The following is a 57,153-nucleotide window of genomic DNA, read 5'->3' as shown; positions in this document are numbered from 1 at the left end:
GAAGAATATGGCGAACGAGTTCATTCAGGACAACATCCGTGTGAATACGATCAACCCGGGGCTCGTGCTCACGCCCGACTGGATCAAGACTGCCAGGCAGTTGACGCAGGATTCAGGCGGCGATTGGGAGGGACATCTGCAGCAGGTCGCGGATGAGCATGCGCCTATCCGCAGGTTTGCGTCTCCTGAGGAGTTGGCCAACTTTATTGTGTTTCTTTGTTCGGACAAGGCTAGCTACAGCGTAGGGGCGACCTATTTTGTCGATGGCGGAATGCTGCGGACGGTTTAGGGAGAACTGCCGTGCGCTGTGCGAGTGCGAGCGGCAATCGACGCGCCCGGCGCTAGACAACCATTAAATTAGCTGGCAGGATTCATCAATCGCGGATGAGCCCGCCGATTCTTCGTTAAATTTAACCCCAACACAATGCAAGCTACCCAAGCCCTCCTTCGTTCGATGCGTATGCCCCTGGCAGGTTCTCCCCCCAGGCGCTGAGGGCTTTTTTGCTTCTGAAAAAGGGACGCCGCGGGCGTCCCTTTTCTTTTTTGGAGCGGCAATGTCGTACCGATACATCACCACACCGATTTACTACGTGAACGACCGGCCGCATCTGGGCCATGCCTACGCCAGCGTGCATGCCGACATCATGGCGCGCTACCTGCGTGCTGCCGGCCATCAGGTGCTGCTGCTAACGGGCGCTGACGAGCACGGCGAGAAGATCGCCAAGGCCGCCCTGCAGGCCAACGAAGCGCCACAAGCGTTTGTGGAACGCCACGCACAGAACTTCAAGGAAGCGTGGCAGCACCTGGCGGTCAAACCGGACATGTTCGTTCGCACAACTGATTCCGCGCACGCCAAGGTGGTGTCCGATTGCCTGACACGGCTCTTCGATGCCGGCGATATCTACCTGGCGGATTACGAGGGATTCTATTCGATCGGCCAGGAGCGCTTTGTCACTGAGAAGGAACTGATGGATGGCAAACTTCCCGAGGACAAGGAGCCACCTGTGTTGCGGCGCGAACCGAACTATTTCTTCCGCATGGAAGCGCATCGCGAATGGATGCGTCAGCTGTTGCTGGACACGCCGGATCTGATCCAGCCCGTGCAATACCGCAACGAGATATTGAGGCTATTGGAACAGCCGATAGGTGACCTGAGTATTTCGCGTCCCGTGGATCGTCTCGACTGGGGCATCCCGATTCCGTGGGACGCAGGACATGTTACGTACGTCTGGTTCGACGCGCTCCTAAGCTACGTTTCGCCGCTGGGCTATCCCGACCATCCTGCTTTCGCCAACTATTGGCCGTCGGTGCGGCATGTAATCGGCAAGGACATCCTGCGCACGCACACGCTCTTCTGGCTGAGCATGACGCATGCGCTAGGAATCCCGCCATATCAGCGTTTACACGTTTCCGGACACCTGCTCGGTTCCGATGGCCGCAAGATGAGCAAGTCGCTCGGCAATGGCGTCGATCCGCTAGAGGCCGCCGATACCTACGGTGTCGACACGCTGCGCTACACGCTAATCCGCGAGGTCAGCTTCGGTTTCGACGGAATCGTTAGCAATGCAGTGATCGAACAGCGCCTGAATCGCGATCTCGCCGACGATCTGGGTAATCTGGCGGCACGCACGCTGGCCATGGCGATGAAATATCGCAGCGGAACGGTGCCTGCGCCGAAGGCCTGCGAAGCGCGCGAGGAAGCGATCATTGCCTGGTCGAATGAACTACCGGACGCCGTTCTGGCGCTAGTCGAAGAGATGAAACTGAGCCGCGCGGTGGAACAGGTAATGGATTTCGTCAAACACCTTAACGGCTACGTTGCGAGTAGCGCGCCGTGGACACTGGCGAAGGATCCCAACGCGTCGGATCGGCTGGATACAGTGCTTTACACGTTGCTAGAAGCGCTCTGTGGAATCAGCAACCTGCTGCATCCTGTGATGCCGGGCAAGATGGAGGAGTTGCGAGGCTTGCTTGGGGTGTCCGCCGAACCGTCGTGGAACCTGCCTTGGGGTCACGGCGTGAAACCGGGGACTCAAATCAAGGCGGGCATCCTGTTTCCAAAGCGGCCGGGCGCGGAACAGGATTAACCACCCGATCTGTGCGATCCGCAATCCACCGTCTTTGTCAGAACGGTATTTGCGGATCTGTTCAGTGGTCGAAGGTACCAGCTCGACCCCGACGCCTCACTGCTCCGTGCCGACGCAGCCTGCCGCGCATCCAGAGCTGTTATTTGAGCGTTCGTGCGTACAGCGCGAACAACTCGTTCCAGCCCCGCTCAGCGGCCTCTGCGTCGAAGACGGGCATGTCCGGCTTCATCCAGCCGTGCGCCTTGCCTTCGTACAGTTCGCTCTTGTGCTTCACGTCCGCGGCACCCAGCGCGGCCTCGAAGCGCTCGGCCATCTCGGGCGGGAAGCTGTGATCGTTGTCGGCAATGCCGATGTACAACTCGGCCTTGATCTTGTCGAGAAGCAGGTGGGGACTCGTCGGCTGGTCGGTTGCGAGATTGCCGCCGTGGAAGCTGGCTGCCGCAGCAATGCGGTCCGGGTAGTAAGCCGCCGCCGTGAGGGCCATGCCGCCGCCCATGCAGAAACCGACGGTGCCGATCTTCTTGCCCGCCACATCAGAGCGCGTATCGAGGTATTCGATGAAGGCCGCAGTGTCTTCGGCGGCTCTATGGTTGTCAGAGCTGGCCATCATTGGCCCGACAACAGCGCGGAAGTCACCCTTCAGCACTTCCTTGGGGTCGAGTGGCCCGTAAGCCCCGAAGCGGTAAAACAAGTCGGGCAGAAGCACGACGTACCCTTTGCTAGCCACGTGCCTGGCCATCTGGACCATGCCTGGCCGGATGCCAAACGCGTCCATATAGAAGATCACAGCGGGCCATTTGCCCTCGCCTTCGGGCGTCAGGACCCACGCCTTACAGGCGCCTTCCTTTTCCTGAATGGTGACTTGTAATTCGCTCATGCTATACGCCTCCGTGTGTGTTCGCCGCAGGTTTCCGAACATCGGCCCAATGATCACGACGATCATTGTTATTCAGGGGAAGCTTAATTGTAACGGGGATCGTCGTAACAAGCATGGGCGAACGCAGCCCTCAACTCGGCCAGGCCTTGAGGGCTGTCGCCACGGTGCGATGGAGATCATTGCGCGTTGCACCCGACTGGGCAGCAAGAGCCAGGCCCCATCCGATGACGAGAATGAAGCGCGCCAGTTCGTCCGGATCGCTGTCAGCGGGAAGGTCGCCGGCGGCCTGAGCTTTCTTGAGGCGGTCGCGCAGTTTCGCGCGCCGCGCTTTCCGGAGGTCGGCAAATTCACGCTGCAACTCCGTCACCCCAGTGTTGCTGGGAAATGAGCAATTGACGGCGAGGCAGCCAGGCGGGCGCTTGGGGTCCGTATAAAGATCTGCGAGCCGGAGTAACGTCTGCTCCGCTACGTCCCGCGCGGTCGGCTGGTTCAACGCATCTTCGGCGTAGGCAAGACGAGTGCGCCTGTAATGTTCGAGGACTTTCCTGAAGAGTCCTTCCTTGCTGCCGAACGCGAAGTAGAAACTTGGCGGCGTGATCCCCATGGCAGTGGTCAGGTCGGACAGCGACGTGCGCTCGTAGCCGTTCCGCCAAAACATGTCGGTTGCAATTTCTATCGCCTGGTCAACCTCGAACACTCTAGTTCGTGCCATCAGTTGCATGCCTCCTTAGCAATCTGATGCGATTATATCCTTCGCTATATTTCTTTCCTGATCTGTTCCGCAAAGGTGCGAATCACTTCATCGTTTCGCGCCACAAACATCCACTGACCAACGCGCGTCGACACAAGCAGTCGGGCTTCGATCAATGTCGCGAGGTGGGCCGATACGGTCGACTGAGATAGCCCACTGCGCGCGTGGATTGCACCTGAAGGTACTCCGCAACCAAGATCGATCCGACTTCGCAAAAAGTATTCTTCTGGCGTCTTTAACCACTTCAGGATCTCGCGCCGGAACGGATTTGCGAGTGCCTTATGAATCAGATTCTCGTCACATTCGATTGGGCTTCGGGTCATGACTGCCTCGACAGTGACCGTGTGAGGCTTGTGGCGAACTCTTCGCCGAGGTCCTCCCTGACGAGAGCCAACGCGACCCGCATGCCATCGCTGACGCCGCGCGACGAGTAGAGGTTGCCATCCTTCACGCAACCTTGATGGCTCATGACGTGTACCAAGGGGCACTCGCTGGAGAGACGTTGGGCGTCGCGCCAATGCATGGTCAGCGAGCGACGGTCGGCAAGGCCGGCGCGTGCGATCAAAAACGCCCCGTTGGACACCGACGCGAGCCTTCGCACCCTACGGCCAGCGTCACTGAGCCAGTCCACCAGTTCGCGATGCTCGTTCCCCGGCCCCATAACCGGGGAACCTGGCACTACGACGATGTCGAATGGAGTTCGCACATCCGGGAGACATTCAGTGGTGCTCACCGCTACGCCACTCGAGCACACAACCGGACCCCGGGACGGTCCCACGAGGTGCTGTTCGTACACCGTTGCACCGCACAATTGGTTCGCTTCGTGGAAAACATCCATAGGGCCCGTCACTTCGAGCAGCCGAAATCCTGCGTAGAGCATCATTGCAACATGCATGCGCCGTCACTCCCTGTCCCTGGTTGTCGTCCCGTGTCAACGTAGACCGCGACGAAGAAGCGGCTATAGCCGTGTCGATGGGAAGAAGTCTAATCAGGCGGCACGGAAGAGGAAACACGTGGATGCCGCGATACCGGGCCAATCAGCGTGGGATTTGGGCCACGCACTGCTCGACTCCAGTTCGCTTGTTACACGGGCGCAAAAGTCAATTACCGGTTAGTGCGTCCCTCTTTTTGGGCCATTGCGGTAAGCTGCCATACCACTCGTCAATACAGGCTAGCCGGCTTGGCCCAGTGGTCCGGGTGAAGCCAATCGGATCGCCGGTATCGTGAACGGGTCCATTCACTCCACGAAGGTCACGGTATGAAAGTCGCCATTGTCATATTCGATGGTGTGCAGGCGCTCGACGTTGCAGGCCCCCTCGACGTGTTCGCGGAAGCCAATACGATCCTTCCCGAACATCAGAAGTACGAAGTCTCGCTGCTGGGCTCGCGGGCCGGCACCGTGACCTGTTCGAACGGGATGGGACTTTCCGTGCCGTTCGGCTATGCGGATCTGGACACGCAGTGGGACCTGCTACTGGTCGCTGGCGGCCCGCAATTGCCCGACGCTCAACTGTCCGGTGACTTCATGACGTGGCTACAAAATCAGGCACGAAACGCGGCGCGGTTCGGCTCCGTATGCAATGGGGCATTCGTGCTGGCTCATGCGGGACTGCTCGACGGCAAGGAAGTGACGACTCATTGGTCGGATGCGGGCCGCCTCGCCCGCGAATTTCCGCACGCCTCTGTGCAGCCCGACAAGATCTTCGTTCGTGACGGACGCCTGATTACTTCGGCAGGTGTGACGGCTGGCATCGATCTGTGCCTTTCGCTTGTCGCCGAGGACTGGGGGCATGAGTTGGCGGTGCGTGTCGCAAAGCGTCTTGTCGTCTACATCCAACGGGAAGGTGGTCAGTCCCAGTACAGCCCGTATGTAGGAAGCGGAAGGGATGAAGATCCGATTATTGGCAAAGTGCACCGCTACGTGACCGAGCACATTACCGAGGCGCTGTCGATCGAACAGCTCGCAGGCGCAGTGGCAGTGAGCCGTCGAACCTTCTCGAGAGTGTTTTCGAAGTATGCCAAGGTGACGCCCTCCGCCTTTGTCGAGCAGGTTCGCGTCGACACCGCGAGGAAGTTGCTCGAAGACTCGGATGCGCCGCTGAAGACCGTCGCATTTAAATGCGGATTTCGGAGTGCCACACATATGCGCACGACCTTCTCCCGGCGGCTAGAGGTCACACCGAAACAATATCGGCAACGATTCCGCGGCGAGGCCGGCGCGCAACCATGGGCAAATCAAGGTACCGGCTAGCAGATTTCTCTTCAAGGATTGGCCCATCTGTGACTGACGGCGACTCCATTCAGCCGCTTCCTGACATCCTTGAAGCGGGCTTGTCGGTAGTCTTTTGCGGGATCAATCCAGGTCTGCGTGCGGCGTCGACAGGTCATCACTTTGCCGGCCGAGGCAATCGGTTCTGGCGGGTCCTGCATCTTGCCGGCTTTACGCCTGAACAGATTCTTCCCGAAGACGACCGCTCGCTTCTCCGATATGGTTGCGGTCTCACCGCAGTAGTCCCGCGAGCCACAGCGCAGGCCGCCGAGTTGTCGCGATCGGAGATTGAACTGGCCGGAAGTGCTTTTCGGCTCAAGATCGAGCAGTACGCTCCACGGCATGTCGTTTTCCTCGGAAAGATGGCGGTCTCGGGCATCTCCGGCACGCGCGATATCGAATGGGGGCTGCAAGCAAAGCCCTTCGGCGGCGCGTGCGCGTGGGTAGTACCCAATCCGAGCGGACTGAACCGGGCGTTCGGCCTTGACGCTCTGGTGACAGCCTACCGGGAAGTTCGCGTTACCGTAGCGTCGACGTCCTGAAGGTGCGCGTTTTTGCGTAGCGTCTCGGTCACGAACTCCACGAAAGCGCGAATCTTGCCGCTGGTGCTTCGCCTTTCCACATGCAACAGGCTCACCGGGGTCGACTCTGGCTCGAATGACGTCAGCACAGGCTGGAGCTTGCCCTCGGCCACGTCAGGCGCCGCCTGATACGACAGAAACTGGGTTATCCCCACTCCATCGACGGCTGCGAGAAGAGCCGCGGGACCCAGGTCGACAATCATCCGCGGTTGGAGTCTCACAGGCAGCCTCGAACCGTTCTCATTGAACGCCCACTCGAGCGGAAGCGAGACGCCCGTGAAAGATACACAGTGGTGATCAGCGAGGTCCCTGGGATGAACGGGCTCTCCATGCGCGGCGAGATAGGAAGGCGCCGCGTACGTCCGACGCCGCACAAAACCCAATGGAACGGCGAATGTCGACGAGTCTCCAAGGTGGCCAATACGGATGGCAACGTCCACACCTTCTTCCAGAAGCCGCGTCGTTCGATCGGCGTACACCGCATTGATGTTGACGTCCGGATAGCGCAGCGCGAAGGCGTTGACCAGCGGGGCAACATATCGCTGGCCGAACAGGACCGGTGCGGAAATGGTCAATGTCCCTACCGGATTGAGTTGATCGGCGGCAAGGGTCGCCTCTGCATCCGTGATGGTGTCCAGCACCTTCCTGCAGGCTTCGAGGTATGACAGGCCGGCATCCGTCGGACGAACCGTTCGGGTCGTCCGGGCCAGCAGATGTGTGCCTAGACGCGATTCGAGCGAATTGACCGCCCGCGAGACCGCGGCGGCCGACATTCCGACCTTGTCGGCCGCACCCGTAAAACTTCCCCGGTCGACGATGGCTACGAAAATCTCCATCTCACGCAATTTGTCCATTTCGCTCCCTACCCCTCATCACGGCGTCCATAAGCCGTGATTCTATGCGCTGCGATCGATGCGCCGAAGATCGACCTGCAAAAGACTCTTTCAGCCTGTGAAGGTTATGCGGAGCGTGCTTGAACGCATGGCAAATTTCGATCACTCATTGGCCTAATACCAACCCGTTTGGACTCCAACGAATCGGGCCGATCCTGGACAATCTCTACACGTTGTACGGCTAACCAAACGAGAGAGGTCCAGATGTTCTCCGCAATGCTTGAAGTTCACCCGATACCCGAGCAGGTCGATGCCTATCTCGGCATGGCCAAGATGCTGCGTCCTGAACTCGACAAGATCGACGGGTTTATCGACAACAATCGCTACGCCAGTCTCACACGCGAGGGATGGCTTCTTTCGCTGTCGAGCTGGCGCGACGAGAAATCGCTCATCCGCTGGCGTACCGAGGCGACGCACAACAAGATCATGCAAGCTGCGCGCGACCGGGTGTTTTCCGACTATCGCTTGCGCATTGGCCAGACCGTCAGCGATACGCATGTGCCCGCGGGACACGTCCTGCTCGAGCAGCGCCTCGATGTCACCGAGACGGGAAAGGGCAAAGCGGTGACTCTGCATGACGGGAAATTCTCGCCGGAATGGGTGAAGCAGAGCGGCGCAGAAGCGGTGGCGAAATCACTTGGCGTGGACACGAGCGCGCCTGACCTCGTTTCCTGGGACGTCTTCGACGCACTGCTGGCACCGGGAGACGTCATCGCCGTTCTGACGTGGCGCGACCATGCAGCAGCTGAAGCGTTCCTGGGGAAGGCGGCGACAGCGGATGCATCGCGCCTGCGCAATATCCGCATTGTCCGGGAGTACGGAATGTTCGATCGCCGGGAAGCGCCGCAGTACTTCAAAGAGGCGCAACCGAAGATGTAAGCCGGTCGCCTTCCGCTATCGGTGTTGGAGAATCTTCGCTTTTCATTCGATCTCCAACATCGCTATTTAGAAGCCCTATCGAACCTGACTAGTAACGGGATTGCTATGACTACAGCCAACCTTTTAACGACGACAGCCGCTCCTGCGCCGGCGGCGGCCGCACAATCCGCGCTTTCGCTTCGTCTCGCGGTCGGTCTCGTTGGAATGCTGCTCGCGTCTTTATTGGCCATTCTCAATGAACAGGTCACCGCGCAGTCCTTAGCGGACATTCAGGGCGCGCTCTCGATAGGGCATGACGACGGAACGTGGCTCACCGCCCTGTTCGAAGCAGCCAATGTCGCGACGATGGTGTTTGCTCCATGGTTTGGGATCACGTTCACGCTCAAGCGATTCACGATCGGCGCCGTGATCGCGACGATGCTGTTCGGGATCCTGTGTCCGTTCGCACCGAACCTGCTCACGCTCTATGCGCTGCGCGTCCTGCAGGGGATTGCTGGCGGATGCCTGCCCCCCATGTTGATCATCGTGGCGCTGCGTTACCTTCCGCCCAAGGTGAAGCTGTATGGGCTTGCCGGCTACGCGCTCACGGCAACCTTTGGACCAGCGCTCGGCACACCGCTCGCCGCCTTGTGGACCGAGTATGTCGGCTGGCAAATGGCGTTCTGGCAAATCGTGCCGCTTGGCATCGCGTGCTGTGTGGCGATCCAGCAAGGGCTTCCGACCGATCCACTCAAACTCGACCGGCTCAAGGCTTTTAACTGGACCGGGTTTCTGACGGGATTTCCAGCCGTCGCCATGCTCGTGACCGGCCTGCTGCAAGGCGATCGTCTGGACTGGCTCAATTCCGAACTCATTCGCATGATGTTTATTGGCGGAGGGCTGCTGTTTGCGACATTCCTCGTCATCGAGTGGTTTCACCCGCTGCCTTTTTTCAAGCTGCAGTTGTTGTCGCGCAGAAACTTTACGCACGGACTGACGACCCTGCTGGGTGCGGTCATCCTGCTGGTGGGTGTGGCTGCCATACCCGGCCAGTATCTCGCCAGCATTCATGCCTACAGGCCGCTGCAGACTGCGCCCTTGTCGTTGCTGGTTGCGATCCCGCTACTGATCACGCTTCCTCTGACAGCTGCGGTCCTGAACCTGCGGCAGATCGACCACCGTTGGGTCATGGCGATTGGACTGTGCCTCATGCTCGCCACGTGCCTGATGGGGAGCTTCATCACCTCCGAGTGGATCCGCAACAATTTCTACTGGCTCCAATCGATCCAGATCATCGCGCAACCGATGGTGATCCTGGGAATCCTGATGGGCGTGACGACGGGCCTGGCTCCGACAGACGGTCCATTTGCTTCGGCGATGTTCAACTCGCTCAAAACCTTTTCCGCGGCCGTGGCGACCGCGCTCATCGAAGGGTTGAGCACGGATCGCGAACATCTTCATTCGAACATGCTCGTGGACCACTTAGGCAATCACGCGCTTGTGGCAAGCCAAAGCGTCGACGCAGTTCACGGCCTCGGCGAACTTGCACACCGGATCCACGAGCAGGCAGTGGTGCTGACTTCGGCGGATCTCTACCGGGTAATGGCGGGTGTTGCCATCGCCCTCCTTTTTCTGGTGCCCGTGTTACCCGTGCGGATCTACCCGCCGTGGTGCACGACGCCCCCCACTTCACGCTAAGGGACGGTAATCATGTCATCCGCTGCTAAGTCTCCCCTCAGGATCATTCGTGTTGCCGCTTTGGTTGTTGCTGCCGGCATTGGTGCATGGGCTTGTTCAAACCTGACAGGCAACTCGAATAACGAATCCACTAACGACGCCTATGTTGAGGCCGATTTCACCCTCGTGGCGCCGCGTATCGCCGGCCAGATATCCGACGTATTCGTCAACGACAACGAGTCGGTCAAGGCCGGGCAATTGCTGGTACGTATCGATGACCGTGACTTCAAGGCCGCATTGATGAGTGCAGAAGCGGACGTGGCTGCGGCAAAGGCGTCCGTCGCAAACTACGACGCCGAGATTGCGCGGCAACCCTCGCTCGTCGATCAGGCAAGCGCGACGCTGAAATCCGACGACGCGTCGATTGATTTCGCGCGGGCGAACGCCTCGCGGTATCAGAACCTCTCGGACGCCGGCGCAGGGACGACACAGGAGCAACAGCACGCGTCAAGCACGCTCGCCGAGCAACTCGCGCAACAGGCGCACGATCGCGCCGCGCTGGCGTCGACCGAGCAGAATCTCGACGTACTGCGCACGCAGCTCGATAAGGCAGCCGGCGCACTCGCACGCGCCGAGGCGGCGCTCGATCAGGCGCAGCTCAATCTGTCCTACACGGAGGTTCGCGCGCCGGTGGACGGCAAGGTTGGACGGCGTTCCGCACGGGTTGGCGCTTTCGTGACGCCAGGTGCGCCGGTTCTCGCGATCGTGCCGCTTTCCGACGCTTACGTCGTCGCCAACTTCCAGGAAAACCAGATCACCCACATGCGGCCGGGCGAGAGCGTGCGCATCAAGGTCGACAGCTTCCCTGGCGTTGTGATTCACGGCCATGTGGACAGTCTCGCCCCCGCAACCGGCGTGGCCTTCGCGCCTATCGCACCTGACAACGCGACGGGCAACTTCACGAAGGTCGTCCAACGCGTACCGGTGAAGATCACCATCGACCGAGATCAAGAGGCAGCGTCTGCGTTAAGCGTGGGGCTGTCTGTCGAAACGGAAGTTGCCGTGGGTCAGCATGGCGATACCCTCGCCGACGCAGGAGATAAAAAATGAATGCGAAAGACTTTTCCTTCAGCGCTCTGGTGTTGGAGATATTGGCGTGCCTCGTGATCGCGGGCTGTACTGTGGGACCGAACTTCGAACCTCCAGTGGCATCCACGCCGCCGCAAGTGTTTGATCGTACCCAGGCGGCGCAGTCTCCAAGCAAGGCCGTCGAGACCGGATTCGATACAGACTGGTGGACCCTGTTCAACGATCCCACGTTGAACACACTCGAACAGCAGTTGGCCAATGCGAACCTCGATGTGGCCGCGGCGTCGGCGCGCCTTCGGCAAAGCCGGGCTGAGCAGCGGGTCGCGGGTGCAGCAGAATATCCTACACTAGACGGCGCTGCGTCGTACGACCGCGAGCGCGGAAGCCCGAATGGCATTCTGTCGCTGCTCGGGGTCAGTCCGACCGAAACGCAATCGCAATCTGCTTCGGGCAATACGCCGCTTGGCGTGGCGCCATTGCCGGGGTCCAAAGGTTCGCCGGCTTACAACCTCTACCAGGCAGGCTTCGACGCATCGTGGGAACTCGATATCTGGGGCCGCAATCGACGCGGTGTCGAAGCCGCGACGGCCTTGACACAAGCCTCTTACGAGGACCGAAACGCGGTGTTGTTGTCGGCGCGCGCCGAACTCGCGCGAGACTATATCGAGCTGCGCGATACGCAGTCGTTGCTGCGCATCGCGAAGCAAAACCTCGAGATTGCTCGCGATACCACGAAGCTCACGCAGATCCAGGTTCGCGAAGGCGTGACGACGGATCTGGACGTGGCCAACGCTTCCGCTCAAGCAGCGTCGATCGAGAGTTTGATCCCGACGCTCGAATCGCGCTGCGAGACCACGATCAACGCGATTGGCGTGTTGCTCGGCGAACAGCCAGGCGCGCTTGCGCAGACACTCAGCGAGCCGCATGACGTGCCCGAGCTGCCTGCACAGGTTCCCATCGGCTTTCCGTCGGAGCTGGTGCAACGCAGACCCGATATAAGGCAAGCGGAGGCGCAGCTGCATGCGGCCACGGCGTCGATCGGCATGGCAAAGGCCGATTTTTATCCGCGCATATCGCTAAATGGCAGCGCAGGCTTCCAGAGTCTGCAGCTTTCGAACCTCGCCAACTGGGCCTCGGGACAGTTTGTTGTCGGACCTTCGATCACGATGCCGATCTTCGAAGGCGGCCGCCTCAAGGGGACACTGCACCTGCGCGAGGCGCAACAACAGGAAGCCGCGATCGACTACCAACGCACCGTACTTGAGGCGTGGCGCGAGGTGGACGATTCACTGGTGGTCTACGATGCCGAGCAACAACGGCGTGACAGGCTAACGGAGGTGGTTGCTCTGAACCAGCGTGCACTGTCGGTCGCGCAGCAGCGTTACAAGGCTGGGGCACTCGACTATCTGGATGTGCTGAACGTGCAGAGGCAACTGCTCGACGGCGAAAGCACCCTGGAACAAAGCAAGGCAACCGCTGACGCGAATCTGATCACGCTTTGCAAGGCGCTTGGCGGCGGCTGGGAATCGACTTACGCCAGGCAAGACGTGTCGCGTTGATGGGGGGCACGGTGCGCGGACTTCTCAGCGCGCCGTGTACCCGCCATCAATCGGCAACGCCACCCCACTGATCATCGAAGCAGCGTCGCTCAACAGGAACAGGATTGGCTCCGCCACCTCATGCGGCTGCGCAAAACGCCTTAAAGGAATCGCCTGCAGCGCGGCCCCGCTCTTCGCCGGATCGCTCCAGGCCTGCACGGCCATCGGTGTCAGCGTCACCGTCGGGTTCACGCTATTCACGCGAATCCTATACGGTCCGAGTTCGATGCACAGTGTGCGCGTGATCGCGTCCATCGCGGCTTTCGAAGCCGAGTAGCTCAGGTGATCGTCGAGCGCAGCAAGCGCTGCCTGGCTCGATACGTTGACGATGCTGCCATGCCGCTTCGCGTCGATCATCCCACGCGCGACATGACGCGCTACCAGCGCCGCACCCCGTGCATTCACCGCCATCACGCGATCAAAGCTCTCTGCCTTCGTATCGATCGCGCGTTCCAGCACGGTGATACCCGCGCAATTCACGAGGCCGTCGAAAGCATCGAGGTCGCCGAGCGCAGCGTCGATGGCTGCGGGATCGCCGACATCGAGCACGAGTGGTTCGCAGCCGGTTTCTTCAGCCAGACGGGCCAGTTCGTCGACACGGCGCGCCGCCGCGACAACGTTCGCGCCACTTGCGCGCAACAATTGCACCGTTGCGCGGCCGATGCCACTCGACGCGCCTGTGACCAGGAACGAGCGGCCGGAAAAATCGAAGGTTGTGCTCATGTAGGTTGCAGCCGATGCATGATCGGCTTCCAGTTGGGGTGAAGAGTGGCGGGTGAGCGCTAGTGCCTACGCACGCGGCTTCAACAGTACTTTAATCGAATCAAGCGAGTTCGCAATCTTGATTGCTTCATCCCACTCTTCCAGAGAAAAGTCGTGCGTCACAATGCCCTTCGAGGTGACGAGACCGCGCGCCAGCAGATCGATCGCAACTGGATAGCAGTACGGTCCCAGATGCGCGCCGCGCACATCGAGCTCCTTGCGGTCGCCGATCACCGACCAGTCCAGCGTCGTCTCGGTGCCGAACACCGAAAACTCCACGAACCGCCCAAGCTTGCGGATAAGATCCATCCCCTGGATGACGCCTGCGGGCACTCCGGTAGTTTCGATGTAGACATCGCAGCCATAGCCCTGCGTCAACGACTGAATAATCGCCAGCGCATCGTCCTGCTTAGGATTGATCGTCACGTCCGCGCCATATTCGCGGGCGAGTGCAAGCCGCTCTTCTACGAGATCGATTACCACCAGCTTCTTCGGCGTCTTCAGATGCGCCACCTGCGTCATCATCAGACCGAGCGGTCCAGCACCCGCAATCACCACCACATCGTCGAGCTGGATGTCACCGCGATTGACCGTATGAATCGAACATGCCAGCGGTTCGATGATCGCGGCATCCTCCAGTGAGATGCCATCGGGAATCTTGTGCACGATTGCCGTGGGTGGAATACGCATGTATTCGGCCATACCGCCATCGGCGACTTCGCGCTGGAAGCCGAAGATGTTGTGCACCTCGCACATCCAGTACTGGCCTGATTTGCAATAGCGGCATTTGCCGCACGGCACGATCTGTTCGGCGATCACGCGATCGCCGACCTTCACGTCGAAATGTTCTGCGGCACCTTCGCCCAACTCTTCGACGAAGCCAAAAAACTCGTGCCCGGGAATCACCGGTGCTTTCACCCACGGGCTCGGGCCGCCCCAGAACATCTTGGCGCCGGAATGGCACTTGCAATCGCTTGCGCAGATGCCGCACGCCGCGATGCGAATCACCATCTCATGGGCACGGGCCTGCGGTTTTGCCACCTGTTCGACGCGGTAGTCTTTAGGCGCGTGGCAGACGATTGCCGTCATATTCCGGGTATTGTCTTGAGTCGTCATTGCATTGTCCTGCGAGAAAGGGAATCAATAGATCGAATTGGGACATCACTTCCTGCGATCACGGCTGATATAGATCGCGAGCAGAATGATTCCGCCCTTGATCACGTTCTGCACATACGGGTTCACGCCGACCATGTTCAGGCCGTTGTTCAGCACACCAAGCAGCAATGCGCCGATCAGCGTGCCGATGATCGAACCGCGTCCGCCGGAAATCGAGGTACCGCCCATAACGACCGCCGCAATCGCATCGAGCTCGAAGCCGACGCCGGCGTTCGGCTGTCCGCTCATCAGGCGGGCGGTCAGGACAATAGAGGCGAAAGCCGAGGTGAGGCCAGCCAGCAAATAGACGATCAGCTTCACGCGCGCTACGCGTACCCCGGATAGACGCGTGGCCTGCTCGTTGCCACCGATCGCATAGACGTAGCGGCCGAACGGCATGCGTTCGAGCAGCACCCACGCAATCGCATAGATGACCAGCATGATCAGAACCGGTGCCTGAATGCCGAGCACCTTGCCGCTGCCGAAGAAGCCGATCCATTCGGGCAAGCCGTCGATCGGGTAGCCGCCCGTGTAGATGAGCGCGAGACCGCGCGCAATGCCCATCGTCGCGAGCGTGACGATGATCGGTGGCATACCCGCGTAGGCGACGAAAAATCCCTTCGCCGCGCCGAAGCCGAGGCCGATCGCAATGCCCACCACCAGCGCCGCCACGGCATTCATCCCCGCGACCATCAGACCTGCCGCAAGCGTGCCCGACAACGCCATCACGGAACCCACCGAGAGATCGATACCGCCCGTCAGGATTACGCAAGTCATGCCAACGGCGATGATTGCGTTAATCGACACCTGGCGAAGCACGTTCTCGATATTCGCGGCCGACAGAAAGCTGTTGCTAGCGAACACCATGACAATGCATACCATCAACAGGCCGACAAGCGGATAGAACACGGTGGAGCGTTTCAGGCCGGCCCACGAAAGACGCACCGGCGCGCCGGCCGTGTCGCTGCTTGCCGTGGATGTCCCGGACGAAGAAGAAGAAGAAGGTTTAGGCATGTTCATGAGTTGCTCCACGAGAAGCGCCGCCTGTGGCATAAGTCATCACGGTGTTCGAGTCGATCTCGTCGCCATCGAGGATCACTTCGATGCGGCCCTGACGAAACACGGCCACGCGATCGCACATGCCGACGACCTCCGGCAATTCAGACGAGATCATGATGATCGAGTAGCCGCGCGCGGTGAGCTCGCGCATGAGCAGATAGATCTCCGCTTTCGCGCCGACGTCGATGCCGCGCGTCGGTTCGTCGAAGATGAGGATGTTGGTGTGGTGGTTCAGCCAGCGCGCAATCACCACCTTTTGCTGATTGCCGCCCGACAGCGTAGCGACCTCGGTATGCATGCTGGGCGCCTTCACGCCGACGCGCTTCATGATGTCCGCGGTCGCGCGAGCTTCGTGGCGCTGGTCGATAAAGAGGCGCCACAAGCGGTATTTGCCGAGATTGTTGATCGAGACGTTCTGCTTGATGGAGAAATCCGTGATGAGACCTTCGGTCTTGCGGTTCTCGGGCAGGATCCCGACGCCCGCTCTCAAAGCGTCTGCGGGGTCCGACAGGTTGACCGCAGCGCCATTGATACGGATGTCTTTTACGTGAGCGGGGTCCGCGCCGATCACCGCGAGCGCAGTTTCAGTGCGGCCGGCGCCGACCAGTCCTGCAAAGCCAAGAATCTCACCTTCGCGCAGCGCGAAGCGGTTCACGGGGCCGTCCTTGTGCAACTGCAGCGCGTTGACGTCGAGCACGACTTTGGCATCGACGCGTAGCGGCGGCTTGGGCGGAAAGCTGCTCTCGATGCGCCGCCCCACCATCATCTCGACAAGCCGCCCCACATCGGTTTGTGCCACATCCGTCACGCCGACGTACTGGCCATCGCGCAGCACGGTAATGCGGTCGCACACTTCAAAAATTTCTTCGAGGTGGTGCGAGATGAAGATCATCGCCACGCCCTGCTGCTTCAGGTCGCGCATGATCGTGAACAGATGCTCTGCTTCGGCTGGTGTGAGCGTCGCCGTGGGTTCGTCGAGGATCAGGACGCGCGCATTGAGCGACAGCGCTTTGCCGATTTCCACGAACTGCTGCTGCGCAACGGACAGTTCGCGGATCTGCACCGACAGGTCGATCGTCACGCCAAGGCGCGCAAAAATCTCCGCAGCGGCGCGTCGCATCTGTGCGCGCTTGAGCATGCCCACGCCATTGCGTAATTCCCGGCCAAGGAACATATTCTCCACCGCATTCAGATACGGAATCAGGCTGAACTCCTGGAACACGATACCGACACCAGCGGCCACCGCGTCGTGATAGTTGGCGAATTGCTGCTCCTTGCCGTCGAGCGTGATCGTGCCTTCGTCCGGCTGATAGATTCCGGACAGAATCTTCATCAATGTCGACTTGCCTGCGCCGTTCTCCCCAAGCAAAGCGTGAATCTCACCGCGAGCGACCTCCAGATTGATGCCTTGCAGCGCTTTCACGCCTGGAAAGCTCTTGGTGATCCGGTCGAGTTTCAATATCGCGTCCATCAGGTCCTCCTATGCGGGCGCGTGCGGCGCCGCAATCGTCCAGGGACGCCCACGCCGCACGCATGCGACTTACCAGCTAAAGCCCTTCGCGTTGCTTTTATCAATGGGCTTTACGTCGACCGGAATCGTCTTTGGCACATTGGCGCCCCACTTCTTTGCCAGCGCAATACCAAGCGCAATGCGCACCTGGTCGGCCGGAAATTGTGCGGACGTCTCGATGAATTTTGAGTTCGGCTTCTGGATGGCCGTGATCGCTTCCGGCGCACCGTCGACGCTGGTCAGCTTGATATCCTTGCCCGACGACTCGATCGCCGAAAGCGAACCCATCGCGCCCCCGTCGTTCACGCTGAAGAGGCCTTTCAGGTTCGGGTGAGCCTCAATCATGTTCTCGGTGACCGTCAGCGCTGTGGCGCGCTCCTGCTTGCCGTTCTGGGTGTCAACGATCTTCACGTTCGGAAACTTGGCAAGCGCCGCCTTGCAGCCACGTACGCGCTCCAGAATCGGCACCACCGGAATGCCGTCGAGAATCGCCACTTCACCGCTGCCGCCAATCGCTTTGGCGAGGTAATCGCAGGACATCTCGCCGGCATCGAAGTTCTTCGATCCGACGAACGAATCGACTGGGCCGTTCGCGTTCGCATCCACGGCTACCACCACCACGCCCGCCTTCTTTGCCGAGATCACCGCCGACTGGATGCCGGTCGAATCCGTTGGGTTCACAAGCAGGATGTCGATCTTCTTCTGCAGCATGTCCTCGACGTCGCTGACCTGCTTGCTCACGTCGTGGTGCGCATCGGTGATCACCACCTCCGCGCCGATGGTTGCTGCGGCATCGTTCAAGGCCTTTTGCATCGTCACGAAGTACGGATTGTTCAGTTCCTGAAACGTCATGCCAATCTTCAGCGGCGCCGCCTGGGCGCCGGATGTGTCAAGCAGCGAAAGGCCGAGCACAAGTGCTGCGCAGCCGGCCGACCGGCGTGCACAACGCACAAGGGGATTAAACGAGACCTGCTTCAGCGTAGTTTTCGTCATTGTCGTCTCCATATTTTAGGAATGAACACACCCCTCACGCGGTCCAGAACCGCGCGATGAGTTTTGAAACACCGTTGAGGCGAAAGGCTTACGTGGGCGGACGCGCGACGCGCGCACTGCGTGCGCAGGTGGGACTCTGCACCGCAGGCACGATCGACGGCGCGTTGGCGATGCCGTCGCCGCGGGCGGCCGCTGCCTCGGAGGCATCGCGGCTCGCGTCGTTGAGCCTCTGATTGCGGCGGAACTCCGACGGCGCCATACCCTTGATGAGCAGGAAGCGCCGGTTGAAATTGGACAGACTGTTAAAGCCCACCTTGTAGCAGATGTCGGTCACGCTCAATTCGTCGTCCATCAGCAACTGACAGGCAAGATTGATACGCATGCGGTTCACGTACTGCACAAACGTCATGCCGGTATGGCGGCAGAAATAACGCGAGAACGCACTCACGCTCTGGCCCGCCAGTTGTGCCAGATCTGATTCTCGTAGATCCGCCGAGAGATTCTTGCCGATGAAAGACAGCGCGTGACTGATGCGGGTTGCGGCAAAAGCTGTTGGATCCGGTTGATAGGTGGGACTCGCCAGAAATTCGGTATCCTGATCACTGGCCAGAATTTCGAGCATCGACATGAGAAGCGCGATCCGGCGCAGACCGCGCGCGTCCAGCAACTCAAAAAACAGCGGCTTGATGATCTCACTGGTTTGCAACCCGAACGACAGGCCGCGCCGTGAAGCAGCCAGCAACGCTTCCACATGCCGCCACTCCGGAAAGCTTTCCGCGCATCGCGCTACGAACTCCTGTCCGAACTGCACGACCAGATTGCGCTGCTCGATGGTCTCACCCTCGGGCACGTCACTCACCCAGTTGTGCGGCAGGTTCGGCCCCATCAATACCAGATTGCCCGGCGCGAAACGCCCAATGTGATCGCCGACGAACATCTTGCCCGTCGTCGCCACGATCAACTGGATTTCATATTCAGGGTGAAAATGCCAGCGCACCGTGCGGTACGGGTAGCCGTGATACCACGCCTTGAACGATTCGTCGCGGCGCACAGTCACGAGTTCGAGATCGGGTTGCACGTGTCTTCCTCCGTTGAAGCGGACTGGTGCGAGGCTGTTTATCTGGCCTGCCGCCGTCTTCGTTTGTGTAACGGAAGTTAAACCCTTAACGGGCGACGCACTACTCCAAATCCAGCCGCGGACTAACACTTTTTTGCATTAGGGTTATCCCGCGAGCACTGCCATTGACTCTCATAGTCACTGACACATTTTGTGCACCGCACCCAACTTGCGAGCAAAAAGTATCAGCGTCTTCCGCCTTTTGCAGTGGCTGACCAAGGGTCGCGGCCACTACAGTTCACATCACCGTACGCTCGCCCTGCCCAACATCCCAGCGCCCGTATGGCGATGCCATAGAACATTCAAAAAGTGGAGACAAGAGTGAAACCAATTCGATTGTTGACAGCTTGCGCGTTGGTCAGCGCCAGCCTTCCCGCGGTAGCGACGGCACAGACGTGTAACGTTCCCGAGCTCAAGGTGCTTGCCCAGAAGAGTCTCGGCCTGACGGTCATGGAGAAGTCGCTGCCCGATTATGAGAAGCGCACGGGCACCAAGGTCGAGATCAACTACTTCGGTGAAAACGACCGTCGTTCGAAATCGCGACTCGATGCGTCGACGGGTGCGGGCTCCTATCAAATCTATTACGTTGACGAGGCGAACGTCGCCGAGTTTGCATCAGCGGGCTGGATCGTACCGCTCCTCAAGTACTATCCGAAAGACGCTGACTATGGCGATTTCCTGCCGGGCCGCCGCGCGGTGGCGAGCTATAAGAACGTTGCGTATTTCGCTCCCCTAATCGGCGGAGGCGACTTCCTGTTTTACCGTCGCGACCTCCTTGAGCAGGCGCATCTCCCCGTGCCGAAAACGCTCGACGAGCTCGTGGCGGACATCAAGAAGCTCAATGCGCCTCCCAACATGTACGGCTGGGTTGCACGTGGCCAACGCGGGTCAGGCATGAATGTGTGGCGCTGGGCGCCGTTCATGCTCGCCGAGGGCGGCACGTGGACCGACAAGAGCCAGGCGCCGGCCTTCAATTCTCCTGCTGCGGTGAAGGCCACGGTGCTCTATCGCGACCTCTTCAAATACGCGCCCCCTGGTGCGACGACGTACGACTGGAGCAACGCGCTCGAAGCGTTCCGTTCCGGCAAGGTCGCCTTCATGATCGAATCGACGCCGTTCGCCGACTGGATGGAGGATCCGACCAAGTCTAGTGTGGCGGACAAGGTGGGATACGTCAAACCGCCGGCACCGTTGCCGTCAGCGGCTTATGGTCATGGTCTCGCGATCTCCTCCGTCGGCGCGAAGGACGAATGCACACGTCAGGCGGCAGGAAAATTCATCGCCTGGGCGACCAGCAAGGAGCAGGAGCAGGCTCGCCTTCGCGACAACGTCTTTAGTGACTACAACCGCTCGAGCACCATCAACAGCGACTATTTCCAGAAGCACGTCAAACCGCAGATTCTCTCCGGCCTGAAAGATACCAACCCGGTGACGCAGGTCACGTTCTGGTCAGGCCCGCAGTGGCCCGACATTGGCGACAACCTGGGAATCGCGCTGGAGGAGGTGTTCACGGGCACGCAGCCGGACGTCCAGGCATCCCTGAACGACGCCGTTCAGTACGCGCAGGACGCGTTGGAGCATGGCGGCAAGAAGTAACGTGAGTGCCCCTTGCTGCACGCTTTGCGTGGCGGGGGGCACCGCAGATCAGCTCCTGGTCTTGCCCGGACAGTGAGTGCGGGGACTTTACGCTGTTGGAGAAGTTAATGTTCAATCGGGGCAAAACCAGCCTTCCGTTCGTGTTTCTCGGGCCGCCACTTGTCGTGATGGCGATCCTCGGGTTAGTGCCTACTGTCGCGGCAATCAACCTCGCGCTAAAGAACCGCGTGCTGCGCTACCCAGACAGCGAGTACGTCTGGCTGCGCAATTTCATCCGGCTATTCTCGGACCGACGCTTTCTCAATTCCATCGAGGTGTCGGCGATCTGGGAAATTATCACGGTGATAGGCGCGGTCGTCGTTGGCGTTCTGATTGCGATTTATCTGTTCGAGCAGATTCACGGCCGGTTGCGTGGTGTCATTTCGCTCCTGTTGATCGTGCCCGTGCTTTTGCCGCGAGTGTCGGCGGCCTTCATCTGGAAGTTCATGTATTCGCCTCTCTCGGGCATTCTCAGCTGGTTTCTTGGCCTGCTGGGAATCGATAACACGGCCTTTCTGTCCGATCCTCATCTTGCACTGTATGCGGTAGCGCTCGTCGACATCTGGCAGTGGGGGTTGTTCTTCGCAGTCGTCGTATTGAAGCTGCTTGAAACGCTGCCGCCCGAACCGCTTGAAGCCGCGCGGCTGGACTATGCACGCACTTGGCAGATCTACGCGTATATCGCGTTGCCCATGCTCAAGGTGCCGATCATGAGCCTGGTGTTCATCAAGATGGTCGAATCGCTGCGCTCGTTCGATCTGGTCTACGTGATGACCAAAGGCGGCCCCGGCATCACCACTGAAACGCTAGACATGTACGCCTATTCGCAAGGTATCGGGTTGTCAGGGAAAGTCTCGTACGCGTCGAGTATGGCCGTGCTGATGATGGTTGCGACCACGCTGATTTTCACTTTCATCTGGAAGCGGGTGAACAAATGGGAAGACTGATCTCGCGCAGCGCCACCTGGTCGTTCGGCATGGCGCTCGCGGTTGTTGCGGTGTTTCCGATCTTTTGGGCGTTCCTCAATTCGCTGAAGAATCTGCTCGACATCGTCACGCCGACGCCGCGCTTCATTTTTACGCCGACGCTCGATAACTACCGGCAGGTCGTGTCCAGCCCCGAGGTGTTGATTGGGCTCGGAAACAGTCTGTCCATCGTGGGCATGGCTGTCGCGCTCGGTGCGTTGCTCGGCGTGCCCGCCGCCTATGTGATTGCGCGTTATCACGTGCCGGGCAAGCGCGACATCCAGTTCTTTCTTTTGTCGCTGCGATTCCTGCCGCCGGTTGCGGTCGCCATACCGCTCATCGCTATATGGGTAGATCTGGGACTTTACGACACCAAGCTGTCGATGGTCGTGACGTATCTGCTGGTCACGCTGTCAACCATCACATGGTTATCCATTCCGGTGTTTCAGCGCCTGCCGCGCGAACTCGAGGAGGCAGCCACGCTGGATGGTTACGGACCCTACGAGGTGTTCTGGCGGATCGCATTGCCGATCAGTGCAACCACGCTGATGGGGGGCATCGTCTTCAGCTTCGTGCTGGTCTGGAACGAGCTGATGATCGCGCTCGCACTGACATCATCGCGAAGCGCGACGCTGCCTGTGGTTGCTTCCGCCTTCACCTCGCTTGGGCAGGAGGTGCCGTGGGGCGTCATCAATGCCTCAACCGTTCTGCTCGCTCTACCACCGATCATTTTCGTCGGCGTCCTGAGCCGGCTGTTGAACTCAATGCTCAAAGGCAAGTAAGGAGAACATTTTGAAAGCGCTCGTACTCGAAGAAGCTCGCCAGCTCACGCTGCGCGATATCGATCTGCCGCTTGAAGTCGGCCCTCGTGACGTCAAGATAAAAATTCACACAGTGGGCGTTTGCGGCAGCGACGTTCATTACTACACGCATGGACGCATCGGTCCGTTCAAGGTCGAGGAACCGATGGTGCTCGGGCACGAAGCGTCCGGGGTGGTGGTCGAAACGGGCAGCGAGGTCACCCATCTGCGCGTGGGCGACCGCGTTTGCATGGAGCCAGGCGTTCCGCAATTCGACTCGCCGGCGACGATGCGCGGTCTCTACAACCTGGACCCTGCGGTACGTTTCTGGGCGACACCGCCAATTCACGGCTGCCTGACACCTTATGTCGTGCATCCGGCGGCGTTTACGTTCAGGCTTCCCGACAATGTGTCTTTCGCGGAGGGCGCCATTGTCGAACCGTTGTCGATCGGTCTGCAGGCTGCCAAGAAGGCTGCGATGAAGCCGGGCGACGTCGCAGTTATCATCGGCGCGGGGACGATCGGCGCGATGACTGCTCTGGCTGCGCTGGCGGGGGGCGCGTCCCGCGTCATTCTGGCAGACGTAATCAAGGAAAAGCTGACGCTGTTTGCTGGCAACCCGGCGGTGACGACAGTTAATGTACGTGAACAACGACTGGTCGATGTCGTTCAGGAAGTCACCACGAACTGGGGTGCCGACGTCGTGTTCGAAGCGAGCGGCAATGGGAAAGTCTACGATGGCCTGTTCGATCTGCTTTGCCCGGGTGGCTGCGCGGTGCTCGTCGGTATGCCGGTCGACCCCGTGCCGCTCGATGTGGTCGCTATGCAGGCGAAAGAAGCGCGCCTCGAATCGGTGTTCCGCTATGCAAACATATTCCCGCGCGCATTGGCGCTCATCAGCTCCGGAATGATTGACGTCAAGCCGTTCATTTCGCGCAAGTTCGCATTCTCCGACGGCCTCAAGGCGTTCGAAGAAGCCGCAGCCGGGCGCCCCAATGATGTCAAGATCCAGATCGAGATGGACTGAGCCATGGCCAAAATCGTCTGCAGGGGCCTCACGAAACGTTACGACGGCGGCCCACCGGTGTTGCATCCGCTCGACATGGACATTGACGACGGTGAGTTCGTTGTACTGCTCGGGCCATCCGGATGCGGCAAGTCGACCATGCTTCGTATGATTGCGGGTCTCGAGAGCATCACCGGCGGTGACCTCGCGATTGGCGATGTCATCGTCAACAACCTGCCGGCGCGCGAGCGAAACGTCGCGATGGTTTTCCAGAACTACGCCCTGTATCCGCACATGACGGTGTACGACAATGTCGCGTTCGGACTACGCCGTCTCAAGGTGCCCGCTGCCGAAATCGACCGTCGCGTGCGTGAAGTAGCTGCAATGCTGAATCTCGACGCATTGCTGGACCGCAAACCACGATCGATGTCGGGCGGCCAGCAGCAACGCGCGGCAATTGCCCGGGCAATGATCAAGACACCTCAGGTATTCCTGTTTGACGAGCCGCTATCCAACCTCGACGCCAAACTGCGTGCCCAGCTTCGAGGCGACATCAAACGGTTACATCAGCGTCTGAAAACCACGACCGTGTATGTGACGCACGACCAGCTCGAGGCGATGACGCTCGCCGACCGTGTGATCCTGATGCGGGGCGGTCAGATCGAGCAGGCCGGCACCCCGTCCGATCTCTACCATTTCCCGCAAACCTTGTTTGCCGCAGGGTTCATCGGCACGCCGGCCATGAATTTCATAGACGCAGTGGTTCAAAGAGTTGGGGACGCGTGCTTCGTCGAGGCTCAGGGACAGCGCTGGCCACTCGCCGGGCCACGTTTCGCCGCGTTGCACCACGGCCAGGCCGTGAAACTGGCGATCCGTCCGAACTATCTGAAGGTCGCGTCCGCAGCGGAAGAACCCGGCACGCTCAGGCTTCAGGGCAAAGTCGAGCTGATTGAACTGCTGGGCGCGGAGGCGCTGGTCACACTGGATTTCAGCGGAGAACGTCTGGCGGCCCTGGTGCCCGCAGGTGACTTACCTGAACTGGATAACGTGGTAACGTTCCAGTTCAAGGTAGCCGATTTGCACATTTTCGATGTCCAGACGGAACGGAACGTCTCATTCCCCGTTCATCAGAACACCAGAATAACTTTCGCCAGTCCGGCACATCAGGAAACGGGTGTACAGGGAGCAGCTTTGCATTAACAGGAAGGTGCCGCCTCAAGACGGCCGAGAAGGAGCAGCGGTATGAGTCCAGACCTGGAGTTGGTGCACACGCGGCGGGACGAGTCGTTCCGCGCCTGGGCGCATGACTATCCGCATACGGTAGCGAAATGGCACTTTCATCCGGAGTATGAGATTCACGTGATCCAGGCGTCGACCGGCAAGTTTTTTGTCGGCGATTTTATCGGCGACTTCGCGCCCGGTAACCTGGTGATCACCGGACCGAATTTGCCGCACAACTGGATCAGCGAGATCGGCGAGCGCGAAACCGTGCCGTCGCGTGACATGGTTCTCCAGTTCTCGCGTGACGCGGCGGAACGGATGGTGGCCGCGTTTACCGAATTGCATTCGATTGTCGGCCTGATGGATGATGCCGCACGTGGCATACAGTTTCCGGATGCGGTGGGTCTGGCCATCGCGCCGATGATGCGGGAGCTTGCGGTTTCGCGCGGTTGCCGTCGCGTCGAATTGTTGATGTCGATCTTCGGCAAATTATCGTCGTGCACCGAACGCGTCTTGCTGGCGGGACCGGCATACGATGTCAACGCGCATCGCTACATGCAGTCGACGATCAATCAGGTGCTCTCATACATCCAGCAGAATCTCATGGGCACATTGCGAGAGGCCGATGTCGCTGAACTCGCCGGCATGAGCGTGAGTACGTTCACACGCTTCTTTCGCCGGCATACGGGGTGCACATTTGTGCAGTACCAGAACAGGCTGCGGATCAACGAAGCGTGTGAACTGCTAATGTGTTCGACGCTTAGCGTGACAGAGATCTGCTATCGCGTTGGCTTTAACAATCTGTCGAACTTCAATCGTCAGTTCCTCTCATCGAAGTCGATGCCGCCATCGAAGTTTCGCGCAATGCATCAGCTTAACGAACATATGATCGCGGCTTGACGCTTCGTTTCGGCAAGACGAGCCGCCGCAAGAAATAGGACGACACTCTTGACTTTCCTTGGAATCGACCTCGGGACCTCCGAAGTAAAGACGCTACTCACAGACGACGAATCGCGCACGATTGCCACCGGCAGTGCGCGGCTCGCAGTTGAGACACCTCACCCCCACTGGTCTGAGCAGAACCCGCAGGCGTGGTGGCACGCCACACTCGACGCGATCGCCCAAGTGCGGGCGTCCAATCCTGCTGGCTTTTCGGCGCTACGCGGTATTGGGTTGTCCGGACAGATGCATGGCGCGACCCTGCTTGATCGCTTCGGCCAGGTGTTACGCCCAGCGATCCTGTGGAACGACACGCGTGCGTTCGCCGAGTGTGTGGAGCTTGAAGCGCTGGTCCCCGAGTCGCGCTCGATTACGGGCAATCTTGCGATGCCTGGATTCACCGCGCCGAAACTGCTCTGGCTGTCGAAGTACGAACCGGCCGTGTTTCGCGCGGCGCACAAGGTCCTGTTGCCGAAGGACTACGTGGCGTGGCGGCTCACGGGCGAGTTCGTGTCCGATATGTCCGATGCGTCGGGCACGCTGTGGCTAGACGTTGCGAAGCGTGACTGGTCGGACAGGATGCTTTCGGCGACTGGCCTCACACGCGAGCACATGCCCCGGCTAGTGGAAGGCAGCGCGGCTGCGGCCCAGTTAAACGATAAATTGCGGCGCGAATGGGGGGTTGCTGGCTCAGTGCTCCTTTGCGGCGGCGCGGGCGATAACGCGGCCAGCGCGATCGGCATGGGAGTCGCCGAGGCCGGTAGCGCGTTCCTGTCATTGGGTACGTCGGGTGTGCTGTTTGCCGGCACTGACCGATTTGCGCCGAACCCCGCACAGGCAGTGCACGCGTTCTGCCATTGCTTGCCGAACCGCTGGCATCAGATGAGTGTCATCCTGTCGGCGGCTTCAAGTCTCGCGTGGCTATCTGCCGTGCTCAAGACGGACGTCGCCAAGCTTGCTGGTTCCGCCGAGAAGGCTGACGCGCAGAGCGCGCCACTGTTCCTGCCATACCTGAGCGGCGAGCGCACGCCTCACAACGACGCGAATGCAAAGGGCCTGTTCTGGGGGCTAACCGGCGCTCATGGTGAGGGCGACCTTGCGTACAGTGTGATGGAGGGTGTGGCTTTCGCGATGGCCGACGGTTACGCGGCGCTGCAAGGTGCCGGGACGACGCTGGACACGGCGTCGTTCATTGGAGGCGGCTCGCGTAGCCGTTTCTGGGCGAAGCTTTGCGCTACAGCCACTGGCGTTGCGATGCGCCGTCATCAGGGCGGAGATGTGGGCGCCGCTTTGGGCGCTGCACGGCTTGCGCGCCTGGCCGTCACAAACGAGGACGTCGCGCAGGTGTGTACGTCACCGGAAACAATTGAGGTCTGCGAGCCGGACGCGGGACAGCGAACCGTAACCGAAGTGCGGCTCGCGCGATATCGCAGACTATATGCCGCGGTTAAGGACGAGTTCGCCAGGTAGGGAGAAGGCGTCGCGACCAGGTTCTGCCGACGCAGCGCTTCGGTTGTTTCACCGGACCCGTCAGCGCGCCAGCCAGGCGGCAGAATGACGTAGCCGATCGCAGCCCACAAGCTGCCCGCCGATGCGATATCCCGTGCAAGACTAACCCAGTGCTCGAATTCGACGACGAGCGGATTGCGAGAGCGCGTCGGTGTCGTGAGACCGTAGCGGCACGGCTCGTCGGCACGTTCTTCCACATACGTGCCGAACAGGCGGTCGAATATGACGAGCACACCGCCAAAGTTCGCATCGAGATAATCGACGTTCGATGCATGGTGCACGCGATGCGCGGACGGCGTATTGAACACGTATTCGAGCCACCCGAGTTTTGGCGTCCACGTGTTATGCAGCCAGAACTGATAGAGCAGATTGAAACTCAGCGTCGCCAGCACAACTTCGGGACGCACGCCGAGCCACACGAGCGGCGCGAAGAAAATCGCCGAGCCGGTCAGTTTGCCGGTCAGGCCGAGGCGGTAAGCAGACGAGAGCGTCAGTTGGTTCGGTGAGTGATGAACCGCATGTGTTGCCCAGAAAAAGCGGATCCGGTGCGACGCGCGGTGGTACCAGTAGTAGCAGAACTCCTGTCCGATAAAGAGCAGGAACACCATCAACGCGCTGTTGAGCGTGACGGTAAAGATCCTGTGATCCCATGCAAGCGCAAAGACTGGCGCTGCTAGCGAAAGCGGCAGCAGCGCGAGCAGCTTGCGGCCGGCCACGTCGGCCAGCGAAATCCATACTTCATACCAGTCGAAAGGCGAGGCGCTATCGCGCTGTCTGCGCGTGAGCACGCATGCCTCGATCAGCGATACACCAATGACGAACAACGTAACAAAAAGCGCGATTTTTCCAGTAGTCAACATGATGGGCAGATAACGGGGTGAGGTGAGACGCGTCGTCTGCGGGTAAAGCCGCTATCGCGTCGGGTGAAGCTAATGTAGTGGGCTGCCTGGACAAAAACCACGCGTAAACCATGTCGCCAGATGTCACGAAACTCCGGCCGTGACGGCAAGCCGGCCGTGCAGTCCGGCTCCTGGCAGTTCGCCGCGGTGGTGTAACACCGCGACATCTTTTACCGGGCGATTATTTCGCGGGCTCCTTTTATAGTTCGTCCCGTTGCCACGCCGCAGTGCGTGACTGAACCGAACCGTGAAGGACACCTCATGAAACTCCATTACCTCGCCGCAGCCAGCGCTGCGCTGCTCATCGCCGTCAGCACGCCAGCCTTCGCAGGATGGTCGGGTCATGGCACTGCCTATACACCGCACGGCACCTACAACGGCGCGCACTACGGTTCCTGCGCGGGCGGCAGCTGCACGCACGCCGGCGGCGTCGCGAACCCCTACGGCGGCATCGCCACCAACACCGGCACGGTGACCCGCACTGCACCCGGCCAGTTCTCGAATTCGGGCACGGCCACCGGCCCCAACGGACGTCAGGTCCAGCACTCGGGTGACACGAGCTGCGCAGGCGGTACGTGCGACCACACTGGCAGCCTGACCGGCTCCGATGGCCACAGCGCCACGACTTCCGGCAGCGTGACACGCAACGCGCCGGGTCAGTATTCGTCTTCGGGCACGATCACCGCCGCGAACGGCAACACGACCAGTCACACGGCATCGACAAACTGCGCCGGTTCCACCTGCGCACGCTCCGGCACCGTGACGGGCACCGACGGCGGAACCGTCACGCATTCAGGCAGCGCGACGCGCGTGGCCACCGGCGTGGTGACGACGGGCGGCGGCACGACGGTTGTGCACAGCGGCACGGCGACCACTGGCGGCACGGTCACGACGGTGGGCGCTACGGTTGCCGTGGGCACCGCACCGGTCGTGGTCGTGCCGCCGCCGATCGCCGTTGTACCGGCACCCGTGGTCGTCGCGCCGGCCCCCGTGGTCGTAGCGGCTCCGGCTGCGTATGTGCCGCCGCCGGTCGTCTACGTTGCGCCTCCTGCTCCGAAGACCGTCTACATCGCGCCACCCCCGCCCAAGGTCGTCTATGTCGCGCCGCCCCCGCCGCGTGTCGTGTTCATCGCGCCGCAGGCACGCACGCTGTATGTCGCGCCGCGTCCTGTCTATGTAGTGCCCGCGCCGCGTCCCGCGGTGCTGGTGCCGGGACACTGGGTTGGGCGCTTCTGGGTGCCGGCGCACTGGGCGTAACGGCAAACGTCAGATCAATGAATTAACCCTGCCGCCCTTGAGCGTCGGCCACACCACGGAGTAGATGATGAAAAAGATGATCGCGGTTCTTGTCTTGTGTATTGTTTCGGCAACGGCTTCCGCTCAGAGCGCCCTGCCACCTGCGGATACCCCGCGCGGCGAGCGTGCGATGCAGCAATTGCAGGCCCGCTTTGCGAGTGCCAACACGACGGGCGACGGCAAGCTGACGCGGGACCAGGCGGCTGCCGGCATGCCGATGGTCGCGAAACACTTCGACGAAATCGACACTCAGCACGTCGGTTATGTCACGCTGGCGCAGATCGAGGACCTGATGAAGCAGAAAGCAATGGCACGCTGAATGCCAATGAGGCTGGGAGACGCGTCATGGAGCAGGTGAACAGGATTATCGTGCTGGACGACGAAGCCGAGTTGCGCAACATGCTGCAACGGTTTCTGACGGGCCACGGGTTCTACGTGCGCGTCGTCGCCGACGGCAAGCAGCTCGACCGCTACCTGCAGCGCGAACCGTATGACCTGCTCGTGCTGGACCTGATGATGGAACCGGAAGATGGGCTGACGGTGTGCCGGCGGCTGCGCGCCGAAGGACAGACGCTGCCCATCCTCATGCTGACCGCCAAAGGCGATCCGGTCGACCGCGTGGTCGGCCTCGAAACCGGCGCCGACGACTACCTCGCGAAACCGTTTCTCCCTGATGAACTCGTCGCGCGCATCCGTGCGCTGCTGCGGCGCCAGAAAATGGCCGCGGGCGTGCCGACTGTGACCTCGCAAACGCTGCGCTTCGGCGAATACCAGTTCGACGTCGGTACACAAACGCTGCTGCATCGTGGCGAGCCGGTCGAGGTGCACTCCGCGCAGATGTTGCTGCTGCACGCGCTCGGGTCATCACCGAACCGGCCGGTGAGCCGCGAAAACCTGCTTGCGCGGGCGCGCGGCCGCGACCACGACGCACTTGACCGCAGCATCGACGTGCAGATCCTGCGGCTGCGCCAGATCGTCGAGGACGATCCGTCGAAACCACGCTTCATCAAGACCGTCTGGGGTGTCGGCTACATGCTCGTTGCGGGCATCGACTCGTGAGGACACCCTCGCGTTCAAACCGGTGGGGCCGATGGCTGCCGCGTTCGCTGCTGGCACGCAATATCGTGCTGCTGGTGGCGCTCGTCGCTCTGACCCAGGTGTGCTCGCTTACGGTGCTGCTGCATTTCGTGCAGCGCCCACGCATCGACCGTGCCGCGATCATCTTTTCCGACTACGTGAAGACGCTCGATGGCGTGCTGGTCGCGATGCCACCCGACGAAGGCCGCGCCGCGGCCGCGCGCCTCGGCGGTCAGACAGCGCTACCCGAAAATCTCGAGCCGGAACCGCGGCCCAGCCCGCTTCGCTTTTTTCGTACGTGGCAACGCGATGTCTTCGTCAGTGCACTGCAGCGCCATCTGCCACCGGACATGCTGGTGCGCTGGCAGACCGGCGACGGTGAACGGCTCTGGATTCGCGTACACGTGGCCGGCGAGCCCTGCTGGATTGCGCTGCCGATGACCGAAGATGCGCAAGCGAGCGGCATCACCACGACGCTCGCGCTCTCCGTGGGCCTCGCGTTGCTGGCCGCGCTGACGGGTTATCTGATCCAGTTGCACATCAACCGTCCGCTCAAGGATCTGGCGCGCGCCGCTCGGCACGTGAGCGCGGGCGAAGCGCCCGTTGTGCTGCCGACTGATGGCCCGACGGAAATCGCCCAGGTCAGCACCGCGTTCAACCAGATGACTGAGGCGTTGCAGCAGGCCGAAGCGACGCGCGCGCTGATGCTCGCGGGCGTGTCCCACGACATCCGCACGCCGCTCACCAAGCTGCGGCTCGCGATGGCGATGGCCATTCCGCGCGGCGCTGACGATAAGTTCGTCGCGTCAGCGGAAAGCTATCTCGATCACATCGACACGATTCTCCAGCAATTCATGGACTACGCCGGCAGCGGCGAGCGCGAGGTTCCGCAGCCGGGCGACCTCAACGCGCTCATCGGTCAGCTCGCCGCGGATTTTGCAGGGCTCGGGCACGAATTCGAACTGTCGCTCGGCGAAATCCCCGTGTTCGCGTACCGGCCCGTGGGTTTGATGCGGCTCCTGATGAACCTGATGCAAAACGCGATTGTCTATGGGCGCACGGGACTCGCCGTGCGCACGTGGACCGAAGACGATGCCGCGTGCGTCGCCGTTTGCGATCGCGGCAGCGGAATCGACGCCGCGGAGATGGAGAAGCTCAAGACGCCATTCAGCCGCGGTACGAACGCACGGACTCATTCGGGCGGCACAGGTCTCGGGCTCGCCATCGTCGAGCGCATCGCACGTCTGCACGGCGGCTCGCTACAGTTTCGCGCGCGTGAAGGCGGCGGTCTCGAGGCGCACGTCACGTTGCCACTCAATCGGCATTCCTCATAAGAAACACGGGCATCCCCTGCCCGTGTGTGACAGATCCCGGCGACATCGCGCGACATAACTCCTGAATGGCGTGCAGAACCGTGTCCTCCCATACTCACGTCTGCGTGCTGCGGCACACCTCTCCAACATTTTCCGGCACCACAATGCCGATGACAGGATCGATATGCAAACCTCATTCAAAGTCCTTGTTCGCAATGCAAAACGTGCGGCAGCCATGGCACTCGTGGCAGGATCGCTACTTCTGACTGGCTGTGCCTCGGGCATCAACGGCACGACGCAAACCAGCGCTGCGCCGCACGTTCGTGCTGACGTCATCTACGTGTATTCGTTCGACGCCACGCCCAACCAGGTGAAAATGGACAGCGGCATCGCACAGCAACTGAAGACAGCGGTGAGCGGCGAATCGTCTGCTCAAAAGCAGAATCAGACGGCGATTGATACGCGCGAGCAGGTCGCTGACGAAATCGTGCGCGAGCTGCAATCGATGGGGCTGCGCGCAGCGCGCGTGGATGGCCTTGCACCGGCGAACCAGAACGCACTGGTCGTCGAAGGCAGCTTCCAGACGATCGACGAAGGCAAGCGTCGCCGTCGCATCGTGATTGGTCTTGGCGCTGGCAAGAGCGAAGTGAGCGCGTCGGTGCAGATCCTGTATAAGCCCGCCGCGGGCACACCGATCGCACTGCAAAGCTTTTCCGCCAATGCCGATAGTGGTCACATGCCGGGCATCGTGGAAACAGCGGGTGTCGGTGCAGCTGCGGGTCATGTTGCAACAGCTGCGGCGACCGGTACGGCGCTGCATGGCGCATCCGAGATGAAACAGGACGGCGTGAGTAGTGACGCGAAAAAGCTGGGCGATTCGATCGCGAAGCAGATTGCAGCGGCAAGCACCGCAAACGGATGGATGTCGGCTGAACGTATCGACTGACGACAGTCTCAAACTGGGCCGCGTCAGGCCAGACACATTGAGCGCACGTCGAACCGACCCGGGATGTCAGTCATGGTTTCCGTCACTCCGGCAGTGCTACGCCGAGGCTTGCCAGTAGCCCCCCGTCAACCCTGAACTCCGCGCCTGTGCAAAAACTTGCGCGATCGCTGGCCAGAAAGGCGACGACCTCGGCGACTTCCTCCGGGCGCCCGATACGTCCGAGCGGTTGCGCCTTACCCCATTCACGAAGGATTTCTTCCTCTCGCCCAGGGGCGGTTTCAGCGGCCGAAAAGCGTGTCATTGGCGCATCGATGCAGCCTGGACAGACTGCATTTGCACGTATGCCCGAAGGACCAAAGTCGACCGCGAGAGAGCGCGTCAAAGCAAGCATGCCACCCTTCGAAGTCGCATAGGCGGCAACCCGGGCCTGGTTAGCAAGGGCCTGAACTGAGGCGATGTTGATGATCGAGCCGCGTTTCAGTTTCAGCATATGCGGTAATGCGTGATGACATGCCAGATACGTTCCTCGCAGATTGATGCCGATGACGCGGTCCCACTCGGCGGATCCCATGGACGCAACAGTGCCATACGGCTGAATCGCCGCATTGTTAACCAGTATGTCGATCGGACCCAGAAATGCGGCGGACTGCTCCATCGCGACGGCAACCTGGTCCTCGATGCCGACATCGGCGGCGATAGCGATAACATTGTGTCCCTCGGCGCGTAACGTCACTGCTGCCTGTTCCAGCACTTCGCGGTCCTCACCCAGCAATGCTACGGATCCACCGCGCTGCGCAATCAACCGTGCACATGCCAGCCCGATACCGCGTCCGCCACCGGTCACGATCGCGCCCTTCCCTGTCAGCTCACTCATAACGCCCCCTTTTTCTGTCTGCTGTTATGCAGACAACAGTCGATGCATTAGCATGAGACGTTACATCTCAAGAAGTCAATATGGAAGATTTGGGACTGCCAGCGGCGTGTGCTGCAACGGTCCACGAGACCCTGGTCCTTACGGTCTTCGGGAACCACTCCGATTGACGTCGGAACCCGCAACCGGCTCTTCGTCGACTTCAGCGGCCGTTTTTGTAGAGCCAGTCAAGGGAGTTTTGAATCCGGCCATGTATGTCATCGCATGAACCGCTGGCATGGGTTTCGCGAAGTAGTAGCCTTGCACAAAATCACACCCGAGGTCTACGAGGAAGGACAACTGCGTCGCGGTCTCTACGCCTTCGGCAACCACAGACAGCCCAAGGCTGCGGCCCATGGCGAGAATGGCTGTGATGATCGCCTCGTCCTCGCGGTTGAGACTGATGCCCCGGACAAACGACATGTCGATCTTGAGGCGGTCGGCGTGAAATGATCGCAGGTAAGACAGGCTCGAATAACCCGCGCCAAAATCGTCAATCGCGATGCCCACGCCCAGCTCGCGCAAGTCCGTCAGAACCTCCGTCGCGCCGGGAGCCACCAGCACACTTTCGGTGATTTCCAGTTCCAGTAACCGGGGCGGCAACCCTGCTCCCGCAAGGGCACGCCGGACGACCTGCAGGAAATCGCCCCGCACGATCTGGAGTGGGGAAACGTTGACTGACATGCGCAGCCCCGGCATCGCCTGCTGCCACGTTCTGGCCTGCACACAGGCTTGCTCGAGCACCCATTGTCCGATTGGACCAATCAGCCCGTTCTCCTCCGCAACGGGGATGAAGGATACGGGATTGACCTGCCCCAACTCGGCATCATGCCATCTGATCAGCGCCTCGACGCCAGTGACACGGTTCAACTGTATGTCGACCTGCGGCTGGTAGACAAGGTTGAATCCACCGCTTTCGAACGCAACGCGCATGCGCCGCGACAGTGTCGTGCGCACCTGCGCTGCCTGCGCAAAGCTCGGGTCGAAGCGCTGGATCGCATTGGGCCCCGACGCTTTTGCGCGGTACATGGCGAGGTCCGCGTGCCGGAGGAGGGTTTCGACATCGCGCCCGTCATCGGGAAAGCAGGCGATGCCCAGACTCATCTGCACGTGCACAAGGACATTTTCGAGCGAAACCGGTTCTTTCAGGCACGCGTGTATCAACGACAGCACGCATTTCAAACGACCGTCGGTTTCCGGTCTGGCAACAGCGAGGACAAATTCGTCCCCGCCGTAACGCACCACCAGATCATCGGGCCCAACGCACGTTCGCAGTTCTCGCGCGACATGCTGCAGCAGGCCGTCACCGGCTCGGTGACCGAGCGTGTCATTGACGTCCTTGAAATGGTCGATATCCATAAACAGGATTGCAAAAGCCGCCTCGCCCGGCTGCACATGCCCGACGGCGCGTTCGATCCACTCGCGCAAGACGGCACGATTTGGCAGCGAGGTCAGTGCGTCGCTGCGCGCCTGCATATGCAGCCGGTCTCTCGATTCGACCAGTTCGGTGACGTCGTTCAGCACGCTGATATGGTGTGTAATCGCACCGCTCTCATCGCGCACCGGCGCGATATAGAGCTGATTCCAGAACAGGGAGCCGTCGGCCCGGGTACTGTGCAGCAAAGTGCTGACTTCCCGCTGTGCGGCCAGTTCGTGACCCAGTTGACCAAACCCGGGCCGCGAACGATCGCGTGCCAGCAGGAATGCGCCATCGTGCCCAAGGACGTCTTCGGGCGCATACCCGGTAATCCGTCCGAAAGCGGGATTGGCGTATTCGATAACAGCATCACCCCTGGCGGTCACACGCGTAATAAGTACGGCGTTGACGCTGGCGTCCAGCGCGCGACTTCGCAAACGCAACGCCAGCTCGGCCCTTTTCTGCGACGTGGTGTCCTCGTAGCAGGTCAGCACTCCTGTTACGTTCCCCTGCGCGTCGGACAGTGGCACTTTTGTTATGCACAGCCAGTGCAGACTACCGTCCTGCATTCGAAGGCTTTCTTCCTGCGACACCAGAGGCTCACGCGTTCGCATGACCTGAGCATCGAGATTGATGAGCTGTGCAGACGACTCCTTCCACGGCATGTCGAAGTCGCTCAGGCCAGCGACCTGTTCGACTTCGGTGAAGCCGGCGTCGGCAGCAAACGGTCGGTTACAGCCGACATATCGCAAATCGCGGTCTTTCCAGCAAATGCGGTTCGGCACGCTATTGATGACCGTCTCCAGCATCTGCTTGGCCTGCTGGATTTCCTGCTTTGCCTGCTCGCGCTCGGTCACATCGATGGCAGTGATGAAACAGGCCCCATGGCCACCGTACTGCAGGAAGTGATAGGACATCTGCACGGTGATCACGCTCAGGTCGCGTCGCATATGAAGGCAGGTGTCACTGGCCTCGCTGCCCTGCGCCTCACTGTGGAATTGCTCGATTTTTTCCTCGAACGACACACGCTGAGCGGCCGGAAAAAGCGCCGTGATGCGCATGCCGCTCAAGCCGTCCGCACCATACGCATATTGACGCTGCGCGGCTCCGTTTGCCGCGAGAATGGTGAGTGACCGCACGTCGAAGATCAGCATTGCCACCGGGTGTTTCTCAAAGTATTCCCGAAAGCGTTTTTCGGCCTCGTCGGCAATGATCTTTGCGCGCGAGCGGGCAAGTGAGATCCGGTAATTGGCGGTAAAGCCGTAAGCGAGCAGGCCGCTTGCCAGCACGGCAGTGATGGCAAGCGCAGTACGCTCCATGGCAAGCCGCTGCGCGGCATAGCGTGAATCTGCCCGCGCGCGTGCATCCTCTTGTGCGCGAAGTCGCGCGACTGCCACGGCGATCACGCTAAATGTTTCGTTCGCTGCAAGCAGGGTCGAACTGCTGACCGCCGTGCCATGCGCGCTCACCGCACCGGCGGTCAGTTCGTCCAGTTGTTGCGCCCACTGGGCGCTGGCCTCGCGCATCGTGTCCACCGTCGCGAGCGCGTCAGGCGTTCCCGCAAAGAGCTTCTCGAGGTCATCGTAGCAACGTGCCGCTTCGCCCACCCGTGCTATGGGCCACGCGTAGGAAGCCCAGCGGCTCGTGCCGAGACCCTTCAGAAAATCAGTGTTCGCATCGACATGCAACGCCTGAAGCACATCAAGATCCTGTTTGACGTGGATGACAGCGGCCATGCGGGCATCGGCCCGTTCGCCGGAAGCGAAGATCTGGAAGGCTACCGCCGCGACACCGCCGATGGCGATGACGCTCACCAACACGGTCAGCAACGCGGTGCCATGCCGGAAAAGCCACTGCCGACCCGTGCTGCCTGCCCAGTTCACTGAGGCCCCTCTACTCGTGGCGCGTGTGCAGTAGACGATAATTCACGGGAGCCTAGGACCTGGCCGGAGGCCACCTGCTGCACAAGCGCGCAAATATCGCGGTACGAAGCCATAGCGCCAGCCGGCAGCCTTCGCTCGCGCAATTTGCTGGGAACCGGATTTTCGCTGAAGTTCATGAATCGACCTCTGATGGCTGCCTCTCTTCGTTATCGGCAGTCGGCTATCAAAACTTCAACAACAAGAACATACGGATCGTTTTCCGTCCTGGAGATTTAATCCACGCGCCATGTGATAACTCATATCGCCCCCGTCGCACAAGGCGCACGGGCCCCAATCGGTATAAACCCTGGATGGCAATCGTCTCAGGCACCGGAAGTTCGGACACTCGGGGAGGTAAGCAAGCAAGGCAAGTTGGGGCTGGACCCACCAGCATTGGGAAAATAGCTAACTGCATTGTGAGTTATCACATATGCGACAGCTCGGAATGACTTTAAGATCCGATGTGCTCACTGCCGTGAACTTGAACTTATGCTCCTGAACGGCGTCCCCACTCTTTTCATGCCTGAATCATGTTGAAGATTGGCTTTGAAAAGTTTCGAGCTTGCGCAAGGTTCCACCACATGTTCATAGATCTGGCGTCGAGTCTGTTGAGCACGATGGTGCGGCCCGTACAGTCATCCTTGCGTCGCCGGACAACTGGTCAATCCAGAGATTCGGGTTCCTTGAGGCCACAAGGCTATGCGACGACGTGCGGCCGAGACGCGATTCGAGTATTCGCGGGGTTTGCGTTGGCCTGCCTCTCTGTCCTTGCGCTGGTGCAACTAGAGGGCTGCGCGTCGCTGCCACCGTCGGCGAAAGCGGAAAGTTCCGCGTTGCCCGCAAACGACGCAGATCCCCTGGTGCAACTCGCCAACGCGAGCGCACCTCCCGGACCAGGTTCGAGCTTCAGGCCCATGCCTTTCAGTCGCATTTCCATGGACACCCGGCTAGCACTTGCGAAGCGAGCCGTCCATACCCTGGACCTTCAGTACTACTTGATTCAGAACGACAGCACAGGAAAAACGCTGCTCAGAGCGGTTATCCTTCGAACAGTTCACCGGACCGATGAGCGCATGGTGGCACGTGCTCGGCGCGCCCGAGCTGACCCCCGAGGTTCGCGCAACCATCATCCGAGGCGTCCACGAACAGACTCAATCGCGATCCACGCATGAACTTGCCGCGCATCGCGATGAGATCTTGCTTGGCCTCTTATCCCTTCGGCGAGACGAAGTCTGATGTTGTCATGAGACCGGTGAACCCCAGGCGCGTCGGCTGACCGCCATGGAACTAGAAGCGCTTGCGGATCCCGATCCGCAGCGCTACCTGATTAGGCGAGCTGGACGGTTCGAGCACCGGCGCGAGATCGGCAACCGCACCGCCTCCGGCATGCATGTAGGTTCCGGACAGGTACACATCGGTGGACTTGGAGAGAAAATAGTCCGCGCTCGCATCGAACTCCTGATACCGCGGTTCCTGCCCGGTCGCGGAGACGTTTCCTACCGTATAGCTGTACGCCGCGCCCAACTGCAACGTCGGCGTCACCATGTAGCTGGCCACCACCTCGCCGATATTGAACGTCACATGTCCGTCGATCTTCGCGCCCACCGCGGGGTCGAGACCGCCGAACTGCGTGTGCGTCCAGTCGGCGCTCAACTTCGCCGCACCGAACGTGTACGCAGCGGCAACCCCGAACACCTTGTAGCTGCTGGCGGCGAGTCCATAGTTGCCGTCGACGGTATTGGTGGCTGTCCATACCCCTTCCGTTACTGCGGTGGCCGGATGGTCGATCGAGGTATAGGCGCCCACCAGTTGCAGACTGCCGTTCACGTACTGAAGTGCGAAGGACTTCGCGCTGTCCTGCGCGACATCACCCGCGACGCCGCCGAAGCTGTAGGTCGCCACGCCGGTTAGGCCAGCAATGGTTGGAGAGACGTACTTGACGGCATTGTTCAGGTGAAAGTCGATGCCATTGTTATCCAGATCCCCAGGGTGCGGAAACAGAATGCCACCCGGCAAGAGACCATTTGCCGATAGCGCGCCGATATAGTCGCCGATTTCTTCACCCTGCCGTCCCAACGTCAACGTGCCGTACGTGTCGTTGGTCAGGCCGACATAGGCCAGCCGGCCAAACTCCCGGCCGCCCTGGCTGAATGCGCCGGTATTGACGTTAAAGCCGTTTTCGAGCCGGAAGATCGCTTTCGTGCCGCCCCCGAGGTCTTCCGCGCCCTTGAAACCCCAGCGATTGCCCTGCGAAATGCTGCTCTGCATCTGCAACGCGCTCTTACCTCCCTGGTTACTCGACCAGGTCAAACCGTCGTCGATGATGCCGTAGATCGTCACGCTGCTTTGGGCCCAGGCCCCAGCACTAGAGAATGAGAGTCCAGCCAAAGCGAGGAGCAGCTTCTTCACAATGTTTCCTTATATGATTTATCCAGCTTTCGTTTGCATAACGAATTAATCTGCATTGAGCAGAAGGTTCAGCATTCACCCAGTACGCGCAACGAGGCGTCACTTCGGCATGGCGAAGCCCCACCCCGTGCACCGAAATTTAAGTTGGCATATTCCCGGCATCAAATCAGCCAAAAACAGCGTACCCAATAAGCGTGGCTTATTCGGGCGAAGTTCGGCGAGCGAAGCGCGCCCGACATGAAGCTGGCTCATAGCGCTCATTTTTGTCCCGAATTTGACCGACCCTTTCGCCACGCCTATCGTTCGGCCATGTTTCCCGACGTGTCTCCTCTGCCTGCTGCCCCCGGTCTCCGGCGAGCAGGAACTCCAACTTCGTGTGTGCCCAATACCATGAACTCCGACGCGACAGTGACTCTTGCTTCTCCTTCTCCGGCCCGTCCCATCAACACGGTGCGCCGTGCCGTGACGACTGCCGTGCTCGGACAGGTGCTCGAGTGGTATGACTTTTTTCTGTACGGCACGGCCGCTGCGCTGGTGTTTGGCCACCTGTTTTTCCCGGTCGGAAACGATCCGTTGACAGGCACGATTGCCGCATTCGGCGGCTTTACGGTGGGCTTCATCGCCCGTCCGATCGGTGGTGTACTGTGCGGCCACATTGGCGACCGCTACGGGCGCAAGACGGTCATGATGCTGACCCTGCTGACAATGGGAACCGCGACCGCTTGCATGGGCCTGCTGCCCACCTACCAGCAAGTCGGCCTGGCTGCTCCGGTATTGCTCGTGCTGCTGCGCATCCTTCAAGGCCTTGCAGCGGGCGGCGAATGGAGCGGCAGCATCCTGCTGATTCATGAGAGCGCCCCTGCGTCAAAGCGCGGCGCACTCGCAGCCTGGAGCCCTGGCGGCGCAGCGTTTGGTTTCGTCCTGTCGACGCTCGCGTTCCTCCTCGTCAAGCGCTTGTCGCCCGACGACTTCCAGAGCTGGGGCTGGCGCATGCCGTTTCTTTGCAGTGCGCTGCTCGTGGTGCTCGGCCTGTGGATGCGCCGCTCCGTGCAGGAAAGCGCCGAGTTCGCCGAAGTCAGGGCAACGGGTAAGGAGAGCCGTCTGCCGATTGCGGAAGTGCTGCGCCGTTGCCCCCGCCAGGTGCTGACGGTCTTTGGCCTGCGCTTTGGGGAAGGCGCGGCATCGTATATCTTCTTCGCCTTTTCGATCGCCTACGGTCAGTTCATCGGCTTGAATTCGTCGTGGCTCCTCGGCGGGCTGACGGTCTCCATGCTGCTGATGATTCCGGTCTCGCTATTCACAGGACACCTTACCGACAAGGTGGGCCGAAAGCCCGTCTACCTGGTTGGTGCCATTGCGATCGTTCTGGTCGCTTACCCCTACTTCATGTTGCTGAGCTCCGGCGAATTCGTCAAGGTCATGGCCGCCCTCATTCTCGCCAACAGCATTACGCTCGGCATACTCGAAGGCGCTCAACCCGCCTTCATCAGCGAATTGTTGCCGGTCCATCTGCGCTTCTCGGGACTCGGCATTGGACGTGAGATTTCATCGGTGCTGGGCGCCGGCCTCTCGCCGATGGTTGCCACGGCCCTGCTCGCGCATTACCACAGTGCGACGCCCGTCGCCCTCTATCTCGGCGTGCTTGGGCTGATTACCGTGCTGGCCACCTGTCTCGCGCCCGAGACTTTCCCCAAGGCGCTACGGCTGCAGGCCAGACAGGACGCCCAATGACACCGCAACGGCAGTAGCCCGCAACGCAATTCGTTTCGTCAATACATTCAAGGTATCGAGCATGCAAACCCTCCAAAGCTCAGGCGCATCGACTTATGTCTACAACGCCCAGCCCGGCAGTCCAGCCACTGACTATCCGGAGTACCCAGGCCCGATCAGCCTGGATATCCTGATCGAGGAAATCGAACGCCGCCGGGACGAATTCGATCAGTTGTCCCACATCCCGCGTGACATGGTCGCGAAGATGAAACGCGCGGGTATTTTCCGCGCCAGCACGCCGCGCCGCTTCGGCGGCGACGCACTGCCGCCGCCGCGTTTTCTGGAAACGCTCGAACGCATTGCCATTGCCGATGGATCGACTGCATGGGTGGCGGCATTCGGCTCGGCGAACACCTATCTCGCGGCGCTGCCGCTCGAGACTCAGGCGCACATCTATGCGAGTGGGCCAGATCAGGTGTTTGCCGGTGGCCTCTATCCACTTCAGAAAGCCGCACAGGCTCCGCACGGCTACCTGGTCAGCGGGCAGTGGCGTTTCGCCAGCGGTTGCAAGGGCGCGGACTGGATCGGGGTGGGCATCGGCGGCGTCCCGGCCAACACGGGCGAAGCGGGCGCCGGGAAACCATTCACAGCCGTTTTCCCGGCGAGCGAGGTCGAGATCGTCGAAAACTGGAACGTGGTCGGCATGCAGGGCACCGGCAGCCACGATCTGCGCTTGCAGAACAAGTTCGTCGACGCCCAATGGACCTTCGTGCGCGGCGGCGCGGCCCTCATCGACGAGCCGCTCTATCGATACCCCGCTATCGCGTATCAGGCCCAGGTGCACGCTGCGGTCAACATCGGGCTGGCGCGCGCCGCGCTTGATCTGCTTGCGCAAATGTCCGGCGTCACGCAGACCACCACCGGCGCACCGCGGCTGGCGGACCGGGCCTATTACCGCTCGGGTCTCGCGAAGGCGGAGGCCAACTGGCGCAGCGCGCGGGCTTTCTTCTTCGAATCCGCGGAAGCCGCGTGGCACACGATTCTGGCGGGCGATCCCGTGACGCCGGCTCAGGCAAACCTCTTGCGGCTCAGCGCAACGCACGCGGCGCAGGTTGGCGCAGAGGTCGTGATGCAGGCGTATCAGATGGCCGGCATTGCAGCGATCTACCGCGAGAACCGCCTGCAGCGGCTGGTGCGCGATTCAATCGTAGTGACACAGCACGCGTTTCTTGGCGAGGGCACCTACGATGCATCGGGTGCGCTGTTCGTCGGCATTCCGCCCGTCACGCCCTATCCGTGATGCGGAGCCCCTTATGACCGAGGACAACACCATGACGAGCGACGACACCCGGCGCCAGTTCCGTGACGCAATGGCGTATCTGCCGGCAGCGGTCAACATCATCACGACGGACGGCCCGCATGGACGCTGCGGCATCACTGCCAGCGCGGTCTGCTCGGTGACGGATGCACCGCCCACCATGCTGGTGTGCATCAACCAGACCAGCTACGTGCACGACCTGCTGCGGCAAAACCGCATTGTCTGCATCAATGTGCTGGCCGCGGAATGCCAGGAGCTTGCACGCACGTTTGCCGGCCTGACAGGCTGCTCGATGGACGAACGCTTCGAACATTGCGGGTGGACCGCTGGCTCCTCTGCCGTGCCGGTGCTGTCGGACGCCATCGCGAGGCTCGAAGGGCGGATTGTCGACAGCAAGGCGGTAGGCTCGCACTCGGTCCTGTTCGTACGCATCGATCACATTTCGATGCGAGAGGACGGCGACGGCCTGATCTATTTCGGACGGCAGTTCCACCGGCTTGAGCGGCCCGGCGTGGCGACGCCTTCGGGCAGCGCCGCCACGGCGAGGTAAGCATGGACGTCTGCCTCTTTCTGATCGGCACGGTCGGCGACATGCCTGATGTGGCGCCCACAATCGACGCTGCGTCCCTGCATGCCGCCACCCATGCGATGGATGGCCTGAGGCGTCTCGTGATCCATCGTCCGGTGGAACCCGCACGAGGCGATCCTCTGTTGAGCGCGCCTGAGAAGCACCCGCACTCCGTCCTGCAGTGGTATTTCGACGACCTTGGCGCGCTGGAGATGGCGCTTGAACGCGACGGCCGTATACAGGCTGCCCTCGACATTTCGGGTGCGTCCTCACATCAGAGCCTGTTCGCGCAGCAGGTCATGGCTGTGCGGACCTTTGCCACACCTGCGGGTGCAGGTGTACCGCAACAACCCGCTGAACGATGCACGTATCTCGTCAGCTACGAAGGCGAAGCTGTCGATTTCAACGCCTGGCTCACGCACTACCTCATTCACCATCCGCCGCTCATGGCCGAGCTTCCGGGCATCCGCGAACTGGAGATCTACACGCGGGTCGACTACCGCAGCGGGCTCGCCTTGCCGCGCGCCACGGCAATGCAGCGCAACAAGGTGGTATTCGACGATCCACTCGCCCTGTCGGCCGCCTTGGCCTCTCCGGTCCGCGCCCGCATGAAGCTCGACTTCGATCGCTTTCCGCCGTATAGCGGGAGCACCCCGCATTACCCGATGCGTAGCATTTACGGTAATCTGCGCGAGGAGCCAAGCTATCGAAGGTCATGACCAAATCAAACCCGGGCGATACCGATCTGAATCTGCTGCGCGTGTTCATGGCCATCTGGGATCTGCGCAGCCTGACTGCTGCGGGAGACCGCCTGGGCCTGACGCAACCGGCCGTCAGCCATGCGCTGCGCAGGCTCCGCACGCTGTTCGACGATCCGTTGTTCGTCCGTACGCCTACCGGCATGGCCCCCACGGACGCGGCCGCCCACCTGTATCCGCCACTCGCCCAGGCATTCGGGATCATCAACGTCGCGGTGCAGCAGCTCACGAAATTCGACCCGGCGACGGCCGAGCGGGTTTTTCGCGTATCGATGTCCGATATGTCGGAGTTCTATTTTCTGCCGCCGATCCTCGCCATGCTAGAAGGCACGGCGCGCGGCATCCGGATCGAAGTCACCAATTTCCCGGTCGAATCGGTGACCGCTGCCATGCGTAGCGGCAAGGTCGATCTTGCGCTGGGTTATGTGCCGGGACTCGATCCCGGCTGCGTCAGCAAGACGCTATTCGTCGACGAGCACGTTTGCGTCGTGCGAGCCGGCCATCCTTTGCAAACGCCGGCACCCACCAAAGAAGACCTCGCCGGTCTGCGTTACGTGTATGCCAGCACTAACGCGACCGGTCACAGAATGGTCGAGCAATGGCTGGAGGAATTGAATCTCAAGCGCGATGTCGTGTTGCGCTTGCCGCATTTCGTCGTGGCGCCTGAAATCGTCAGGCACACCGATCTTGCGGTGATTTTCCCACGCAGCATCGCCCTGCGCTTCAACCAGAACGGGGCGTTCCGGATTCTGCCCTTGCCGTTCGCGCTTCCGCCCATCGAGATTCAGGTGCACTCGCATGCGCAGTTCTCGGCCGACCCGGGCATCGCGTGGCTGCGCGAAGCGATCTACGGAATGTTTCATCAGGCCGGCTTTTAGAACCCGCTTCCAGAACACACTTGCCGCACTGCTCATTTGCTGCACTGATACCCAACTCCATTTTCGGCGAATTTGACGCACCGAAATGGCGCGTCGAAACTGTTTGCCATGCGAAGCCCTCTCGATGAGGTCGCGACGCCCGACTCTTTCCTCCCGAGCTAACATGGCATCCGTGCAACCATCCACCCCCTCAATCGCAACTGCGGCGTCCAATAGCACGACCCTTAGGCGGATCGTCGTCGCCTCTGTCGCGGGCAATGCGATGGAGTGGTACGACTTCTTCGTCTACGGAACCGCTGCGGCGCTCGTCTTCGGGCAACTGTTCTTTCCCGCCAATGCCGACCCGCTAATCGGCACGCTAGGCGCATTCGCCGCATTCGCCATCGGCTTCGTCGCAAGACCGCTCGGCGGCATCGTGTTCGGCCACATCGGCGACCGCCACGGTCGCAAGGCGTCGCTCGTGTGGACCTTGCTGATCATGGGTGTCGCGACCTTCGGGATCGGGCTATTGCCGACCTATGCCCAGGCTGGACTGTGGTCGCCCGCCGCGCTCGTTGCACTGCGCCTGCTGCAAGGCGTGGCATCCGGTGGCGAATGGGGCGGCGGCGTGCTGATGATCAGCGAAAATGCACCGCCGGAAAAGCGCGGCTACTACGCTGCGTGGAGTCAACTGGGCGTGGGCGGCGGTTTCGTTCTGTCTTCCGGCGCCTTTCTCGCGGCGCAGGCGCTACCCCACGCACAGTTCCTCGCCTGGGGTTGGCGCTTGCCGTTCCTCGCGAGTGTCCTGATCTTTGCGCTCGGCGTCTATATCCGCTACAACCTGCCGGAAAGCCGCGAGTTCGAAAACGCCGAGCATGCCGGCAGGACATCGCATATGCCGGTGCTGGAAGCAATCAAACGGCATCCTAAGGAAATCCTGATAGCGATGGGTCTGCGCGTAGCGGAAAACGGCGGCGCGTATATTTTCCTCGCGTTCTCACTGGTCTACGGCAAGTTCGCCGGCATCGCCAGTTCGACCATGCTCACGGCCGTCATGCTGGCCATGGTCGTCGAAATGGGCGCCATGCTGCTATGGGGCAAGCTCTCGGACAAGCTGGGACGCAAGCCCGTCTACCTGATCGGCGCCGTATCGCTCATGGTGATGGCATTTCCGTTTTTCTGGCTGCTGAACACTCGTTCCACGCCCCTGATCTACCTGGCACTCGTGCTCGGCACGGCGGTCTGCCACGGCGCGATGATCGGCACCCTGCCTGCGCTCGTTGGCGAGCTGTTCAGCACCGAGGTGCGTTATTCCGGCGTTGCACTTGGGCACGAAGTGGCATCAATTTTTGCGGGCGGCATGTCTCCGCTGATTGCCGTTGCGCTACTTTCGCACTACCACGCGTACTGGCCCGTTTCGCTCTTTCTCATGCTGCTCGGGCTCGTGACCGTCGTCACGCTGCGCTTCACGCACGAGACGCGCGCCTCAACGTAGTGCACGGCCTCGTTCCTTTACAACTGGTCGAATTTCCGTACCGACTCGACCAGCAGGTTTCTCATCCACACAATGCCGTCCTCGTCGTGAAAGTGCTCGTGCCAATGCATCGTCACCGAGGCCGCCGGCAAGCGGACCGGTAAATCGTAGATCTGAAATGCCTTAGCCTTGTTCAGGATTTGCGCGAGACGCTTTGGCAGCGTCGCGTAAAGATCCGTCACCATCAGGATGTTCGGCAACGCGACGAAGTGCGGCAATTCAAGCGCGATATTCCGACCGACGCCCTGCGCCCGCAGCGCGTCGTCCAAAGCGTGGTGACTATGCTCGAGAGAGCGCACCTGGATGTGCGATGCGCCAAGAAAATTCTCGAGGTCAAGCTTCTTGCCCGTAGGCAAGCCGCGGCGGCGCCGCGTCATACATACGTATTCCTCTTCAAACAGCAACTGGTGGCGCGTGCGCGCCATCAGTTCGGGAAGATTGCCGATGGCAAAGTCCAGCTTGCTGGAACGCAGCGCATCTTCCATTTCCTCCACGGGCATCGGTTGCACAATGAGCCGGGTACGCGGTGCCTGTTCGTGCAATGCCTTGCAGATCACGGGCAGATAGGCCATTTCGCCCGCATCGGATAGCGATAGCCGAAACGTGCGCGTGCTCACCGCCGGATCGAATGACTCGGCGTAGCGCAGCGCCTCGCGCACGGTGTCAAGCGCACGGCCCACGATCGTCGCGAGTTCCAGTGCGATAGGCGTGGGCTGCATGCCCGAGCGGGTGCGAATAAAAAGTTGATCGTCGAATAGTGTACGCAGGCGGCCAAGCGCATAGCTCACAGCGGGCTGCGAAAGCGCAAGGCGTTCCCCCGCCTTGGTCAGACTGCGCTCTTCCACGATGGCTTGAAAAACCCGCAGGAGGTTGAGATCGATATGGTCAAGCGAAGTCATGGGGCTACCTATTATTTGCGTCACTTATTCGGCAACTCATTTTAGATCGATTTGACCGATATTGGCTACACGCCGAAACTAGTGAAAACGCTAGCGCAAAGCGCATTGCGCGTGCCCTGGCCTCGATACAACTTCAAAGAAACTCTACCGTGACAACCCAGAGACACCGATGAGCGACACTCTCTATCAAACCATCAACACCGACGCCCTGCATCGTCGCGCACTGCCCGACCGCATTGCACCGTCCCTGTACTACGATCCAGCGCTCTTCGAAGCGGAACTCGAGCGCATTTTCTACAAGACGTGGATCTGGGTCGCGCACGAAAGCGAGCTGCCGAATTCCGGAGATTTCCGCACCACGACGATTGGGCGTCAACCCGTCATCGTGGTACGCGACAAGAGCGGTGCGGTGAACGTTTTGCAAAACCGCTGCCGCCATCGTGGCGCCACCGTCTGCGAGGAACACAAGGGCAACGCAAAAGGCTTTACGTGCCCCTATCACAGCTGGTCGTATGCGCTCGACGGTACGTTGCGCGCTCTGCCCTATGGCGACGGCTACGAAGGTGTCTGCGAGAAAAACGACCTGCCGCTGAAATCGCTGCGTGTGGGGATCTATCAAGGACTGATCTTCGCGAGCTTCAACGAGGAGATCGAGCCGCTGGAAGACTTTCTCGGCGGCGCCAAGCCGTGGATCGATCTGTTCATGAAGCAGGGCGCCGGCTATCCGATCAAGGCGAACGGTGAGCATAAGTTCAGGTTCAAGGGCAACTGGAAAATCCAGCTGGAAAACACCACTGACCTCTATCACTTCCCGGTCGTCCACAAGTCGTGGATGAAATCGATCGACGATGAAACAGCCGCCGTGATCACCAGTTTCATGACAAGCGACGACGCCTTCTGCCGCTCGCTCGGCAATGGCCATAGCCTTGCGGTGCTCGTACCGGAGCTGGTCGATCTCGACCACGACGACGGTGCGCCGCTGCCCGAGCGTTTCAACGACCTCGTCACGAAGCTGGCCGAGCGTCACTCGCCCGATGAAGTCCGGCGCATCGTGCGCTCGCTGATGGGGGTCGGCTTCAATCTGAATCTGTTTCCGAATCTGGCGTTATCGATGGCATTCTTCCGCGTACTGCGGCCGCTGTCTGCCGAGGAAACGGAAATCCGCCACGTCGCGCTCGCGATGGACGGCGGACCCGATGAAGCGAACCGCGTGCGCCTGCGCATTCACGAACACTTTCAGGGTCCCTTCGGGTTCGGCAGCCCCGACGATGCGGAAGCGTGGGAGCGCGTGCAGCGCGGCTCGCACGCCGGGCCCGATGTGCCGATCCTGGTGAACCGCGGGCTCAACCGCGAGACCACCGCGGCAAACGGCGAAAAGACCGCACATGCCACCGACGAGACGGGCATGCGCGAAGCGTACAGGCAGTGGCGTGCAATGATGGAGCAGGCATGATGGATGAGCGCAACACCCTTTTCTCGCAGCAAACCTTCGCGCGGGCAGTTGAGTTCATCTGGCGCGAAGCTGAGATGCTCGACCGCCGCGACTATCGCGCGTGGCTCGATCTATGGGATACCTCAGGTTTCTATGTAGTGCCGATCGATCCCAGCGCGACCGACTACGCGGCCTCGTTGAACTACGCCTATGACGATCAGGACATGCGCGAAAAACGCGTGCAACGGATGACGTCGGGCTATTCCGCGTCGGCCTCCGATGCCGCACGAACCGTGCGCACCGTGTCTCGCTTCACGCTTGAAAGCGCTGCCTCGGAAGTGGTCGAAGTGAAATCAGCGCAGGTGATCATTGCCTACAAACGTGGCGTCACGACGATCTTTGCAGCTGACCTCTCGCACACGGTCAGTTTTGCGAGTGGCGAGCCACGCCTTGTTGAAAAAGTCATTCGCCTGATCGATTCGACCGAAGCGCTCAGTGCGATCGGCTTCCTGCTTTGATTGCTCGATGAAAATGCATCGGCCGTAAGCGAACGGACGATGCACATAACCGGTATTTCTCTCTCATGCCTACACTCGAAGTCTATTTGGCCGCGGGTCACAGCGAAGCCAGCAAAGCGACATTGATTCATGGGATGACGCAAGCGACTGTCCGCGCGATCGGTGCGCCCGCCGATTCGGTGCGTGTGCTGCTCAGCGAGTTGCCTGCGACGCACTTTGGTATTGCCGGCAAGAGTGCAGCCAATGGCGCGGCGCCGTCGCTACCGGTCATCGTCGCGATCCTGATTGCCGGTCGCACCGATGCGCAAAAGCAGGCGCTGATCTCTGCGCTCTCGGCGACCGGCGCTACGGTACTGGATGTCCCCATCGAAGCGACGCGCGTCATCATCAAGGACATCCCCAACACTGACTTCGGCATTGGTGGTCAGACGGCACGGGCGCTGGGGCGCTGAAAGCCGACGGGGTGTACACCTGCCAACCTGTGGCGCTACGCCAGGATAAAAGCATGTGTTGGTCAGGCGTTAGTCATACCGTCTGCAATGAATGCGCAGGAGTGAAGCGACATGACACAAACTGAAAACCCTCAAAAGCAGAGCACGCTCGAGGGACTCCAGGCGCGCATCGAGGCACTCGAAGCCGAACGCGCGGTGCGCAAGACAATCTCGCGGTATATGGCGCTGTGCGATGTACCTTCAGCCGCCTGCAACGGTGAGTCTCTGGCGGCGCTATTCGCCGATGACGCAATCTGGGAAGGCATCGGTTCGCAATACGCGCGGAAATTCGGCCGCCTGGAAGGACGCGCAGAAATCGTCGCAATGCTGCAGCGCTATCTTCCGCCGACGCCGCACTTCACTACCAATGTGCACTTCCTGACGGCGGAAACAATCGAGGTCGCGGGCTCGTCGGCCAAGGGGCGCTGGGTGATGCTTCAGGCGTCCGGCTACGTCGATGCTCAAGCGCAATTGATCTCGGCGCGCCTCGAAGTCGACTTCTCGCCCGCACCTGACGGCAACCAGTGGCTCATCCAGCATTTTCGCACCGAGCGTCTGTTCGACGCGCCCTGGCACGTCAACCCTCGAAACGACATGACATCATGACCACCTTTATCAGCCAGTTTTCCTTACGTTCCAACGAATCCGCGAGCGCGCCGACGATAGCGATCAAGGACACAATCGACATTGCTGGCCACCCGACCACCGCGGGAAGCCGGGCGCTCGCCGACTCCCCACCTGCGGCACGCCACGCCGATGTGGTGCAAAACGTGCTCGATGCGGGTTGGCATATTGTCGGCAAGGCGAACATGCATGAACTGGCGTTCGGCATGACAGGTATCAACGATTTCACTGGCACACCGCGCAATCCGCAAGACCCAGCGCGTATTCCAGGTGGCTCGTCGAGTGGCTCGGCGTCGGCGGTTGGCCTCAAACTCGTAGACGCGGCACTCGGCACCGACACCGGCGGCTCTATCCGCGGACCCGCGGCGTGTTGTGGGGTGATTGGCTTCAAGCCGACGTTCGGGCGCGTGTCGCGTGTCGGCGTCGCACCTGCCGAATCATCGCTCGACTGCGTTGGCCCCTTCGCCCGCGACATGCGAACGCTCATCGCTGCGATGGCGGGGATCGGCCCAGCATTCGATATCGGCGCCGCGAGCGATCGGTGTAAAGGAATCAACATCGCATGCGTGTCAGTCGAGGCCGAGGCCGACATACTCGAGGCGGTGCAGAACGCGGTCGATCGGGTGGGGGGCAATACGCGGTCTATCGAGCTTCACCTTCTTCAAGAAGCGTTCGACGCAGGACTCGCGGTGATCAATGCGGAAACCTCGCGCGCTTTCGGGCATCTGGCGGGAGCCGGTCGACTCGGCGCTGATCTCGAAGCGCGTTTGCGCCTCGCAGCCACGACGACGGCCGCGCAGTTGGAGGCAGCGGAGCAGGTGCGGCGCCGGTTCACGGCGGCAGTCGACCACGCTCTCGCCGACGTGGACGTGCTTGTTATGCCCACCTTGCCCACTCTGCCCATTACAGTTGACGCTGCACGCAACGGTACGTCGGTTATCGCCATGTCGTCGCTGATTCGCCCATTCAATCTGAGTGGTCATCCGGCGCTTAGCATGCCGATATCTGTTGCCGGCTCATCGCTGAAAGCAGGCTTGCAGATCATCGGGCGCAAGGGTGCCGACGAACGGGTATGTGCTGTTGCGGCGTGCTTTGAGGCTGCGCTGGGAAGTGATTGAATGCAGATGGCGTTCGAGGTCGCGCTCGTCCAACTCTTTGCGACATGGCAGTCACCCGAGACCGTCCGCGTACAGCCCCTTACGCCAGGAGATGGTGATGCTGTTGGATGAACTGTTCTGGCGTCGTCAGCGGCTGACCAACGATTTCAGCCGCGCTGCTGTCGACCCTGACCTCTCCTTCTTCACAGGGACCCAACCTACCGACGTTTGCGGCGAAGTTCGCGCCCCGCGTATACGGCAAAAAAAAGGCCAACGAGCGTGGCCGCTACGGCCAAGGATTCATCTTGCCGTCCGCTGTCGATCGACCGCGTCGCATAAAACCAGAGGCCCATTCCGATCGCCGTCATGAGCAGGCCAAAGATAAGCCCCCACACCGGTCCCGCCGTATCAGAGCTATCTAATCTGTGAGACATTTTCATCGCTATACTTCCCCGCCCCGAGCTTTCCTGATTGCCGCATCCTGCGAGTTCCGCATTCGCACGGTCTGAAGGTAGCGTACGCGGTCAAAAAAACGCCATCAACAATCTAAATAATCATCCGGACGAATGCCATCACCTGGTATCCGCGCAACCGCTCGTCAAGCACGGCGCGGCCGCCGGCGATCAGCCCGAATCGATCTTGTATCTGGACACAGCGCCTTGTAACGCGCGGAATTCTGCACGTCGATGGCGGTCAGAATACTGGGCACTGAACTATCATCGGAGTATTCGAGTTGAAGATCTCGTTGCCGGGCATGTCGCGCGAAGCGGCTCAGGATCTTATCAACTGGGCCCATATTGGGTGCCCCTACTCGAATGCAACTCGCAACAACATCGACCTGACACTGACGCTCGTCTAAGCCGTCAAGCGGTTCGATCCATTGCAGGTCACTGTGATCGGTGACTTGCAGACCGTCTACTCGGTTTGGAGCGTTGAAAATCGCGTCTCCGGTGCCTGAATACAGGAGCCGAATAAAATTTCGACTCTTCCGGGCGAAAGCCGCGCTGTGTCAACGGCGCTTCATCTTGAGCACGCGAGAAATCTGACCCAGCGTAAAGCCACTGTTCTTGACGTACTTTTCGTAGTCAAGCGGCGCGGTAAGCGATTCCTCAGTGACGTAGTCGCCCATATAACGAAAGCGGTCGGACGCGGTTCGCACAAAGACAGGTACGGGGTCGGTCTGTCGCGCAAGCGTTCGACCGGCCGCGCGTGAGGCCGCACTGCTGTCGCAAACAATGACGTCCGGGGCGTAGGGATTCAGATCCTGGCGCAATCGTGCGGCGACTACCTTGCCGCCCTTGACAGGCAAAAAAGCCTGCTTGCACCCACCCGTCACCCTGTGAATGTCTTCCCGGGAATATTCTTTTCCGATTTCAAACATGCTCTCACTCCTGACAATAACGCCTGACTGAGGTCCAGTAGCGTCAAGCGGAGCGATGATATCGGTCTCTACCTAAATCCCTTGTAAAGAGTGTGAGTGCCTTGGTAAAGGACGTATACAGTCCCGGACGAAAAGCTCGGCATACGTGCCGGCCGCGCGCGAATGGTACGACATGGTTATGGTGGACGCCGGCACCAGCAGTTGCTCACTTGCCGCCAGTGACATCGAGGAACGTGCCGGTGATGAAGGAAGCCTCGGCGCTTGCTAGCCATAGGATCGCCCGCGCAACCTCTTCAGGCTGACCGCCTCTTCCCATGGGGATCGAGTCTTTGACGCGATCTACCCGTCCCGGCTCTCCACCGCTAGCATGCATGCCAGTGTAGATGTGCCCAGGGCGAATGCAGTTGACGCGTATCCCATCCCGCGCGACTTCTTTTGCGAAACCGGTAGTGAATGTCTCAACGGCGCCCTTCGATGCAGCGTAGTCGACATATTCGTTGGGACTGCCAAGCCGGGCCGATGCCGATGAGATGTTGATCACAGCGCCGCCTCGCCCGTTGTGACGCCAGGACATCCGCTTCACCGCTTGCTGTGCACAGAGGATAGGGCCGATCGCGTTGACCGCAAAGATACGTTGCATCCGCTCGAATTCAAGGTCCTCTAGCCGCGACTGCCGAGCAATTATCGCGGCGTTATTCACCAGCACATCGATCCGGCCGAACTCCCGGTCGATAGCCGCGAATAGCTGAGCGACCTGTTCTGGATCCGCACTATCCGCGCGCACAGGTAAGGCCCGGCGCCCCATCGCTTCTACGTCGCCCGCCACCGCAAGGGCGGCTGATTCGTCGGAGACAAAGCTGATCGCCACATCGTAGCCCTGTGCGGCAGCAAGACGCGCAGTCGCCGCGCCGACCCCACGACCTCCACCCGTTATCAGAATTAGCGGCGCCTGCGGGACGGTATCCATTTAGCGAACCTTCATGTGGTGGTGGGGTAACAAGTCAGGGCTGGGACCGACTGAATGCTGGCTGCTCATTGGCTGACTTGGCCGATCTACCTCAACGCAGACAGGCACCAGAATAGCCAACGTGCGATGCGAAGGCAAAGCAGATTAAATGCCGGTCCGAGTTAGAAAAACTCTTTCGATGAGGAGCACGCTGCCATCCGCGCGAGGATTGACGATCTATGGCCTCACATTATGATCTGCCATGACGCAAGCCCTCGCAGTTGCGCCTACGATAACTGCTACACGCATCGACAGCGAGCGGCCTATGATGGGTTGCCAACTCGTCGCAATTCTTCGATTCCTCGCCCTTTCGGTCAGCGGCCGGTTGTTCTCCATCGCTACTGCTGCAAACACTGCGAACGGTTCCTATGAAGCGAATCCCTCTGAATGTGCTGTTGCACGAAATCCGCGCCTGCACGATCTGCGCGCCCGTGCTGCCGCACGCCCCCCGCCCGATAGTCGCGGCATCCGAAAGCGCGCGGGTTCTGATCATCGGCCAGGCGCCGGGCGCGCGAGTGCATGCGTCAGGCGTTCCGTGGAGCGATGCAAGCGGTGCCCGCCTGCGCACGTGGCTCGACCTCGACGATGCGACCTTTTACGACGACACGAAAGTTGCGCTTGTGCCGATGGGCTTCTGCTTCCCAGGGCGCGGCGCAAGTGGCGACTTGCCACCACGGCCCGAGTGCGCCGCACACTGGCACCAGGATCTGTTGGCACAGATGCGCTCGGTCCAACTCACCTTGCTGATCGGCCAATATGCACAGCGCTTTGGACTCGGCGAAGCATGCGGAGCAACATTGACCGATACGCTCCTGCGATGGAGAGACTTCAGCCCAAAAATCATTCCGTTGCCTCATCCGTCACCGCGCAACATTGCGTGGTTCAAGCGCAATCCGTGGTTCGAAGCCGACGTGTTGCCGACACTGCGTGAGCGTGTCGCGCAGGCGTTGTCTGCTTCTGCGTAGCGGTACGCGGTGGGTCACTGCCGCCACGAGTCGAGGCGCGAGACACTGCCGTAATTTCCAGCTAAGTTTCGACGATCAATCTGTGCACGGTACTAGATATCGCAACATTTCAAGCCTAACGCACGGGACGATCATGAAGCTTAGATGGACAGCCATTTTTCTCGCGCTAATCGCGAGCGCACTGATTTCCGGATGCGCCACGCCGGTCGAACGAGCCAACGAGAAAGACGACCTGCTTGCAGCAGCGGGCTTTCATATCGTTCCAGTGACAACCGACCAGCAGCGTTTGCAGCTGAATACGCTGCCACCGAATCGCGTGGTGCAGAAGGTAAAGGACGGAAAAGCCGTCTTTCTCTACGCAGACCCTTATGCATGTGGCTGCCTGTATATCGGCGATGAAAACGCCTGGGATAACTACAAGCGGGAACAGCTACAGCAACATTTCCTCGACCAGGAACGCATGAGCGCCGAGATGAATGAAAATGCGGCGTGGAACTGGAGCAGGTGGGGTCCGGGCTGGTGGGCCTACTAATCGAGCCGCTGCCCTGAACGTTCTGAATCGCGAAAACTGATCGAGAGCAGAACGAACTGAATCAGCCCACTACTCGATCCACCTGATTGCTGACGACGCGGGTCCGGTGCGTACGGGCGGTTATTCCCTGTCCACGTTTCAAATCGCCAGCGCTCAAGTTACACACACCGATGTGTCTCACCTTTCCCTTCGTGACAAGATCGTCCAGCGCTCGCAGCGTTTCTTCGAGCGGAAAGCACCCGGTGACACGGCATCCTGTTCGCGTCGCCGGGCGCACCCGCTTTAACCCGCCTGCGAGACGAGGCTTCGCACGACGGTTTCCAGTTCCACTTCGCCCTTGACGATGTCGACTTCCTCGCCTTCGAAGGCGATCCAGCCTTCATTGAATCCGTCGAGCATGCGTATACGCGGCAACGGTTCCTTCATGCCTTGGGACCGGAACAGTGCGTCCCATGTTTCGCGCAGCACCACTTCCGCACGAACCGGACGACCAAGCACCTTCGCAAATGCCTCGGCCAGATCGTTCGGACTCGCACGTTGCGGCCCCTCCAGTTCAACGACACGCACGCCGTGCCAGGTTTGTTGAAGCAGTTGTGCGGCAACGCGACCGACGTCTGCGGTTGCGACCATCGGCACAGCCTTGTCGAGCGGTTGCAGAAAGCTGGCGATCATCCCTTCGTCACGGGCCGGCGCAACGTCCCATGCGGCGTTTTCCATGAACCAGCCTGGGCGCAGGAATGTCACGGGCATCGGTAAGTCGCGAAGCGCCTGCTCCATCAGCGTACGTTGCGTGAGCAGATTGGTCTCTGTGGCCTGCGCGCCGATCGTCGACAGGCAGACCACCTTGCCGGGTGCCGCGGACTCAAGCGCACCGCGCACGGCGTCAATGACAGCACGTGCCTCAGGAAAGCCCGGCAACGGATCGAACTCGGACGGCGGCAGAATGAAGACCCCTTGCGCGCCCTCGAACGCGGCGGTAAGGGAAGCCTCGTCGTCCATGCTGGCTGTCACCACTTCACACCCTTGCTCAGCCCACGACCGTGCCCGGGCGGCATCGCGTACAACCGCGCGTACCGGTTGGCCCGCTGCGAGTAACGTGCGCGCCACCGCACCGCCGACCTTTCCTGTTATCCCTGTGATTGCATACATTGCAGTTTCTCCTTGCATAGATAGTCGCGGCAGGGAAGTTGAACGGTCATCTCGTGCTCCCTGGAAATTGGAATGAAGTGAGGTTGAAACGTACTGTTGGGGTGCATTGTGGGCAAATTCGATAAGAAACTGAATGACATGAATGGCACTTGTGAAATGACGGATAGTCACTAATGAGTCATAGTGCAGTTTTTGACGCACTGTGCAGGGTCAGCCCAATGACATCGCCCAGCGAAAATCTCTCCAGCGGTATCAGCGTATTTGCTGCCGTCGTCGACGCGAAGACGTTCGCAGCTGCGTCCGAATTGATGGGCATGTCACCGCCCGGGGTTAGCCGGGCAATCGCCCGGCTCGAAAAGCGGTTGAAAATACGGCTCTTCAATCGGACGACCCGCGCCGTTTCCCTCACCGAAGAGGGCCGACGGTTCTATGAGCAGGTCATGCCGCACCTAAAAGGAATGGAAGAAGCGGCCACAGCCGCGGCAGGAGGCGTCGCGACAGTACGCGGAAAGCTGCGAATCAACCTTGATCCGGCCTTTTTGCGAATCGCTCTGAGCCCGAAGCTCGACGAATTCATGGATGCGCATCCTGAACTTGAACTCGAGTTCATTGCGAGAGATCAGCTCGGCGACCTCATCATGGACGGCTTCGATCTGGCCTTGCGATTTGGCGAACCGCGCTCATCCAGTCTGATTGCGCGAAAGCTTCTGGACACCGCAGTTGTCACCGTCGCAGCACCCTCCTACCTCACTCGCCGGGGGCGGCCAGCGGAGC

General features: G+C 60.5%; 53 protein-coding genes and 2 pseudogenes (1 of these 55 only partly in view). 35 read left to right on the top strand and 20 right to left on the bottom strand.

Annotated features, from left to right (window positions below):
• Both M0954_RS21325 and metG read left to right on the top strand, forming a co-directional pair.
• Window positions 1–289: the end of an SDR family oxidoreductase gene (locus tag M0954_RS21325; protein WP_297355332.1), read on the top strand. Its footprint begins 503 nt before the window's first position; only the last 289 of its 792 coding nucleotides appear in the window; its start codon lies off the left edge, out of view; its stop codon occupies window positions 287–289.
• A gap of 265 nt (window positions 290–554) precedes the next feature.
• Complete coding sequence (metG, locus tag M0954_RS21320) at window positions 555–2,087, top strand: methionine--tRNA ligase (protein ID WP_297355330.1); 1,533 nt, start codon at window positions 555–557, stop codon at window positions 2,085–2,087.
• 139 nt (window positions 2,088–2,226) lie between these two features.
• Here the strand turns inward: metG and M0954_RS21315 are convergent, their stop codons facing one another.
• The 4 genes from M0954_RS21315 to M0954_RS21300 form a co-directional block, all read right to left on the bottom strand.
• Window positions 2,227–3,030, bottom strand: coding sequence for a dienelactone hydrolase family protein (locus M0954_RS21315; protein WP_208297205.1), 804 nt, complete (start codon window positions 3,028–3,030; stop codon window positions 2,227–2,229).
• A 64-nt stretch (window positions 3,031–3,094) separates the two neighbouring features.
• Complete coding sequence (locus M0954_RS21310) at window positions 3,095–3,685, bottom strand: TetR/AcrR family transcriptional regulator (protein WP_208297206.1); 591 nt, start codon at window positions 3,683–3,685, stop codon at window positions 3,095–3,097.
• Window positions 3,686–3,720: 35 nt separating this feature from the next.
• Window positions 3,721–4,038 (bottom strand): helix-turn-helix domain-containing protein, encoded by a 318-nt coding sequence (locus tag M0954_RS21305; RefSeq protein WP_123386916.1) that lies wholly within the window; start codon window positions 4,036–4,038, stop codon window positions 3,721–3,723.
• Window positions 4,035–4,595 (bottom strand): DJ-1/PfpI family protein, encoded by a 561-nt coding sequence (locus tag M0954_RS21300; RefSeq protein WP_297355345.1) that lies wholly within the window; start codon window positions 4,593–4,595, stop codon window positions 4,035–4,037. Before M0954_RS21300 ends, M0954_RS21305 begins: the two co-directional genes overlap by 4 nt.
• Window positions 4,596–4,973: 378 nt before the next feature.
• On the opposite strand from M0954_RS21300, the gene M0954_RS21295 reads away from it, so the two are divergent.
• Window positions 4,974–5,966, top strand: a complete 993-nt coding sequence (locus M0954_RS21295) for a GlxA family transcriptional regulator (protein WP_297355328.1) — start codon at window positions 4,974–4,976, stop codon at window positions 5,964–5,966.
• On the top strand, window positions 5,942–6,526 hold the full coding sequence (gene mug, locus M0954_RS21290; RefSeq protein WP_297355326.1) for a G/U mismatch-specific DNA glycosylase: 585 nt from the start codon (window positions 5,942–5,944) through the stop codon (window positions 6,524–6,526). The genes M0954_RS21295 and mug overlap by 25 nt, the downstream gene beginning before the upstream one ends.
• Here the strand turns inward: mug and M0954_RS21285 are convergent.
• Window positions 6,487–7,419 (bottom strand): LysR family transcriptional regulator, encoded by a 933-nt coding sequence (locus M0954_RS21285; RefSeq protein ID WP_123386913.1) that lies wholly within the window; start codon window positions 7,417–7,419, stop codon window positions 6,487–6,489. The genes mug and M0954_RS21285 overlap by 40 nt on opposite strands.
• Before the next feature lie 243 nt (window positions 7,420–7,662).
• Between M0954_RS21285 and M0954_RS21280 the strand changes: the two genes are divergently transcribed.
• The 4 genes from M0954_RS21280 to M0954_RS21265 all read left to right on the top strand — a co-directional run bounded on the left by M0954_RS21280 (window position 7,663) and on the right by M0954_RS21265 (window position 12,641).
• On the top strand, window positions 7,663–8,337 hold the full coding sequence (locus M0954_RS21280) for an antibiotic biosynthesis monooxygenase (protein WP_122157864.1): 675 nt from the start codon (window positions 7,663–7,665) through the stop codon (window positions 8,335–8,337).
• A 105-nt stretch (window positions 8,338–8,442) separates the two neighbouring features.
• Window positions 8,443–10,014 carry an MFS transporter gene (locus tag M0954_RS21275; RefSeq protein ID WP_297355323.1) on the top strand — a complete coding sequence of 524 codons (1,572 nt, stop codon included), beginning with the start codon at window positions 8,443–8,445 and terminating at the stop codon, window positions 10,012–10,014.
• 12 nt (window positions 10,015–10,026) lie between these two features.
• Complete coding sequence (locus M0954_RS21270) at window positions 10,027–11,103, top strand: HlyD family secretion protein (RefSeq protein WP_297355322.1); 1,077 nt, start codon at window positions 10,027–10,029, stop codon at window positions 11,101–11,103.
• Complete coding sequence (locus M0954_RS21265; protein WP_297355320.1) at window positions 11,100–12,641, top strand: efflux transporter outer membrane subunit; 1,542 nt, start codon at window positions 11,100–11,102, stop codon at window positions 12,639–12,641. Before M0954_RS21270 ends, M0954_RS21265 begins: the two co-directional genes overlap by 4 nt.
• Window positions 12,642–12,665: 24 nt before the next feature.
• On the opposite strand, the gene M0954_RS21260 is transcribed toward M0954_RS21265, so the two are convergent.
• The 6 genes from M0954_RS21260 to M0954_RS21235 all read right to left on the bottom strand — a co-directional run bounded on the left by M0954_RS21260 (window position 12,666) and on the right by M0954_RS21235 (window position 19,237).
• Window positions 12,666–13,403, bottom strand: coding sequence for an SDR family oxidoreductase (locus M0954_RS21260; protein ID WP_297355319.1), 738 nt, complete (start codon window positions 13,401–13,403; stop codon window positions 12,666–12,668).
• A 66-nt stretch (window positions 13,404–13,469) separates the two neighbouring features.
• Window positions 13,470–14,558 (bottom strand): alcohol dehydrogenase catalytic domain-containing protein, encoded by a 1,089-nt coding sequence (locus M0954_RS21255; protein ID WP_133893693.1) that lies wholly within the window; start codon window positions 14,556–14,558, stop codon window positions 13,470–13,472.
• A gap of 45 nt (window positions 14,559–14,603) precedes the next feature.
• Window positions 14,604–15,617, bottom strand: coding sequence for an ABC transporter permease (locus M0954_RS21250; RefSeq protein ID WP_297355317.1), 1,014 nt, complete (start codon window positions 15,615–15,617; stop codon window positions 14,604–14,606).
• Window positions 15,604–17,127: a sugar ABC transporter ATP-binding protein gene (locus M0954_RS21245; RefSeq protein ID WP_297355315.1), complete on the bottom strand. Its 1,524-nt coding sequence runs from the start codon at window positions 17,125–17,127 to the stop codon at window positions 15,604–15,606. Before M0954_RS21245 ends, M0954_RS21250 begins: the two co-directional genes overlap by 14 nt.
• Before the next feature lie 69 nt (window positions 17,128–17,196).
• Window positions 17,197–18,159, bottom strand: a complete 963-nt coding sequence (locus M0954_RS21240) for a substrate-binding domain-containing protein (protein ID WP_122157856.1) — start codon at window positions 18,157–18,159, stop codon at window positions 17,197–17,199.
• 88 nt (window positions 18,160–18,247) lie between these two features.
• A complete protein-coding gene (locus M0954_RS21235; RefSeq protein ID WP_122157855.1) occupies window positions 18,248–19,237 on the bottom strand; it encodes an AraC family transcriptional regulator in 990 nt (329 codons plus the stop codon).
• 393 nt (window positions 19,238–19,630) lie between these two features.
• Between M0954_RS21235 and M0954_RS21230 the strand changes: the two genes are divergently transcribed.
• The 7 genes from M0954_RS21230 (at window position 19,631) to xylB (ending at window position 27,312) form a co-directional block, all read left to right on the top strand.
• Window positions 19,631–20,872 (top strand): sugar ABC transporter substrate-binding protein, encoded by a 1,242-nt coding sequence (locus M0954_RS21230; protein ID WP_297355343.1) that lies wholly within the window; start codon window positions 19,631–19,633, stop codon window positions 20,870–20,872.
• A 107-nt stretch (window positions 20,873–20,979) separates the two neighbouring features.
• On the top strand, window positions 20,980–21,858 hold the full coding sequence (locus tag M0954_RS21225; RefSeq protein WP_123386903.1) for a carbohydrate ABC transporter permease: 879 nt from the start codon (window positions 20,980–20,982) through the stop codon (window positions 21,856–21,858).
• Window positions 21,846–22,658, top strand: a complete 813-nt coding sequence (locus M0954_RS21220; protein WP_122157852.1) for a carbohydrate ABC transporter permease — start codon at window positions 21,846–21,848, stop codon at window positions 22,656–22,658. Before M0954_RS21225 ends, M0954_RS21220 begins: the two co-directional genes overlap by 13 nt.
• 10 nt (window positions 22,659–22,668) lie before the next feature.
• On the top strand, window positions 22,669–23,703 hold the full coding sequence (locus M0954_RS21215) for an NAD(P)-dependent alcohol dehydrogenase (protein WP_297355313.1): 1,035 nt from the start codon (window positions 22,669–22,671) through the stop codon (window positions 23,701–23,703).
• A gap of 3 nt (window positions 23,704–23,706) precedes the next feature.
• Window positions 23,707–24,882 carry an ABC transporter ATP-binding protein gene (locus M0954_RS21210; protein ID WP_297355311.1) on the top strand — a complete coding sequence of 392 codons (1,176 nt, stop codon included), beginning with the start codon at window positions 23,707–23,709 and terminating at the stop codon, window positions 24,880–24,882.
• 42 nt (window positions 24,883–24,924) lie between these two features.
• On the top strand, window positions 24,925–25,803 hold the full coding sequence (locus tag M0954_RS21205; RefSeq protein ID WP_123386901.1) for an AraC family transcriptional regulator: 879 nt from the start codon (window positions 24,925–24,927) through the stop codon (window positions 25,801–25,803).
• Window positions 25,804–25,851: 48 nt separating this feature from the next.
• Entirely contained in the window at window positions 25,852–27,312 is a 1,461-nt protein-coding gene (gene xylB, locus M0954_RS21200; protein WP_297355309.1) for a xylulokinase, read from the top strand.
• A gap of 20 nt (window positions 27,313–27,332) precedes the next feature.
• On the opposite strand, the pseudogene M0954_RS21195 reads toward xylB, so the two are convergent.
• Window positions 27,333–28,211: pseudogene (locus M0954_RS21195) on the bottom strand (sterol desaturase family protein); the annotation flags it as partial.
• 300 nt (window positions 28,212–28,511) lie between these two features.
• Between M0954_RS21195 and M0954_RS21190 the strand changes: the two are divergent.
• The 5 genes from M0954_RS21190 to M0954_RS21170 all read left to right on the top strand — a co-directional run bounded on the left by M0954_RS21190 (window position 28,512) and on the right by M0954_RS21170 (window position 32,882).
• Complete coding sequence (locus M0954_RS21190; RefSeq protein ID WP_297355307.1) at window positions 28,512–29,507, top strand: hypothetical protein; 996 nt, start codon at window positions 28,512–28,514, stop codon at window positions 29,505–29,507.
• Between the two features lie 67 nt (window positions 29,508–29,574).
• A complete protein-coding gene (locus tag M0954_RS21185; protein WP_297355305.1) occupies window positions 29,575–29,865 on the top strand; it encodes an EF-hand domain-containing protein in 291 nt (96 codons plus the stop codon).
• Between the two features lie 26 nt (window positions 29,866–29,891).
• Window positions 29,892–30,605, top strand: coding sequence for a response regulator (locus M0954_RS21180; protein ID WP_297355303.1), 714 nt, complete (start codon window positions 29,892–29,894; stop codon window positions 30,603–30,605).
• The gene (locus M0954_RS21175; RefSeq protein WP_297355301.1) at window positions 30,602–31,957 is read left to right on the top strand and encodes an ATP-binding protein; all 1,356 of its coding nucleotides are present in this window, start codon (window positions 30,602–30,604) and stop codon (window positions 31,955–31,957) included. Before M0954_RS21180 ends, M0954_RS21175 begins: the two co-directional genes overlap by 4 nt.
• Window positions 31,958–32,120: 163 nt before the next feature.
• Window positions 32,121–32,882 (top strand): DUF4410 domain-containing protein, encoded by a 762-nt coding sequence (locus M0954_RS21170; RefSeq protein ID WP_297355299.1) that lies wholly within the window; start codon window positions 32,121–32,123, stop codon window positions 32,880–32,882.
• Window positions 32,883–32,964: 82 nt separating this feature from the next.
• Here the strand turns inward: M0954_RS21170 and M0954_RS21165 are convergent, their stop codons facing one another.
• From M0954_RS21165 to M0954_RS21155, 3 genes are all read right to left on the bottom strand, one after another.
• Window positions 32,965–33,756, bottom strand: a complete 792-nt coding sequence (locus tag M0954_RS21165; protein ID WP_123386896.1) for an SDR family NAD(P)-dependent oxidoreductase — start codon at window positions 33,754–33,756, stop codon at window positions 32,965–32,967.
• Window positions 33,757–33,894: 138 nt separating this feature from the next.
• Entirely contained in the window at window positions 33,895–37,092 is a 3,198-nt protein-coding gene (locus M0954_RS21160; RefSeq protein ID WP_297355297.1) for a bifunctional diguanylate cyclase/phosphodiesterase, read from the bottom strand.
• 1,326 nt (window positions 37,093–38,418) lie between these two features.
• Window positions 38,419–39,540, bottom strand: a complete 1,122-nt coding sequence (locus tag M0954_RS21155) for a porin (protein ID WP_208297207.1) — start codon at window positions 39,538–39,540, stop codon at window positions 38,419–38,421.
• Window positions 39,541–39,930: 390 nt separating this feature from the next.
• Here M0954_RS21155 and M0954_RS21150 point away from each other — a divergent pair, with 390 nt between their 5' ends.
• The 6 genes from M0954_RS21150 to M0954_RS21125 all read left to right on the top strand — a co-directional run bounded on the left by M0954_RS21150 (window position 39,931) and on the right by M0954_RS21125 (window position 46,246).
• Window positions 39,931–41,271 (top strand): MFS transporter, encoded by a 1,341-nt coding sequence (locus tag M0954_RS21150; RefSeq protein WP_123386890.1) that lies wholly within the window; start codon window positions 39,931–39,933, stop codon window positions 41,269–41,271.
• 61 nt (window positions 41,272–41,332) lie between these two features.
• Window positions 41,333–42,550 carry an acyl-CoA dehydrogenase family protein gene (locus tag M0954_RS21145; protein WP_297355296.1) on the top strand — a complete coding sequence of 406 codons (1,218 nt, stop codon included), beginning with the start codon at window positions 41,333–41,335 and terminating at the stop codon, window positions 42,548–42,550.
• Window positions 42,551–42,581: 31 nt separating this feature from the next.
• Window positions 42,582–43,118, top strand: coding sequence for a 4-hydroxyphenylacetate 3-monooxygenase, reductase component (gene hpaC / locus M0954_RS21140; protein ID WP_297355340.1), 537 nt, complete (start codon window positions 42,582–42,584; stop codon window positions 43,116–43,118).
• 2 nt (window positions 43,119–43,120) lie between these two features.
• Window positions 43,121–43,855 (top strand): ethyl tert-butyl ether degradation protein EthD, encoded by a 735-nt coding sequence (locus tag M0954_RS21135; RefSeq protein ID WP_297355294.1) that lies wholly within the window; start codon window positions 43,121–43,123, stop codon window positions 43,853–43,855.
• Window positions 43,852–44,772, top strand: a complete 921-nt coding sequence (locus M0954_RS21130) for a LysR family transcriptional regulator (protein WP_123386887.1) — start codon at window positions 43,852–43,854, stop codon at window positions 44,770–44,772. Before M0954_RS21135 ends, M0954_RS21130 begins: the two co-directional genes overlap by 4 nt.
• 163 nt (window positions 44,773–44,935) lie before the next feature.
• Window positions 44,936–46,246, top strand: coding sequence for an MFS transporter (locus tag M0954_RS21125; protein WP_133893705.1), 1,311 nt, complete (start codon window positions 44,936–44,938; stop codon window positions 46,244–46,246).
• Window positions 46,247–46,263: 17 nt separating this feature from the next.
• Here the strand turns inward: M0954_RS21125 and M0954_RS21120 are convergent, their stop codons facing one another.
• Entirely contained in the window at window positions 46,264–47,184 is a 921-nt protein-coding gene (locus M0954_RS21120) for a LysR family transcriptional regulator (RefSeq protein ID WP_122157828.1), read from the bottom strand.
• 169 nt (window positions 47,185–47,353) lie between these two features.
• On the opposite strand from M0954_RS21120, the gene M0954_RS21115 reads away from it, so the two are divergent.
• From M0954_RS21115 to M0954_RS21090, 6 genes and pseudogenes are all read left to right on the top strand, one after another.
• Window positions 47,354–48,637: a Rieske 2Fe-2S domain-containing protein gene (locus tag M0954_RS21115; protein ID WP_122157827.1), complete on the top strand. Its 1,284-nt coding sequence runs from the start codon at window positions 47,354–47,356 to the stop codon at window positions 48,635–48,637.
• Window positions 48,634–49,134 (top strand): aromatic-ring-hydroxylating dioxygenase subunit beta, encoded by a 501-nt coding sequence (locus tag M0954_RS21110; protein ID WP_297355292.1) that lies wholly within the window; start codon window positions 48,634–48,636, stop codon window positions 49,132–49,134. Before M0954_RS21115 ends, M0954_RS21110 begins: the two co-directional genes overlap by 4 nt.
• A 65-nt stretch (window positions 49,135–49,199) precedes the next feature.
• Window positions 49,200–49,586, top strand: coding sequence for a tautomerase family protein (locus M0954_RS21105; protein ID WP_133893706.1), 387 nt, complete (start codon window positions 49,200–49,202; stop codon window positions 49,584–49,586).
• 111 nt (window positions 49,587–49,697) lie between these two features.
• The gene (locus tag M0954_RS21100; protein WP_133893707.1) at window positions 49,698–50,231 is read left to right on the top strand and encodes a nuclear transport factor 2 family protein; all 534 of its coding nucleotides are present in this window, start codon (window positions 49,698–49,700) and stop codon (window positions 50,229–50,231) included.
• The gene (locus M0954_RS21095; RefSeq protein ID WP_122157823.1) at window positions 50,228–51,367 is read left to right on the top strand and encodes an amidase; all 1,140 of its coding nucleotides are present in this window, start codon (window positions 50,228–50,230) and stop codon (window positions 51,365–51,367) included. Before M0954_RS21100 ends, M0954_RS21095 begins: the two co-directional genes overlap by 4 nt.
• 709 nt (window positions 51,368–52,076) lie before the next feature.
• A pseudogene (locus tag M0954_RS21090) lies at window positions 52,077–52,205 on the top strand (organic hydroperoxide resistance protein); the annotation flags it as partial.
• Window positions 52,206–52,355: 150 nt separating this feature from the next.
• Here M0954_RS21090 and M0954_RS21085 read toward each other — a convergent pair.
• Window positions 52,356–52,727 carry a hypothetical protein gene (locus tag M0954_RS21085; RefSeq protein WP_122157819.1) on the bottom strand — a complete coding sequence of 124 codons (372 nt, stop codon included), beginning with the start codon at window positions 52,725–52,727 and terminating at the stop codon, window positions 52,356–52,358.
• A 205-nt stretch (window positions 52,728–52,932) separates the two neighbouring features.
• Window positions 52,933–53,694, bottom strand: coding sequence for an SDR family oxidoreductase (locus tag M0954_RS21080; protein ID WP_133893709.1), 762 nt, complete (start codon window positions 53,692–53,694; stop codon window positions 52,933–52,935).
• 407 nt (window positions 53,695–54,101) lie between these two features.
• Here M0954_RS21080 and M0954_RS21075 point away from each other — a divergent pair, with 407 nt between their 5' ends.
• Window positions 54,102–54,698: a uracil-DNA glycosylase family protein gene (locus tag M0954_RS21075; protein ID WP_123386882.1), complete on the top strand. Its 597-nt coding sequence runs from the start codon at window positions 54,102–54,104 to the stop codon at window positions 54,696–54,698.
• Window positions 54,699–54,831: 133 nt separating this feature from the next.
• Window positions 54,832–55,230, top strand: coding sequence for a hypothetical protein (locus M0954_RS21070; protein ID WP_297355290.1), 399 nt, complete (start codon window positions 54,832–54,834; stop codon window positions 55,228–55,230).
• 61 nt (window positions 55,231–55,291) lie between these two features.
• Here the strand turns inward: M0954_RS21070 and M0954_RS21065 are convergent, their stop codons facing one another.
• Together M0954_RS21065 and M0954_RS21060 are read right to left on the bottom strand one after the other, a co-directional pair.
• Window positions 55,292–55,507, bottom strand: coding sequence for an aldo/keto reductase (locus M0954_RS21065; RefSeq protein WP_297355288.1), 216 nt, complete (start codon window positions 55,505–55,507; stop codon window positions 55,292–55,294).
• 5 nt (window positions 55,508–55,512) lie between these two features.
• Window positions 55,513–56,379, bottom strand: coding sequence for an NmrA family NAD(P)-binding protein (locus tag M0954_RS21060; protein ID WP_122157815.1), 867 nt, complete (start codon window positions 56,377–56,379; stop codon window positions 55,513–55,515).
• 218 nt (window positions 56,380–56,597) lie between these two features.
• On the opposite strand from M0954_RS21060, the gene M0954_RS21055 reads away from it, so the two are divergent.
• On the top strand, window positions 56,598–57,153 hold a 556-nt coding region (locus M0954_RS21055), incomplete at its 3' end, for a LysR family transcriptional regulator (RefSeq protein WP_297355286.1).

Origin of the sequence: Paraburkholderia sp. (assembly GCF_026225065.1) — a bacterium.
Taxonomy (GTDB): Bacteria; Pseudomonadota; Gammaproteobacteria; order Burkholderiales; family Burkholderiaceae; genus Paraburkholderia.
The sequence above is the reverse complement of the archived record's forward strand: the minus strand, read 5'-3'. Positions and strand labels throughout refer to the sequence as shown.

What these genes read in the sequence shown, in the direction of transcription:
- M0954_RS21295 (WP_297355328.1), top strand. Translation starts at nt 4,974, where the DNA reads ATGAAAGTCGCCATTGTCATATTCGATGGTGTGCAGGCGCTCGACGTT.
- M0954_RS21285 (WP_123386913.1), bottom strand. Translation starts at nt 7,419, where the DNA reads ATGGACAAATTGCGTGAGATGGAGATTTTCGTAGCCATCGTCGACCGG.
- M0954_RS21135 (WP_297355294.1), top strand. Translation starts at nt 43,121, where the DNA reads ATGGACGTCTGCCTCTTTCTGATCGGCACGGTCGGCGACATGCCTGAT.
- M0954_RS21060 (WP_122157815.1), bottom strand. Translation starts at nt 56,379, where the DNA reads ATGTATGCAATCACAGGGATAACAGGAAAGGTCGGCGGTGCGGTGGCG.
- M0954_RS21130 (WP_123386887.1), top strand. Translation starts at nt 43,852, where the DNA reads ATGACCAAATCAAACCCGGGCGATACCGATCTGAATCTGCTGCGCGTG.
- M0954_RS21190 (WP_297355307.1), top strand. Translation starts at nt 28,512, where the DNA reads ATGAAACTCCATTACCTCGCCGCAGCCAGCGCTGCGCTGCTCATCGCC.
- M0954_RS21245 (WP_297355315.1), bottom strand. Translation starts at nt 17,127, where the DNA reads ATGGACGCGATATTGAAACTCGACCGGATCACCAAGAGCTTTCCAGGC.
- M0954_RS21120 (WP_122157828.1), bottom strand. Translation starts at nt 47,184, where the DNA reads ATGACTTCGCTTGACCATATCGATCTCAACCTCCTGCGGGTTTTTCAA.
- M0954_RS21105 (WP_133893706.1), top strand. Translation starts at nt 49,200, where the DNA reads ATGCCTACACTCGAAGTCTATTTGGCCGCGGGTCACAGCGAAGCCAGC.
- M0954_RS21085 (WP_122157819.1), bottom strand. Translation starts at nt 52,727, where the DNA reads ATGTTTGAAATCGGAAAAGAATATTCCCGGGAAGACATTCACAGGGTG.
- metG (WP_297355330.1), top strand. Translation starts at nt 555, where the DNA reads ATGTCGTACCGATACATCACCACACCGATTTACTACGTGAACGACCGG.
- M0954_RS21075 (WP_123386882.1), top strand. Translation starts at nt 54,102, where the DNA reads ATGAAGCGAATCCCTCTGAATGTGCTGTTGCACGAAATCCGCGCCTGC.
- M0954_RS21310 (WP_208297206.1), bottom strand. Translation starts at nt 3,685, where the DNA reads ATGCAACTGATGGCACGAACTAGAGTGTTCGAGGTTGACCAGGCGATA.
- M0954_RS21070 (WP_297355290.1), top strand. Translation starts at nt 54,832, where the DNA reads ATGAAGCTTAGATGGACAGCCATTTTTCTCGCGCTAATCGCGAGCGCA.
- M0954_RS21150 (WP_123386890.1), top strand. Translation starts at nt 39,931, where the DNA reads ATGAACTCCGACGCGACAGTGACTCTTGCTTCTCCTTCTCCGGCCCGT.
- mug (WP_297355326.1), top strand. Translation starts at nt 5,942, where the DNA reads ATGGGCAAATCAAGGTACCGGCTAGCAGATTTCTCTTCAAGGATTGGC.
- M0954_RS21095 (WP_122157823.1), top strand. Translation starts at nt 50,228, where the DNA reads ATGACCACCTTTATCAGCCAGTTTTCCTTACGTTCCAACGAATCCGCG.
- M0954_RS21315 (WP_208297205.1), bottom strand. Translation starts at nt 3,030, where the DNA reads ATGATCGTCGTGATCATTGGGCCGATGTTCGGAAACCTGCGGCGAACA.
- M0954_RS21125 (WP_133893705.1), top strand. Translation starts at nt 44,936, where the DNA reads ATGGCATCCGTGCAACCATCCACCCCCTCAATCGCAACTGCGGCGTCC.
- M0954_RS21145 (WP_297355296.1), top strand. Translation starts at nt 41,333, where the DNA reads ATGCAAACCCTCCAAAGCTCAGGCGCATCGACTTATGTCTACAACGCC.
- M0954_RS21255 (WP_133893693.1), bottom strand. Translation starts at nt 14,558, where the DNA reads ATGACGACTCAAGACAATACCCGGAATATGACGGCAATCGTCTGCCAC.
- M0954_RS21275 (WP_297355323.1), top strand. Translation starts at nt 8,443, where the DNA reads ATGACTACAGCCAACCTTTTAACGACGACAGCCGCTCCTGCGCCGGCG.
- M0954_RS21265 (WP_297355320.1), top strand. Translation starts at nt 11,100, where the DNA reads ATGAATGCGAAAGACTTTTCCTTCAGCGCTCTGGTGTTGGAGATATTG.
- M0954_RS21100 (WP_133893707.1), top strand. Translation starts at nt 49,698, where the DNA reads ATGACACAAACTGAAAACCCTCAAAAGCAGAGCACGCTCGAGGGACTC.
- M0954_RS21270 (WP_297355322.1), top strand. Translation starts at nt 10,027, where the DNA reads ATGTCATCCGCTGCTAAGTCTCCCCTCAGGATCATTCGTGTTGCCGCT.
- M0954_RS21225 (WP_123386903.1), top strand. Translation starts at nt 20,980, where the DNA reads ATGTTCAATCGGGGCAAAACCAGCCTTCCGTTCGTGTTTCTCGGGCCG.
- M0954_RS21250 (WP_297355317.1), bottom strand. Translation starts at nt 15,617, where the DNA reads ATGAACATGCCTAAACCTTCTTCTTCTTCTTCGTCCGGGACATCCACG.
- M0954_RS21220 (WP_122157852.1), top strand. Translation starts at nt 21,846, where the DNA reads ATGGGAAGACTGATCTCGCGCAGCGCCACCTGGTCGTTCGGCATGGCG.
- M0954_RS21185 (WP_297355305.1), top strand. Translation starts at nt 29,575, where the DNA reads ATGAAAAAGATGATCGCGGTTCTTGTCTTGTGTATTGTTTCGGCAACG.
- M0954_RS21080 (WP_133893709.1), bottom strand. Translation starts at nt 53,694, where the DNA reads ATGGATACCGTCCCGCAGGCGCCGCTAATTCTGATAACGGGTGGAGGT.
- M0954_RS21180 (WP_297355303.1), top strand. Translation starts at nt 29,892, where the DNA reads ATGGAGCAGGTGAACAGGATTATCGTGCTGGACGACGAAGCCGAGTTG.
- M0954_RS21205 (WP_123386901.1), top strand. Translation starts at nt 24,925, where the DNA reads ATGAGTCCAGACCTGGAGTTGGTGCACACGCGGCGGGACGAGTCGTTC.
- M0954_RS21305 (WP_123386916.1), bottom strand. Translation starts at nt 4,038, where the DNA reads ATGACCCGAAGCCCAATCGAATGTGACGAGAATCTGATTCATAAGGCA.
- M0954_RS21165 (WP_123386896.1), bottom strand. Translation starts at nt 33,756, where the DNA reads ATGAGTGAGCTGACAGGGAAGGGCGCGATCGTGACCGGTGGCGGACGC.
- M0954_RS21110 (WP_297355292.1), top strand. Translation starts at nt 48,634, where the DNA reads ATGATGGATGAGCGCAACACCCTTTTCTCGCAGCAAACCTTCGCGCGG.
- M0954_RS21170 (WP_297355299.1), top strand. Translation starts at nt 32,121, where the DNA reads ATGCAAACCTCATTCAAAGTCCTTGTTCGCAATGCAAAACGTGCGGCA.
- M0954_RS21260 (WP_297355319.1), bottom strand. Translation starts at nt 13,403, where the DNA reads ATGAGCACAACCTTCGATTTTTCCGGCCGCTCGTTCCTGGTCACAGGC.
- M0954_RS21240 (WP_122157856.1), bottom strand. Translation starts at nt 18,159, where the DNA reads ATGACGAAAACTACGCTGAAGCAGGTCTCGTTTAATCCCCTTGTGCGT.
- M0954_RS21280 (WP_122157864.1), top strand. Translation starts at nt 7,663, where the DNA reads ATGTTCTCCGCAATGCTTGAAGTTCACCCGATACCCGAGCAGGTCGAT.
- M0954_RS21300 (WP_297355345.1), bottom strand. Translation starts at nt 4,595, where the DNA reads ATGCTCTACGCAGGATTTCGGCTGCTCGAAGTGACGGGCCCTATGGAT.
- hpaC (WP_297355340.1), top strand. Translation starts at nt 42,582, where the DNA reads ATGACGAGCGACGACACCCGGCGCCAGTTCCGTGACGCAATGGCGTAT.
- M0954_RS21115 (WP_122157827.1), top strand. Translation starts at nt 47,354, where the DNA reads ATGAGCGACACTCTCTATCAAACCATCAACACCGACGCCCTGCATCGT.
- M0954_RS21210 (WP_297355311.1), top strand. Translation starts at nt 23,707, where the DNA reads ATGGCCAAAATCGTCTGCAGGGGCCTCACGAAACGTTACGACGGCGGC.